Raw genomic sequence first — 57,671 nt, 5'->3', positions numbered from 1 at the left:
ATTGTGAATGCACCGGGATTAAAGTGTGATATTTTTATCAAAAAAGATCTTAACAAATGTAGAACAATTAATATTATTTTGGTGTTTACTAGAAAAAAATGATGATTATTGACCTAGTTAATATGGATTAATAAAACGATATCTTCTATTTTCATTACTTTTGAATGAGTTGACGTGTGTCCATTATCACAGTAACCTTGTGGTGACATCAATTTGTTATTTATTTGAACAGTTGGTGTTTTAAGAAAGATTTATATGGGTATGAAAAAGTAATCTATAAATGGCCATTTATATGAATGATTACGAATTTTACTTGAATTGGATTCTGCTTATTAGAACCGGTTCCGCAATTAATAAAATTTATAGGAATACTACAAAGAATGTGAGAGGGGAAACTCGAATGAAATTAGGCAGAGTCCTGAAAAGAGCAACTGCATTATCCTTTACAACTGCTTTACTTGTAGGAGGAGGAACAGCAACTTTTGCAGAAGGAATAGATAGCAATAGCTATTATAATGACTATGGGGTTTCTCATATGACACGTTTGGACATGTATGAAATGTCTAAGCAGCAAACTAATGATCGTTATACAGTACCACAATTTGATGCAGCAGCGACAAAAAATATACCAGCTGCAAAAGGGTTTGATAAACAAGGGAATCCAATCGATTTAGACGTTTGGGATACTTGGCCTTTGCAAAATGCTGATGGTACAGTAGCAGAATATAATGGATACCATATTCTTTTCGGTTTAGCTGGAAATCCTAAAGATGGCGGCGACACATTTATTTATATGTTCTATCAAAAAGTAGGAGAAACATCTATTGATAGCTGGAAAAATGCTGGACGTGTATTTAAAGACAGTGATAAATTTGTTCCGAACGATCCGCTTTTAAAATATCAACAAGAAGAGTGGTCAGGTTCTGCGACATTAACTTCTGATGGAAAAGTTCGTTTATTCTATACGAATCGTGAAGGCGTAATTCCTGAAGAAAATCATTTCGGTAAACAAACTTTAACTACTGCACAAGTAAATGTTTCCGAGCCGGATAGCAATACGCTAAAAATAGATGGAGTGGAAGATTTTAAATCGATCTATGATGGTGGAGACGGTAAAACATATCAAAACGTTACACAAGCTTTCGGTGGGGGAATGAATGCAGATAACCATACGTTAAGAGATCCTCACTATGTAGAAGATAATGGCCGCAAGTATTTGGTATTTGAAGCAAATACTGGAACAGACTACGGTTATCAAGGAGCAGATCAATTATTTAACCGCGCTTATTATGGTGGAAATAAATTATTCTATAAATATGAAAATGATAAGCTGTTGAATAGTCCGAAAAAAGACTTAGCGGAGTTGGCTAACGGAGCATTGGGTATCATTGAATTAAACGATGATTATACGATGAAAAAAGAAATGAAGCCGCTTCTTACAGCTAATACAGTTACAGATGAAATAGAGAGAGCGAACGCATTTAAAATGAACGGAAAATGGTATTTATTTACAAGTACAAGAGGATCTAAAGTTGCTGTAGATGCCCAGAATGACAAGGATATTTATATGTTGGGTTACGTGTCTGATTCCTTAACAGGACCATATAAACCTTTAAATGGAACAGGACTTGTTTTACATCATGACCTAGATCCTTATGATGTTACATTCAACTATGCACATTTTGTAACACCAAGTAAAAAAGGCAATGAAGTAGTAGTAACTGGCTATATGACGAACAGAGGCTATTTTGAAGATCGTCATACTACATTTGCTCCGAGTTTCTTAATGAAACTTAATGGTTCTAAAACGTCTGTTGTGAAAGACAGTATTTTAGAACAAGGACAATTGACGGTGGAAAAAGAGAAAAAATAAGGCTGATAAAAGGCTAGGGATTTAACTCGAAAAAACGGAGATAAGAAGAAAATGCCGATAAATGAATATCGGCATTTTCCTTTCTAAGATATATATGTTATAAAAGGAAGGGGAAATGAACGGTTAAAAACAAGGAGGTTTTATTTCTGAAGAAAGAAAAGTCTAAACAAAAAAAGATATATTGGTTTATTTTTTCGTTTATCATGTTATTGGTGCTTGCAGTAGCTTGTTATGTAGCGAACGAAAAAGATTCTAAGCAAGAGGAAAAAAGCACGGACCCAAAAGATCCAAAACCTTCCTATCGAGCTGCCTATCACCTCAATTCTCCTGATAAATGGAAAAATGATCCTCAAAAACCTATCTATATGGATGGGAAATTTCACTACTATTATCTATATAATAAAGATTACCCTGATGGAAATGGAACAGAATGGCGTCATGTAACATCCACGGATTTGGTTCATTGGAAGGATGAGGGGATTGCCATCCCAAAATATACAAATAAAAATGGTGATCCTTGGACAGGTTCAGTTGTTATCGATGAAAATAACACGGCAGGATTTGGAAAAGGGGCGCTTGTCGCCATTGTTACGCAGCCATCAGCAGATGGAGGGAAGCAAGAACAATATCTTTGGTACAGTCAGGATAGAGGGAAATCTTTCACTTCTTATAGTGAGAAGCCAGTAATGTCTAATCCGGGACAAAAGGACTTCCGAGATCCAAAAATTATTTGGGACAAGCAATCGAATAGATGGATCACATTAATGGCAGAAGGAGCAAAGATAGGTTTTTATGAGTCAAGTAATTTAAAGGATTGGACATATATTGGACAGTTTGAAACGCATAATATTGGAATAGTGGAATGTCCTGATCTTTTTCCAATACAAGCAAATGACGGGACAACGAAATGGGTGTTAGGTGCAAGTGCTAATGGAAAGGCTTATGGCAAACCCAATACCTATGCTTATTGGATAGGGAATTTCGATGGAAATCAGTTTACTGCCGATAAATCTGAACCTCAATGGCTTGATTATGGATTTGATTGGTATGGTGCGGTTACATTTGATAATGGAAAAAGCAGTGATAAACGTTATGCTTTAGCATGGATGAACAATTGGGACTATGCAAATAATACTCCTACATTAAAAGAAAACTTTAATGGAACCGATTCTATCGTTCGAGAAATAACGCTGCAAAAACAAAGCAATAATGAATATAGCTTATTATCTCAGCCTGTCCAAACGCTGAATAATATCGTTCAAACAACAGAGACGTTTAACGATATAAAGGTAGATAGTACAAAGACATTAAAGGCAGAAGGAGACAGCTATGTAATGGAAGCAGATATAAGCTGGTCTGATCTTGCTAATGTTGGCGTAAGGCTGCGTGAATCGGATGATAAGACAAGACATATTGATGTCGGAGTTAAGGCAGATGAAGGATACACGTATGTAAACAGAGGGAATACGGGACAGCCAGATGAAAGCAGACGCTTATTGGAGTCGAAAGCACCTTTTGATAATGCGAAAAAGAATGTGCATTTAAAAATCTTTGTTGATAAAACAACAATAGAAGTATTTGTTGATGATGGAAAAGTCGTATATTCAAATGAAGTATTTCCTGAGCTGAATGATAAAGGAATCAGCTTATTTACAGAAGGCGGTACTGCTCATTTTAATAATGTAACGATCAAGCATCTTCAAACAAAAGGTAAATAATAGATATAGAAGAGCTTTTTTAAATAATAACCCCAATACTCTTTTTTATAGGATGAAGAAATTCAGAATAGAAATACTATAAAAAAGAGGGGGATATTATGTTAAAAAAGCTCATTTTTTCTTTCATTATATTAATTTTCTATGTGAATGCTGCCCATGCTGAGCAAACAGACCATAAGAATGTTTTGGCAATTGTAATCGATGATTTTGGAAATAATATGAAGGGGACAGAGGAGATGCTTAATTTGCCTGTTCCCATCACAGCAGCCATTATGCCGTTTTTGCCAACAAGCAAAGAGGATGCAATACGGGCACATAAAAAAGGCCATGAGGTTATTGTTCATCTTCCCTTAGAGCCGAAAAAAGGGAAAAAAAGCTGGCTGGGGCCTGGTGCCATTACAACCGATTTAAGTGATAGGGAAATAAGAGAAAGAGTGAAAAAAGCAATTGAAAGTATTCCATTCGCTGTTGGAATGAATCATCATATGGGGTCAAAAGCAACAGAAGATGAGAGGGTTATGCGCATTATATTGGATGAGTGCCAAAAACATAGTTTGTTTTATTTGGACAGTAAAACAACAGGCAAGAGTGTTGTCAAAGAATTAGCAGAGGAGCTGCATGTTCCTTATTTGGAAAATGATATGTTTTTTGATCATATTTACTCTAATCAACATATTGTAAAACAAGCCAATAAATTAGCGAATGAATTAGAGAAGCAGAAACAATTAATCGCAATTGGACATGTTGGGGTCACTGGGCCAACTGTCGTACATGTTTTAAAGGAATACATCCCAGTGTATCAGGAAGAAGCTACTATTGTCCCGCTGTCTAAGCTGATTAATGGATATGAATTATTAAACAAGGATTTGCCATAAAATAGAAATTTGCAACAGGGGAATACAGGCAGCTGCAATAAAACGACCAAGAGCATTTATCAATAAAATAATAAATGCTCTTGGTTTTATTCTTCTATATTTTATTCTTCTATATTTTTGTCATCTTTGTTTATTGTTGTGTTTTCCATAGCGTTGTCTAATTTTCTTAAATGCTTGGCTGCAAACTCTTTGCCTCCAAGACCAAAGGCTAAACCAAACGCTAATGCCAACCCGCCAAGAATTAGAATAAAGGCAGAATTAACAATGGAAGACGCGACACCTAGTTGGTCTAATGCCATAAACACAGAGACAGCAATAATGGCATATTTAGCAATGGAAGGCAATAAGCGGAAATGGTTGCCTTGTAATATGCTGCCTAACAATTTTTGAACTAAATAGCCTAGCCAAATTCCAACACCGATAATGACAATTGCAGCAATTACTTGTGGCAAGTAGGCAACTACAGCTGTTGATAGTGTTACCAAGAATTGTAAGTCGATTAGGTTTAAAGCTTGTACAGCCAATAAGAAAATGACTAAAATTTGGACAATTGATCCAATAATGTTGGAAATGCTTGCAGTAGGATTAATGCCCATTTTTTGTACATAGGAATCCAAGCCAAGATTCGCTAATAAGGATACAACCATATTCTTCAACCATTTTCCTAGCCATACACCAATTAAAATGAAGAAAATAGCGACAGCGATATTTGGAATCATTGTTAAAACATCATTTAGCATGCCAATAGCTGGAGCTGATATTCCTTCAATATCCAGTTTATCGAGTGCAGAAATTACAGTCGGTATCATAATAAAGATAAAAATAATATTTCCTATGATGGAGGATAAACTTGTATTTTCAAATAGCTTTGTTAAGCCCAAACGGTTAACGAAATTTTCTGTACCAATGCTTTGTAAAAAGCTCGTTACAATGGTTCGAACAATCTTAGCAACAAACCATCCAATAAAAACAATTAGTGCTGCTGCTAAAAGTTTAGGCAAAAATGCCAACATATTATGAAGCATGTTTGTAAATGGTTCAGAAACCCCTTGAAGATTTAAAGCACCTAATACTGCTGGCAAAAATAAGAGCAATACAAAATAAAAGACAATGTTAGCTACTCTGTCTATTAAATTTGGCTGTTGATCTTTGTGTTCAATCAGTTTCCACTTTTGCAGTTTTTCATGTGCATTTAACGTATTTCCTGTTTTTTTAATAAGATATTTTAAGCCGCTTGCTATTAGCCATGCAAACACTAGAATGATAGCAGCCTTTAATAAATTAGGCACAGCACCTAATATAGAAGAAAGCATGCTTACTAATGGAGAAGCAATAGAGGTTAAGCTTAAAATGTTAAAGAATAAGGTGAAAACAAAAACAAGCAAAATATAGTAGACTACTTTACTGATAATTTTTTCAGAAGAGTATTTTGTCGTGTTTTTATCTCGAAATAGTTTATTATCAAGATTTGTTTTCTTTAAACCTTTTAATACGATTTTTTCAATAACTTTCGCAATGATCCATCCAATTATTAAAACTAAAACTGCTAGTAATAAATCTGGTAGTCTATCTAAATAATAGTTCCACCCGTTCCAATAATTCATTCGATTCATACATGTCACTCCTTCATTTCACGTTGATTAATAACCATTTACCCAGTAAGTGTTTGTTTAAACGAGAAATGAATAAATTTCTTTAAAGAGAGTGACAGCTCAATTAATAAGAAAAAAGCGGTTTGATGCGCAGATAAAACAGGGTATTTTAAAGACCTTCTTCCTCAAATCGATATAAGTCTTCATTACTTCCAATAACAATTAATACGTCGCCTTTATGAATAACTTCTTCAGCAGCCGGCGATACAATTGTTTGCCCTTTTCTTTGAATGCCAATAATCGTACATCCATATTTAGCACGAACATTTACTTCCATGATAGATTTTTGATTTATTTTTTTAGAGGCAATCATTTCTACGATGCCATGTTCTTGAGACAATTCTATATAATCAATCATGTTTTCTGAGACAACATGATGGGCAATTCTTTTTGCCATATCTCTTTCAGGATGAATAACACGATCTGCACCAATTTTTTCTAAGACTCTTTTATGGTAGTTGTCAGAAGCTTTAACCCATACTTGGCTAATGCCTAACTCCTTTAAAATAAGGGTTGTTAAGATGCTTGATTCTACATCATCTCCAAAGGAAACAAAGGCATGATCCATGTTGCGGATTCCTAATTGACTAAACGCTGCTTCGTTCAGTGCATTCATTTGAACGCAATGTGTTGCTAATCCTTGATATTTTTCTACCTTTTCAAGGGATTGATCAATTGCTAAAACTTCTGCGCCTATTTCATGAAATTCTTCCACTAAGCTTCCGCCGAAATTGCCTAATCCTATCACAACAAATTGTTTATTCATTTCTACATCCTCCGTTTAAATTTTAATAGACTGTAGACAAAGCATTTTTACACAAACTTCAAGCTGGTGAAAATGTCTTATTTCTAGGGGTTTTTCGCTGCCAGGCATATCATTTATACATTCATTATAAAGTGAACCTTCCATCAGTGGGGGTTTTCTTTATCCCCCACTGATGGTTAGTTGAACTTATCGGACCTTTACGGGCCAGTTTCAACAATTTCTCTGGGGGTCTTACTGCCCGTTAAGTGTGGGATAAATGATATGCCTATATCAGTGTGTTTTTCCATAATATGAAGATATTGCAACCTTGCTGAAGCAGGCAAATTGTAAAGGAGAGGCTTGAAGTATCTATTAATGGGGAATAAAGGGAAGTAAGATTAACCAGGAATTATTTTTCTTTAGACGAATTGATAAGTATAAAAAAAGAAGGGAAAGTACAATAATGAGATATAAAAAAGTGTTATTTCTTTATAATGAAAATGCAGGAAAGGGTGATATATATAATTTACTAGGCATTTGCATGAGAATTTTAACCAAGCATATGGAGCAGATAAATTTGTGTAAAACGATAAGGCCGCTACATGCTATGGAATTGTGTAAAGAGTATGGAGAGAATGTAGATTTGGTGGTGGTATTAGGAGGGGATGGAACAGTCCATGAATGTATAAATGGACTATCGCAATTGGAAAAAAGACCTGTCTTGGCGATTTTGCCTGGAGGAACCTGCAATGACTTTACAAGAACTTTGGGAATAACTCAAAACATCGAAAGAGCTGCAGAAGAAATAATCCTTGGCAAAGAGTCGCCAGTGGATATTATACAAGCGAACGAGCACTATTTTTTAAATTTTTGGGGAATAGGGCTTATAGCAGAAACCTCCAATAATATTAAAGAAGAGGAAAAAAGCTTACTTGGAAAGGTAAGTTATTTTCTAAGTGCAGTAAGAACATTAAATAACATGGATAATATGAATATTATACTTGAAATAGACGGGAAGAATATAGAAGAAGAAGCGATAATGGTATTAATTGCAAATGGTAAATACATTGGAGGAAAATCAATACCCTTTCAAGCAATCGAATATAACGATGGATTTGTTGATGTTTTTATTGTTAAAAATACAAATCTTAACTTGCTGAAAGAAGTTATTGCTTTAAGAAAGGAAAGTGCAGACGAAGTAATGAATAAAGATATTCATTATTATCGAGGCAAAAGTATAAAAATTGATACTTCTGCTCCTGTTGATGTAGATATGGATGGAGAAGTGTATACACAAACACCAACTAAGATAAACGTTTTGCCGAACCATTTAAAAGTAATTAAGCCTGTTTTATAGAGAACAAAAGCGCAAGTGCCTTGATCATCGCCGTACAAACTGGCCGATTAACTACGCCACGGCCTTATGTCTTCATCGGCACTTGGTACATCCTGTACTTCGGAAGAAAACCCCCACTGATGGAAAGGTTCACATTATCATTTCCTAGACGATGAAAAAGTTGTCCCAAAAAAGCATTGGGACAACTTTGAAATTTATTCAGATAAGTATGCAGTTAACATCCAAACGTGTTTTTCGATTTTGCCGGACAATCCGATAGCGAGGTCATTTGTTACATTATCCTCTAATTTGTCAGCATGCTCAGCAAGAGCTTTTAATTGTGTATTAATATGGCTGAAATCTTCTACAAGTGATCTTACCATTTCTGTTGCAGATAGTGGTTCTGTGCTTTCTTTTAATGTAGAAGTTTCAATAAATTCTTTTAAAGTAGATATAGGGCTTCCGCCAATTGCAAGCAATCTTTCGGCAATTTCATCCACAGTGGCTGCTGCTTCATTGTATAATTCTTCGAAATTTCCATGTAATGTAAAGAAAGAAGTTCCTTTTACATACCAATGATGTTGATGCAATTTTGTATAAAGCACACTCCAGTTAGCAATTTGTACATTTAATTCTTTTTGTAATTCAACTTTTGTTTGTAATCCCATTATTATTAGCTCCCTTCAATTAACTTATAAGATAATTATAACAAGTTTTAAATTAAAATCAATACTTATTTATAATTATTTTAATTTAGTTTTTATTATAACTAAATTTTTTCCTTAATTTGAAAATAACATAAAAAGGCAATAATTGATAGATAATTCTGTATATTTCATAGAATAGTCATAATCAGCTGATATTCTCTTTTATATGCTATTATCAATGAATGATAAATAAACTCATTCATTGATAATAGTTCCCTTTTTTTTATAAATAAACGAAGCCACTTTTTAAAAGGCTCTTTTTCTATAGATTGTTGTTATTTAGCCCTCAGCCTGAATACACTTCGCTTTCCGCGGGGCGAGCCTTGAGCCGCTTCGTCGTTTCACTCCTGCTTTCTTCTCGCCTGTCTCGCTAATCTAAACAGTAGTCTATGTGTATTCAGGCTGCTCAGTATTTCTAAAAAGTTTTTCAACATGTTAAAAAGCAACAAACTTTTAGAAAACAGCCTTTTAATAAATCACATTCATCATGTTCATTATTTGTAATAAAGCTGCTTTCTATTTATATAATGGAAAGATTCACTTAAATTTCATCATTTTATTGCTCTTCATTTTATAAAAAGATTTTGTTAAAGAGATACAAATAAAAAAGGGGAGAAAAAGCGATGGTAGCCATTCTCACCTTTTTTGCTTTGTTGAGATCCGTTTTCCATTGTCCAGCTACAGACGCCATCGGCTCGAGGTCATAAGAAAGGCTAGCAGAGAAGCAAAGAGCACCTTCACTGCCAGCCTTTCTTATGCTTGTCGCCAATAACAAGGAAGGCGCCTTCCGCTTATCTTAATATGAAGAGGAGGAAAACATATAGGATTTATGGTGGTAACGGATGCTGAAAATTAAGCCCATCGCCAACATATTGGTCATAAGAGAACTACCTCCATAGCTAATAAAAGGAAGAGGAATTCCTGTTATCGGCAGAAGCTGAATAGTCATCCCTATATTTTCAAATACATGAAATGTGATCATGCTTATAATTCCGACACAAATATAGATGCTATATGTATCATTAGCTGTAAAAGCTGTACGTATTAAATGGTATATTAACAAAAGGTAAAGACAGATAACAATGCTGCCGCCAATAAAACCATATTCTTCACCAATAATAGTAAAGACAAAATCCGTATGCCGTTCAGGTATATTATATACATCAGTCTTGCCAATACCTTTTCCGTCTACTAATCCGGAGCCAATTGCACGCAATGATTTTACGAGCTGTAAGCCATCATCACCAGCCTTAAAAGGATCTAGCCAAGAATTAATCCGTTTAAATTGATAGTCGTCAATGTCTAAATATTTTTTTAAAAATTCTCTTTGATAAATAGCTAAATAAAGGACTGTGGAAGCAAAAGCGATAGTAGCTCCATATAAAGGAATGATTATTTTCCACGTTATTCCTGAAACTAATATCATTCCTACTAGGATCGCCATTAATACAAGTGTTGTCCCTAAGTCTTGTACTATTACTAAACCGATCGGAAAAGCAGCCGTTATTCCCATTTTACACAACAGAATAAAATCAGTTTTAACAGATGGATAAATGGTTTTTTCATGATGATCAAATATTACTTTTGATAATGCCAATATATAAAAAACTTTCATGTATTCGGAAGGCTGGACGCTGCCGACACCTTTAATAACATACCAGCTTTGTGCACCATTTCTTACGGGTGTGAAATCAGTGTCAGGCATCACAATAAGTCCTAGTAAAAGAAAAATTCCAATTCCATATAGTATCCACGTCATTTTTCGAAATTGCTCATTGTCAAAATAAATACATAAAGCTATTGCGGCAGAACCAACTACATACCAGAAAATTTGAGAGGTTAAAAACGTTTGTCCTTCTTTTTGTGCACTATAAATGGAAATGCAGCTTAATAAACAAAACAGCAGCAAAAGAAGACAAAGCGTCCAATCAAATTTATCTGAAAAACTATTATTTCTACTTTTCATACAAGTAAGCTCCTTATTGCAAAAAAATGAGGTGTTAGAATGCTCCTATATATAGACGACAGTTATTCTTTATTTGTTTCTATTTTTTTCTAACATGATGAGGCAGTATGTTCCTATCCCTCAAATAAAGGAAGAAAAAGTAGGGGTAACTGCCTGTATTCAGTAAAAAAACAATCCTACTATTTATCCCACTCTTAACGGGCAGTAAGACCCTCGCCTCAAGATGCCGAGAAATCGAGGAAGGTAGGCGGGGGATAACTGCAACTGCCCGTAAAGATCCGATAAGTGCAACTAACCATCAGTGGGGATGAGGAAAACCCCTACTGATGGAAGTTTACTTTATTGTAGCGCAAGATTATTAATTTTTAATGAAAGCCAAAAGTTTCAGTTTGTTAATAACGAGTAAGGAAAAAGTACATAAAGAGACTCCATGTACTATAATCATTAAAAATGAATATAGTACATGGAGCCCTAATTTAATCACATTAAATGTGTAAGAAAAATCTTTGCAATTCCAAAATAGATGAATAAAGAAAAGATATCATTTAATGTTGTAATTAAAGGTCCTGATGCAACAGCAGGGTCAATTTTTAATCGGTATAAAATTAGTGGAATAATAGTTCCGGAAAGTGTTCCTATAATAAGGGTGAAAAATAAAGAGCTTCCAACAACAAATCCAAGTATCGGATCTCCTTGCCAAATATAGGCGATTAGCGTAATGACTATTCCACATGTTAATCCAATAATTAAACCTACGGCAAATTCCCTAAGCAGCACACGGACGACGACTTTTTTTGTTATATCATTGGAAATTAATCCGCGAACCATAACGGCTAAAGATTGGGTTCCTGTATTCCCGGTCATTCCAGAGATCATCGGCATAAAAAAAGATAATGCTACTACTTTTCCTAAAATATCCGAATAACTGCTGATGATGCTTCCAGACACCACGCCAATAAACAGCAGCAAAATAAGCCAGGGCAATCTTCGGTATGCTGCCACAATTGCTTTTGTTTCAAAGTCAATCGATTTACCTGCAGCGGATAATTTTTGAATATCCTCATCTGCTTCTTTAATGACAACATCAATAATATCATCGACTGTGACAATTCCCATTAATATATTTTCTTCATTAACAACAGGAATAGCAAGAAAGTCATATTTTTGAATAGTCTGTGCTACTTCTTCCTGGTCTTGGTCAACAGAAACGCTGATAACTCTTTCGTACATAATATTTCGTATTTTCTCCTGCGGTTCGGCAATTAATAGATCTCGGTACGAAACTACACCTACAAGTGTACGTTTTTGATCAATAACATATAGGTAGCTTAAGGTTTCAGCAAAATCAGCAAATGATTTTAGCTTGTCAACAGCTTCTCTGATTGTATAGTAATCACGAATCCATACAAAACGGTTTGTCATAAGTCGGCCAGCCGTTTCATCTGGGTAGTTCATTAAATTTTGAACAATTAACGATTCTTCTTTTTTCATTCCGGAAAGTAGGAGTTTGATTTTTTCTGGAGATAGTTCATTCAACAAGGATGCAAGGTCATCGTTGTCCATTTGATCGAGTACTTTTCCGGTTTTTTCAATCCCAAGTTTATTTAATACGCCGAGCTGTTCTTCTTTATTTAATTCCTCAATCAGGTTTGCGAGCAAATCTATATTTAAAAAGAGCAAAAATCGGGTTCTATGTTTTTCGGGGAGGCTCTCATAAATTTGGGCAATATCGTATGGCTGCAGCTCATCAACGATAGAGTCAAACTCAGACTTTTTATTCTCTTTAAGTGTTTTAATGATGTGAAGTGTGATTTGATTTTCTGTCATGTTTTGAATCATACTTCTCACGCTCCCTTCAAACAGTTTATCTCTTGGTGTATACCCTGTTCTATTATATGAGATAACCAAGCAGAAGGAAATGGATAAATTTATGAATTAACTGGAGAGGAGGAAGAATTAAAAAGTTTGTTATATTTTCTGACATTTTAGTTGAAGCTTTATTAATTTCCTATAGAATAAAAGTATATTTTTTATAACAATTTCGTATATCCTTAAAAATTGGTTTAAGGGTCTCTACTTGGAAACCGTAAATTTCTAGCTACGAAAAAATGTGCAATATTTATGCATATTTTTTTGTAGCTTTTTTTGTGGTAACGATAAAACGACTAAGGGGATGAATTAGGATGTCAACTATTTTAATAAAAAATGCACAAATTGTCACAATGAATAAATCAGAGGAGATAATAATAGGCGATATACTTATTGAAAATAATATCATTAAAGAAATTGGGCAGGGTCTTAACGAAGCAAATGCGGAAAAAATCATTGATGCAGCTAACAGAACTGTTATTCCTGGTTTTATTCAAACGCATATTCATTTGTGTCAAACTTTGTTTCGTGGAAAGGCAGATGATTTAGAGCTAATGGATTGGCTGCGCAAAAGAATTTGGCCATTAGAGGCTGCACATGATGAAGAGTCCATTTATTATTCTGCGATGTTGGGAATAGGAGAGCTTCTGGAAAGCGGTACGACAACAATCGTGGATATGGAAACAGTTCATCATACAGAGCAGGCTTTTCGAGCAATTGCGGAAACTGGGATTCGTGCCGTTTCTGGAAAAGTAATGATGGATAAAGGAGACCAAGTCCCATTGCCTCTTCAGGAAAAAACAGCAGAATCCATTCAGCAAAGTGTGGATTTGTTAGAAAAATGGCATCAGTATGATAATGGAAGAATACAGTATGCCTTTTCGCCAAGATTTGTGGTTTCATGTACAGAAACATTATTAAGAGAGGTTAAAACCCTTTCAGATCACTACAATGTAAGAGTGCACACACATGCTTCTGAAAATTTGGGAGAAATCCAAATTGTTGAAGAAGAAACGGGCATGCGAAATGTGGTTTATTTGAATCATTTAGGTTTAGCAAACGATCGATTAATTTTGGCTCATTGCATTTGGCTGGATGAAGAAGAAAAAAGAATAATAAAGGAAAAAGGCGTTCATGTCAGCCATTGTCCTGGATCTAATTTAAAGCTAGCTTCCGGTATTGCAGAAACGCATTATTTACTTTGCGATCATGCTTCTGTTAGCCTAGGAGCGGACGGTGCGCCATGCAATAATAATTTAGATATGTTTAATGAAATGAGATTGGCTGCACTTATTCAAAAACCGATTCATGGACCAACTGCCATGGATGCAAGAACAGTATTCCGGATGGCAACTATAGGCGGGGCGAAAGCAGTTGGCATGGAAAAGGAAATAGGCAGTATTGAAGTAGGCAAAAAAGCAGATTTAGCTATATTAAATCTTAATAGCTTTCATACCTTCCCTTCGTACGATGTAGACCCTATTTCAAGAATTGTCTACTCAGCAACTCGTGCCGATGTGGAAACAACCATTATTGATGGGAAAATTTTGATGGAAAATAAAATTATGAAAACGGTAGATAAAGAACTTGTATTAAAAGAATCGAATATAAGCATTAAAAGATTGTTAAAACGAACAAATATTTAATAAAAATCCACGAAATACCTAGCTGCAAATAAAAAAGAACAAAACTGTGTAAGATAAATGAGTAGATAAAGTGAAACTTCCATCAGTGGGGGATGAGGAAAAACCCCTACTGATGGAAGTTTACTTTTTTGTTCTTGTCACCCAATTAATATTTTTTTGAAACAAACTTTTAATAAGATATTTTCCCTTCTTTTTGATAAACTAAAGTGAATGAAAAATGTCTTTCTTTTCATTTTTTGCTTGTTTAGATGATACTTCAAAAAATAACCAGGGCAAGCTCCCTTGATCCTCCTGTTTTTTGAAGCATCGTCTCCTTTTTAGTGATGCTAAAAAGCGTGTAAAATCTTTTGATTGATACGAATAAGTCTAAAAATTAAGCCTTTTAAGGCAGGAGAGAAGAGAGATTTTATTAATCTTTTTTTGCTATAAGGGTTGGGGGGTACTTTATGAAAAAAAGCAATCATGGTATTCGAGATGTTATCTATATTCATTTACATGAAAAGGAACGGTTTGTTCTTTCTTATGGCATTGAATTTAGTGAGTTTTTTCAAATTTTAGGGGAATCGATTCCTTCGATATTATTATTAAAGCATAAGTTTGAAGAGGGAGAATTTCACTCTCATACGATGCTTGAATATGTGCCAAAGCCTAAACTTGCAAAGCTGGTAAAAGAGGATGTATACGGTTATGGTGATTTTGCATGGATAGATTTTGAAGAAACGGAAGCGTTGGATATTTTAGAAGGGCAGACAATTGCGGAGCTTCTCTATCTTGGCCATATAAAAGATCATTTAAAAGCACCATTTTACCAGCAGTTAGACAATCAGTTTGTTTATTTGGCTCATGATGATGGCTGGTTTAATAAAACCTATTATAAAAATTTGGATAAGTTTTATCATTTAGTTTGCGAAGTGATCGCAAGCAAGCTGTCTCAATTGAAATTGGAGAAAGCGTTATTGGGACTAAAGAAAAAAAGGACGTATCCGCCAATAACGAATCAGATTATGGCCGTATTGAAGGACTATATGAAGGAAGGGATGGTTCTTTCTATACAGAAAACCGTTCAAAATCGCTTTCGGCTTGAAATTCCAATTTGGGTAATTGGAGATTTTTCCAACATGGACAGCATGTATGAAGAATACGAAAAAAAGAGCAGACAAACAAGTGATGCGAAGCTTATATTTGATAAGAAAACAAAAGAATGGCAAGTCAATATTTTATAATAAGGTGAAATTAAAATGGAAAAAAATGTTTCTGTAGTGTTTCCCAACGCTTTAAAGAGGATGAAATATATTAGCAGGCCGAATCGGTTTATTTTGCATTGTTATTTAGAAGCTACAGATTCTGAGGAAATAGTGCATTTAGCCGATCCTGGGAGATTAAAGGAGTTATTGATCGAAGGCGTTGGTGTTTATGTACTGCCAAGCACAAATCCAAATCGTAAAACAAAGTGGACTGCAGTGCTGGTGGAGGCAAATGAAGGAGGATTCGTTTCTATCAATACAACATATCCAAATATGCTTGTAGATAAAATGGTAAAGGAATCTATTATCCCAGAGCTGCAAGGTTATAAATGGATCAAATCGGAATATGCTTATGGAAGTTCTCGCTGGGATTTTTTATTGGAGCATGAAAATGGAACACCTTTGCTTCTAGAAGTTAAAAGTGTGACATTGGCAGATAATCATATTGGTATGTTTCCAGATGCAGTTACTGCAAGAGGGACAAAACATGTAAAAGAAATAACCAAAATTGCCCAAGAGGAAAATATGCATACAGCCATTCTATTTATTGCGCAGCGTGAGGGTATAAAAAGGATAACAACTGCACCACATATTGACAGAAGGTTTGCAGAGGCTTTAGTAGAAGCGGAAAAGGCAGGCGTAATGCTGATTGGGTACAATTGTAAACTTTCAACAACAGGGATTGCTTTAAATAAGGCAATTCCTGTTACTGCAAAAAACATTTAGTCTAAATAGTCAAATTTCGAGCTTTATAGTGTATAATCTATTTGATGAAAAATGAAATAGATAGAATTTGGTGTTTTTCTAAGAAGATGTTTCGATTTCAGGATGTAGACTTCATATACCAGCAGATGTTTTCAGCTATTAACCTCTCCGTTAATGAGTAATGAGTATTTTAGTTAAATGTAATAGACAGCCTGAAAATACATTCTTCTTCGAGAAGCTTAAAAGGGAAGTTGGTGAAAGTCCAACACGGTCCCGCCACTGTAAATGATTGTGAACTGATGATAACCACTGTACATTTTAGTATGGGAAGGTTCAGGGAGCAGAAATCATAAGTCAGGAGACCTGCCATTTTCTATACACCCGAATAAAAACCTACGAGGATAGGGCGGTGTGGAGCGAGCTTTGAATGAATTTAAAGTCATCCCAACATCTCTATTTGTTTGTAGAGGTGTTTTTTATTTTTCAATTATATTTTGAAAAGGGCGGAACAAGAATGAAAAAGCTTTATACTTTATTATTTGCACTTCTTTTAGCTGTTGGCGTGCTTGCTGGCTGTGGAGAAACACAAAAGAAAGATAATGCAGATAGCAATGAAAAGAAAACAGAAGAAGTATCTTTTCCAGTTACCATTAAAGATGCGGCTGGAGAAGAAGTAGTAGTAGAAAAAAAGCCTGAAAAAATTGTTTCTTTAATTCCAAGCAACACAGAGATTGCTTTTGCTTTAGGTTTAGGAAAAGAAATGGTAGGAGTTTCTGACTATGATAATTATCCAGCAGAAACAGCAAACGTTGAAAAAGTAGGCGGCATGGAGTTTAATGTCGAAAAAATTATTTCCTTAAAACCAGATGTTGTATTAGCACATGCATCTAGTGCGCATAATTCAAAAGAAGGATTACAACAGCTGCGTGATTCTGGCATTGATGTAATAGTTGTAAATGATGCAACAAATTTTGCTAGTGTCTATGATAGTATTGAAATGATTGGTAAAGCTACTGGAGAAACAAAAGAAGCTTCAAAAGTTATAACTGACATGAAAAACAAAATAGCTGCTATAAAAGAAAAAGCAGCAAAAATTTCTGATAGCGATAAAAAATCAGTATATATTGAAATTAGCGGAGAACCAAGCATTTATTCAACAGGAAAAAATACTTTTATGCAGGAGATGCTTGATACCATTAATGCTACGAATGTTGTAACACAAGAAGGCTGGATTCAAGTAGATCAAGAAGCGATTATTAAAGCAAATCCTAATGTGATTATTACTACTTATGGAAGTTATGCGAAGGAAAAACCAGTAGATACAATTGCTAAACGTAAAGGATGGCAGGATATCACTGCTGTTAAGAACAAAGCAGTAGTGGATGTAGACTCTGATACAGTTACTCGTTCTGGTCCTCGTTTAGTTAAAGGGGTAGAGGAAATTGCGAAAGCAGTATATCCAGATGTATTTAAATAAAAAGGGAGCGGCTTATTTATATGCCGCTTTTTTTCTCCTTTTTGCCATGATTATTGCTATTTCAATTGGAACAGTGTCCATTCCTGTAGAAGATGTAATAAAAATAATTATTAATCCCATTATTCCAGGGGATTTATTGACTCATGTTGATCCTATGTACGTTAATATTGTACAAAATATCCGATTGCCTAGAGTGATTTTGGCAGGACTGGTTGGTGCGAGTTTATCCATCGCAGGTGCTGCATTTCAAGGGCTGTTGAGAAATCCACTTGCTGATCCATATACACTTGGTGTTTCTTCAGGAGCATCTGTTGGTGCTGTAATTACCTTGTTTTTTCATGTCACCATCCCGTTTATTGGAAACTTTACCCTTCCTTTATTAAGTATACTATTCTCCTTTATCACCATTTTTTTCGTATTGATATTTGCTAAAAAAATGGATCCGACGATGCGAGTAGAAACGATTATATTAACAGGAATAATTTTTAGTTCTTTTTTAAGTGCTTTTATCTCCTTAATGATTGCTTTAACAGGAGATGAGTTAAGACAGATTATTGGCTGGCTTCTCGGCAGTGTTTCCATGAGAGGATGGGTTTATATAAAGATCATCCTTCCGTTTTTTATTATTGGTACAGGCCTGCTGCTTATACAGGGGAAGGAATTAAATGCACTGGCATTCGGAGAAGAAAGGGCGCAGCATTTAGGAGTAAATGTTCAAACAAGGAAAATTCTCATTTTGCTTGCTGGCTCGATTTTAACAGGTGCAGCTGTGGCTGTTTCTGGAACAATAGGCTTTGTCGGTTTAGTCATTCCGCATTTAGTCAGAATTTTAGTTGGACCTGATCATAAGCATTTGCTTGGATTATCCATGATAATCGGAAGCGGATTTCTTATTTTGACAGATTTAGCTGCAAGAACAATCATCTCTCCAACGGAGCTGCCCATTGGTGTTATAACAGCATTAATTGGAGCGCCTATTTTTGCCTTAATCTTAATAAATCGTAGAAATGGGAGGAACAAAAAGAATGCTTAAAGTAAATAATCTCTATTTTCAATATACTGGCCGAACCATTCTTTCTGATCTGTCATTTTCTGTAAACAAAGGAGAGCTTCTAGGCATATTAGGACCAAATGGCAGTGGCAAAACGACGCTTCTAAAACTGATCAGCGGAATTCTAAAGAGTGAAGAAGGCGAAATTTTTATAAAAGAGAAGAAGATTACAGATTATACAGCAAAAGAGTTAGCGAAAATAGTTGCTGTTTTATCTCAACATGCAAAAGAGTCTTTTTCTTACCAAGTGAAAGAAATAGTAGCGCTTGGGAGATACGCTCATCAACGGACATGGCTGCATTCATGGAGCAAGGAAGATGAAGGCATCGTGCAAGAAGCAATGGAGATCACAGGAATTGCTCATTTCCAGAATGCATCGATTCAAGAATTATCTGGAGGAGAAAGACAAAGAGTTTATTTGGCTCAAGCGCTGGCGCAGGAACCTGAAATATTACTTTTAGATGAACCGACAAATCATCTCGATTTATCCTATCAAAAAGAGTTGTTGGATAACTTAAAGCAGTGGAGTCAAGAAAAGGGTTTAACCATTATCAGCATATTTCATGATTTAAATTTGGCTGGTTTATATTGTGATCGACTTTTACTGCTTCATGAGGGAGAAATGGTGGCAGATTCTCTTCCCTCAGAAGTTCTACAAGAAGAGAAAATAAAGAAGGTATATAAAACAAACGTCAAACAAACTATGCATCCACAGACAGCTGCACCACAACTTGTTCTTTTGCCCCAAAAAATTTCTAACAGCGAGATACTTATTGATGAAAAGTATTTAAGTGTTTCATCACAATTTGTTGTACTATCCTCACCTAAGCCATTAAGAACCATATCATCAGGAGTGACAGGGGCTGGTATTGGCTGGTACAACAGTTTTGTCAATAGGCATGTAGATAAAAGCTATCAGTGTGATGACTACCAGCAAGAAATGAAGCAATATCTGCTTGAACACCATTTTAATCCTGGACAGACAGTTGGCATGATGACAGCAGTCTACGTAGAAGATGCTGCCTACCATACATATAAAGAAGGTGATTTTTCTGTTTTTATCGTCGTTACAGCAGGTGTTGGAAATGCTGTCGATGCTGCTAGAAGCAAGGAACATCCTTCACATCTTCTGCTAGGAACGATTAACATCTGGATTTTTATTAATGGTGAGCTTTCGGAACAAGCGTATGTACAAAGCATTATGACAGCAACTGAAGCAAAGGCAAGCGTGCTTCGCGATCAGCATGTTATAGATCCGAATACTGGCACTATTGCAACAGGGACATCGACAGATAGTATTTTAATAGCGGCGACTCAAGAAGGGACTAAATTAGAGTTTGCGGGAACTATTACACGATTAGGTAAATTAATTGCAGCAGGTGTAGCTGAATGCTTAACTGAAGCGTTGGAAAAAAGAAACAGAAGGATGCAATCATGATTATTTATCATCTTATCAGCATCACCATTGCTATTATCATCGACAAAATAATTGGAGATCCGCCAAGCTGGCCACATCCCGTAAAATGGATGGGAAAGTTGATTTCCTTATTAGAAAAGAAATGGAATAAGGGTGATAACCGAAAACAAAAAGGTTTGTATATGCTGTTTCTCATATTGGGGGCAACGTATACGGCAGCATTTCTAATTGTCTATGCAAGCTATCACATTCATTTTAGTATCGGAATATTGGTGGAAAGCTTTCTAATTGCTACTACTATTGCCCAAAAAAGCTTAAAAGAAGCGGCACTTGAAGTATATGAACCTTTAACAAAAAATGATATTCCAGAAGCGCGTTTAAAGCTTTCTTATATTGTTGGAAGAGATACAGAGACTTTATCAGAAAAGGAAATCGTCCGTGGTACAGTAGAAACAGTGGCTGAGAACACGAGTGATGGAGTAACCGCTCCATTGTTTTGGGCATTGATTGGCGGAGCTCCTCTCAGCCTCGTTTATCGTGCCATTAATACCTGTGATTCTATGGTAGGCTATAAAAATAAAAAATATGGGCAATTTGGCTATTTCTCAGCAAAATTAGATGATGTAGTGAATTATCTCCCAAGCCGGCTAACAGCATGGCTGCTCCTTTTGTTTATTCGCTCCCCCTTCTATACATTCTGTGAAGGGTGGAAGACATTGTTTCGCGATGCAAAAAAACATCCTTCTCCAAACAGCGGCTGGGGAGAAGCAGCAACTGCCATCTTGTTAGGCGTACAATTAGGGGGAATTAATTATTATAAAGGCGAAATTTCTGATCGTGCAAAAATGGGCAAGCGCAAAGTAGAGCTGGAAAAAGAACATATCATAAAAAGCAATAGCCTATTAACCAAAGCAACTTTTTTCTTTTTTATATCTTTATGGATTGGAGGTTTGTTGATTGAATTTGCCTTCACACGGAGCTAATCCCAACTATTTATATGAACAAATGAATATAAGCCCTCCCCAGTCTCTTTTCGATTTTAGCGCAAATATTAATCCGCTGGGTCCTCCAAAAGTGTTAAAACAAAAATGGGCAAGCTTATACGATACTATACAGTATTATCCTGATCCAAATGGAAGGATGCTGATTAAAAAAATAGCAGAAAAAGAAAACATAAAAGAAGAGCAGCTTTTGCTTGGAAATGGTGCAGCAGAATTGATTTCTTTAATTGGCAGAATGCTGACGGGAAAAAGGGTGCTGCTTATTCAGCCAACATTTTCTGAATATGAACAAGTTTGTAAAGTAAATAACTGCGAAGTATCTTATTACATGGTGAATGATGAAGACTGGCTGCTGCAAATGGAAAGTTTGGAAGGATCATTAAAAAATGTTCATGCCGTTTTTTTATGCAATCCGAATAATCCAACAGGTGTATATTACAAGAAAAAAGAACTTCTCTCTTTATTGCAAGCTTGTGGACGAAACAATTGTTTGCTTATCCTAGACGAAGCATTTTATGATTTTGTAAAAGAGTATGAGAGCATGGTTCCTGCATTAAAGGATTATCCTCATTTGATTATTTTAAGATCCATGACGAAGATGTTCAGCATTCCAGGCATTCGATTGGGCTATACAATGGCCCATGAAGAGACGATAAAAAAATTAGCTTTTCAGCAGACGCATTGGAGTGTGAATAATATTGCCTTGCATGCTGGTTTGCTTTTAATAGAGGATGAGGATTTTATAACCGATACGCTGCAGTATATAGAAACAGAAAAAGACAAACTTCGTACCTTTTATGAACAACTAGCATTTAAGATGAGCGATTCACATGCTAATTTTTACTTAGTTAAAGATCCTTCATTAGATGACCAAAAAGCATTTTTTCAGTTTTTGTTAACAGAGGGCATTGTAGCAAGACATACATATAATTATCCTGGTTTAAACGGCAAGTGGCTGCGATTTGCTGTTAAAAATGAACAAGAAAATGAGCATTTGCAAGGAGTTATAAAAAAATGGGTCAACAATCGACATTCATTTTTGTCACAGGTGGAGTAAGGAGCGGAAAAACAACCTTTGCTGAAAAGCTGGCGATGGAATATGCAGAAAAAGACAATTTGCAGCTTCATTATTTAGCAACAGGTGTAGTAACGGATAATGAAATGAAAGAACGGGTCGAGCGGCATCAAAAAATCCGTGCTGAGCAGAAGCAACAATGGAAGACATGGGAGCAGAAAACGGGGTTGCAAGAATTGCTGCCAAACTTTAGTAAACAAGATATTCTATTATTTGATTGTTTAACAACACTGGTCAGCAACGAACTTTTTCAGACAGAACAACAGGAATGGAACGAACAAATGCTGAAGGAATTGCAAAGAAAAATGGAACAAGCTATTTTATCCTTAAGTCAAGCATGTTCTATTTTTATTATGGTCAGCAATGAAGTAACATATGAAGCACTTCAATATCCCCTGCTGGTCTCTTATAGCAGACTGCTTGGAAGGTTGCATCAAACCTTTGTACAAACAGCGAACGAAGCATATTTGGTGGATAGCGGAATTCCGATAAGAAAGAAAGGGGGACAAATATGAAAGGAATTATGGTGTTAGGCACTTCTTCTGATGTAGGAAAAAGCTTAATAGCGACTGGATTGTGCAGAATGTTAGTCAATGAAGGTGTAAAGACCGCCCCTTTTAAATCGCAAAATATGTCGAATAATTCGTATGTTACTAAAGATGGAAAAGAGATTGGCAGAGCACAAGGAATTCAGGCGGAAGCAGCAAAAGTAGATGCAACTGTTTGGATGAACCCTATACTATTAAAACCGCGTTCTGACATGCATGCTGAAATTGTTTTGCTTGGCAGAGCGGAGCAAGTAGTATCAGGGAAAAATTATCGGAGCCAATTTTATGAAAAAGGGTTAGCCGTTATACAAAAATCGTTGGATTATTTGGCAGAGAAATACGACGTCATTGTCATGGAGGGTGCTGGAAGCCCTGTTGAAATTAATTTAAAGTCACGAGAGCTAGTCAATATGAAGGTTGCAGAAATGGCAGATATTCCGGTTGTGCTAGTGGCAGATATCGATCGTGGAGGAGTGTTTGCCAGCATTGTCGGTACGCTGGCTTTATTGTCTCCATCCGAACGGAATCGAGTAAAAGGAATCATTATTAATAAATTCCGGGGTGACCCTGATTTATTTGTCGACGGAATTACATGGTTAGAAGAAAATACAAAATTACCTGTTTTAGGTGTGCTTCCATATATAGAAAATCATATGATTGATGGCGAGGACTCCTTGTCTTTTCAGGAAAAAAGACCATCCAGTGTGAAAGACAGCTTGGATATAGCAGTTGTGAAGCTTCCTTTTATTTCAAATTACAGTGACATGGAGCCATTTTATTTTGAAGAGGATGTTAGTATCCGGTTCGTAGAAACAGGTGATGATTTTGGTCATCCTGATGCGGTGATTATCCCTGGCACCAAAAGTACCATTCATGATTTATCCAAAATAAAAGAAACAGGATTAGCGAGAAAAATCCAGGTCTTTTATCAAGAAGGCGGAACGATCATGGGGCTTTGCGGAGGATTTCAAATGCTTTGCAGGGAGCTTCTAGATCCGTTTGGAGCAGATACTGGCATTCAAGGCAATAAAGCGGACGGTTTAAACATTATCCCCGCTTCAACATTCTTTCATCAGAAGAAACGGACAACTCGAGTAAAAGGAAATTACTTTTCTGCTACTGGGATAGTTGGAGAGCTGGTAGAAGGGTATGAAATTCATTTAGGCGATACAATGGTACAAGCAGATGAAAAAACGGTTCCGTTTTTAAGTTTATCCAATGGAAAAGAAGATGGCTGCTATAGTAATAATGGCAAGGTAATTGGAACGTATCTGCACCACCTTTTTCATAATGATGAATGGAGAAGCATTTGGCTAAACCGCCTTCGCAAAGAAAAAGGATATCCATTAAAAGAAACCGTATTTATTCAAGAAATGAAGGATAAACGCTTTGATTTATTAGCAGATAAAATGAAGCGTCATTTAAATTGGGAAAAGCTGCAGAAAATTATGTTTGAAGGAATGAGCAAATGAAAAAGGCTTGGATTGGTTTTCTTTTGAATATACAATTTTTCACTTCTGTTCCCATCCATAAAACATTGCCGATGGAGAAAGAGTATGTTAACAGCAGCGTCCGAACTTTTCCTATATTAGGATTGCTGCAAGGAATCCTTTATAGCGGTTTTGTTTATAGTTTGCTTCATTTTACGCCGTTTTCTATACTCGCTGTCTCTTTTTTTCTCTGGCTGCTTATGATTATCGTTACAGGCGGTCTTCATTTAGATGGGTGGATGGATGCGAGCGATGCCTTTTTTTCCTATCAAGATCATGGGAAGCGCTTGGAAATTATGAAAGACCCACGAACTGGTGCATTTGGTGTATTATCGGTTATCGTTCTTTTGAGCATGAAACTGTTTTTTGTTTATGAAACCGTTATGCATATCCGTACAGAAACCTATTTTTTACTGTTATTTCTTCCCTTCTATTCGAAAATAGTGATGGGATCCATCCTAGTTCATGTTCCAGAGGCGAAAAAGGAAGGGCTTGGATCTTATTTTAAAAAGGCCGTCAGCGGAAATATTACACTCGTTTATGCAACGTATGCTGCGGTTTGCCTTGCACTAGTATGTTTCTTTTATAATGAAGTATTTTTAGACGTATTTCTTTTACTGATATGCAGCTTAATAGGCTATTTCTTTTTGGCGAAAAAAATAGTGAAATGGTTTGGCGGATTAACAGGAGATTTGCTGGGAGCGGCTGTAGAAGGGATGGAGCTGCTATTATGGGCAATCATATGGTTATTGCATTATTTCGTCATGGCTTAACAAAGGAAAATGAAAACAAAGCATATATTGGCTGGCTGGATAGTCCGTTAAGTGAAAAAGGGATCAAACAATTAAAAGAAAAATCATTTTGTTCCAATATGTATGAACAGTTGTTTTCAAGCGATTTACTAAGGGCAAAACAAAGTGCAGACTATCTTTTCCCACTCCAGGAGAAAACAGAGTCCTTCTTCTTTCGAGAATTGAATTTTGGAGATTGGGAAGGAAAAACCTATCATCAGTTGAAAGGTAATGCATGGTATCGGAAATGGATTGATGATCCGTTTACCATTGCCCCGCCTAATGGTGAATCATTTCTGGACTTTGCTGATCGGGTAGAAAAGGGCTGGCAGATGCTAATGGATGCAAGTCACCAGGCACAAAAACTGGCAGTGGTGACACACGGCGGCGTAATTCGTTATTTGCTGCATCGCTATGCAAAGGAAAAGAAAGGTTTTTTTGACTATAACGTAGCGATCGAAAGCGGATTTGAATTGATGTGGGAGGATATCAACTGTTTTAGGAGGAGAGAAAGATGCACTTTATTACAGGAGGCAGCTTTAACGGGAAAAAGAAATGGGCGCTGAATTTATACGAGCTATCCCTTGATAGTGAAGAGCTTCAAATTATTCGGTTTTATGATAATGAGAGGATGGAAGAATCGATAGAAATTCATAAGCCTGTTCTAGTATTGGAAGGAATAGAATATTGGATACAATATAAATTATCTACCTTGGATGAAGAAGAAACTTACGGTTTTTTTCATACACTTTTTAAAAAGATGAAGGATTGGGAGAATAGTGGGGAAAATCATCAAGTGATCGTGATTGGCAGTGATATTACCAAAGGAATTGTGCCGATAAAAAAAGAAGACAGACAATGGCGCGATGCAACGGGAAGGATTTATCAAGAAGCTGTAAACATGGCTGAACGGGTCGATGTTGTCTGGTATGGTATAAATGAAAGACTAAAATGAAGAAAGCAGGGAAAATGCATGCGTATCTATACAAAAACAGGCGATAAAGGTCAAACAAGTATTATTGGCGGAAGAGTAGATAAGGATGATATTCGAGTTGAAAGCTATGGAACCGTCGATGAAGCTAATTGTTTTGTTGGACAGGCTGTCACGCAATTAGAAGGAGAAGTGTTTGCTGATATTATCCTTGATTTAGAGAAAATTCAACATGAGCTTTTTGACTGCGGCGGCGACTTAGCGAATGTTTTGAAAGATCGTCCATTAAAGCTGACTGCACAAGCAGTGGAATATTTGGAAGAAAGAATTGATCAATTTATCGAAGAAGCACCAAAGTTAGAAAGATTTATTCTTCCTGGAGGAACACCTGCTGCAAGCAGTATTCATCTTGCAAGAACGGTGACAAGAAGGGCAGAACGATTAGTCGTTTCTCTGAAAAAAGCAGACGAACATGTTTCTGACATTCCTTTGCAATATTTAAATCGTTTATCGGATTATTTTTTTGCATTGGCAAGAGTGATAAATTATCGAAGCAATGTAAAGGATGTGGAATATATACGAAGTGCAAAAGTGTTTCGAGGAGGGAGAAGGAAAACGGATGAAGGGAAAGAAAATTAGTATACTGGCTTTATTTATTGCGTTATCTGCAGTAGGGGCTATGATAAAGATTCCTGCTGTTGTTGATAGTATAGCATTGGACAGTTTTCCAAGTATGATTGCAGGGGTTTTATTAGGTGGAATCAGCGGCGGGATAGTTGCTTGCTTAGGACATCTATTATCTGCCTTAATGGGCGGTTTTCCACTCGGACCTTTTCATTTTATCATTGGGTTGGAAATGTTCTTTTTAGTTTATTTCTTTTCTTTATTGTATAGAAGCAGAAAGAAATATATCGCTGGTATTATGTTTATTGTCTCTAACAGTATTATTTTGCCGCTTCCTTTTCTTTTTCTTATGGGCAAGGGTTTTTATACAGGGGTTATTCCATCCTTATTAATAGGAGCGATCATTAATGCTGCTGCTGCCTACCTGCTGTTGCCAAGATTGCAATCTATAGCATTATGGAAAAAATTCAGTCCATGAAAGATGTAAAAATCATCCCATTTAATGAGAAAGAAAGAATTATTATTGCGGCAGATAACAGCGGGGCAATTGGCATGAAAGAGGAGGATGTTGTAAAAGCGCCATATGACATAGTGGCTTATTTTTCTTTTCGTGTGGCTGTTATGGAATGCGTTGCAGCAGGAGGGAGCCCGTTTTCAGTTATTCTGCAAAACTTCTGCGGGGAGGAATCGTGGCAAAAGCTGTTGTTTGGTATAAATAAAGGCATTCAGGAATTGAATATAAACAAAGAGTTGGAAATTACCGGAAGTACAGAAAGCAACTTTTCATTAAAACAGTCTGCTATAGGACTTACGGTGCTTGGAAAAGGAGATGCTGCACACAGTTATTCTTTTCAAAAGAGCAAAGTAGCGGTTATTGGCACCCCCCTTGTTGGGAATGAAGTAGTGGAAAAACAACAAAAGATTGCTCCGTTATCGCTTTTTTATACATTATCGAAAAGGAATAAATTCAATCTTCAGCCTGTCGGATCAAAAGGAATTTTATATGAACTGTCTGTTTTATTAGGAGAACCTATAAACGGAAGGGTTGACTGTTCATTAGATATAGAAAAATCTGCTGGTCCATCTACTTGTTTTCTTGTAGAGTACGAACAAGCAGAGGAGGAAGAATTAAAGAGATTAACCGGCGGCTTTTTTCACGCATTAAGCTATTAGTAGTATTAAGATTAGAACTTCATCAGTCTGACTGAAGAACATTGTTATTGTGTAAATACCAGCCTTTTTCTTGGCTAGCCGGGTGACGGACATTTGGAGTTGTATCACAACTTAGTTACGTTCATCACATGTAGCTGTTTCATTTATCCCACTCTTAACGGGCAGTAAGACCCCTACCCTCAAGATGCCGAGAAATCGAGGAAGCTAGGCGGGGGATAACTGCCCGTAAAGGTCCGATAAGTGCAGCTAACCATCAGTGGGGATGAGGAAAAACCCTCACTGATGGAAGTTTACTTTATTGTTTAACCTCAACAGCAACAATTCTTGCTGTTTTTTTGTATGCTTAGAGGTGAATAAGCTACCAGTTTGCCTATATTTTCATAGATTAATAACGAACATTGCAAACTATTACAATTCGATGAAAAGAAAAAGCTAATTTAGGATTCTTCTTTTTAAAGAAGCCGATCTAGTGGTATTATAAACAAGTGTGATTGATAAAATGGAGGTACATGTAATGAAGAAAAAACTTGGTTTATTATATGGCGGAAAATCTGCTGAACATAAAGTTAGCATGCAAACAGCAATGGCGGTTATTAAAGCATTAGATACTGATAAATTTGACATTCATCCTATTTACATATCGGAAGGTGGAGAATGGATCAGGGGGGAGCAGTTAACGGGACCAGTAGAAAATGTGAAGCAGCTCGAGTTTACAACAAATGATGAGATCCAATCAACTGCTCTTTCATCACGGTTATTCCAATCAGCAGAAGATCGTTCTTTTGATGTAATATTTCCATTATTGCACGGTCCAAACGGAGAAGATGGGACAGTACAAGGGCTGTTGGAATTATTAAATCTTCCTTATGTGGGAAATGGTGTATTGGCATCATCAGCAGGAATGGATAAAGTAATTATGAAGAATATTTTTGAAGTTGCTGGTCTTGCTCAAGTAAAATATACATCATTTATTAGAAATGATTGGAATAAAGATAAAAAGGCCGCTTATGACAAAGTGGAGCAGGAGCTAGGCTATCCATGTTTTGTTAAGCCTGCTAATTTAGGATCAAGTGTTGGAATCAGCAAATGTACAAATCGGGATGAGTTGGACGCTGCGTTTGCCGAAGCTTTTCAATTTGACAGAAAGATTATTATTGAAGAAGGAGTCACAGCAAGGGAAATAGAAGTAGGAGTGCTTGGTAACGATAATCCTGAGGTTTCTGTTGCCGGTGAAATAGTTCCTAAAAAAGACTTTTATGATTATAAGGCAAAATATGAAGATGGAGATACTGCTTTAATTATTCCTGCAGATATAACAGAAGCGGAATACCGTACCATTAAAGAGCATGCGATCAAAGCTTTTAAAGCATTAGACTGTTCTGGATTGGTTCGAGCAGACTTTTTCTTAACAAAAGAAGGAAATGTGTATATTAATGAAGTAAATACAATGCCAGGATTTACGCCATTCAGCATGTTTCCTCTACTATGGAAGCATAGCGGTGTAGACTATTCCTCTTTAATAGAAAAGCTTGTAGAGCTTGCAGTGGAAAGACATACTGAAAAACAAACGATAAAGTATACTATTTAATGATTTGCTTAGGGAAAGCATGCATACAAATTTGCATGCTTTTCATTGGTATTTAACCGTTTAATTTTACATACAGAAAGAATGGAGGGATTACGATGATTAAGCGTACGTTAAACAGAATTGCTAAAATGATTGGAATAGAGAACACAATAGAGGGTGCGGAGGATATTGTTGTTCATGGCGTGACAATTGATTCCAGAAAAATTAAAGCAGGTCATCTATTTGTTCCTTTTATAGGAGAAAAAGTAGATGGACATCAATTTGTAGAAGATGCCATTAAAAAAGGTGCTGCAGCCTCTTTTTGGCAAAAAGATGTTCCAAACCCTCCTAAGCATTTGCCGCTTCTTTATGTGGAAGATCCACTAAAAAGCATCCAGCAGTTAGCAAAAAGCTATCGCGATGAGTTGGCAGTAAAAGTAGTGGGCATTACAGGCAGCAATGGAAAGACATCTACAAAGGATATTACGACAAATCTATTATCATTAAAATTTAAGGTTCAAAAAACGGAAGGGAACTATAATAATCATCTTGGGCTTCCTTTGACTGTTTTGAATTTAAAAGAAGATACAGATATTGCCGTTCTTGAGATGGGAATGAGCGGGAAAGGTGAAATTGATCTTTTAACAAAACTTGCTGAGCCAGATGTAGTAGTTATTACGAATATAGGAGAATCCCATTTGCTTGACCTAGGTTCCCGAGAAGGGATTGCAGAGGCAAAATTAGAAATTATTAATGGTCTTAAGCCAGCAGGAAGAATTGTTTATTTTGGGGATGAACCATTGCTTGCAGAAAAAATAACCAATTTAAAGCATTTGGATAAAAAGACATTTGGAATGATGGAGAAAAACGATCTATTTCCAGTTAAGATCCACCAAAAGGAGAATGGCAGTTCTTTTCAACTAAATCGAAAAGAGACAATTTTTGATCTTCCGATTCTTGGAAATCATAATATACTGAACGCATTAGCTGGGATGTTAGTCGCAGATTATTTTGGTATTTCCTATGAAGACATGAATGAAGGGTTGAAAACATTAAAGCTTACCAATATGAGAATGGAAATGTTAAAAGGGCAAAACGGTGTTCAAATTATAAACGATGCCTATAATGCAAGTCCAACCTCTATGAAGGCAGCAATAAATGTATTGGAGAGCCTTCCTGGATTTAAGAATAAAGTGCTTGTTCTTGGTGATATGTTGGAACTTGGGCCAGATGAGGCAGTTTATCATGAGGAAATAGGAAAAAGTATATCAAAAGATAAAATTAATTATGTATTTACATATGGAAATCTTGGTCAATGTATTGCAAAAGGTGCAAAGAGTATGCTTCCAGAAAAGCAAGTTGCTTTTTTTTCAGAAAAGAAGGGACTTATTGAAGCATTAAAAAATATCGTGGATGATGAAACGGTTGTTTTAGTAAAGGCCTCGAGAGGAATGAAACTGGAAGAGGTAGTAAAGGCGCTTCAATAAAAAACTCTTCGCATAATAATTTTGGTAGACAAATTTGCAGTTTTATCCCACTCTTAACGGGCAGTAAGACCCCTACCTCAAGATGCCGAGAAATCGAGGAAGCTAGGTGTTGAAACTTGCCCGTAAAGGTCCGATAAGTGCAACTAACCATCAGTGGGGGATGAGGAAAAACCCCACTGATGGAAGTTTACTTTATACTTTGAATATAATCAGAAAGGACTTCTTTTATAATGGAGGTCCTTTTTACCGCTTAAAAAGTTTTGAAAATTGGCAAAATTAATCAAACAATGTCGATAGAAAATCTTTTATACTAAATATTATAGGTATAAATTCATATAGGAGGCTAGATATGGGAGGATGTCCATTTGGTTTTTTGCATCGTAAAAAAGGGAATAAGGAATTTATTCATCAAGCACACTTTAAAGAAAAAAACAGACTAGATTCAACTTTCATTCTAAACAATAAAGATTTATCCGTTCAAACAAAGTTTGTAGGATTAACAGAGCGTGATATAGAGCATTTGATTGAGCTTCAACCAATTATAATAAACAATGTGGATAGAATCGTTACAGCGTTTTATGGAAAGTTGCAAGAAATCCCTCACTTAATGGAAATAATCAATGAACATTCGACCATTGACCGCTTGAAAAATACACTTGCACACTATTTATTCGAAATGGTTTCAGGAAAAATAGACGAGGAATATATTGACAATCGTATTCGAATCGGAAAAGTTCATAATAAGATTAAGTTGTTTCCTGAATGGTATATTGGTGCGTATACATTAATTCAAAATGAGCTTTTTGCAATTTTATTAGATGAGAATCTACCGGTAGATACCATAAAGAAGTTGTATCTTTCTTTTCAAAAATTATGCTCTTTTGATATGCAAATAGGGATTTCAACTTATATAGAATCCTATACTGCGTCCATGATGAAATTAAATGAAATTCAACTATTGCAGCAGCAATTGGATGATTCAGCTGCAACACTTGCAGCCGGAGCCAAGGAAACGACATCCTCTATATTTGATAAAGAAACATTGGTTAATCAGATGCTGTCCGAAATAAATGGCATTAGTTCTATATCAGCGGATACGCTTAGCATGGTGGAACTTGGAAAGCATGAAGTAACAGCTTCATTAGAACAAGTGGATGAGGTTGTTACGTTAATTGAAGAAACCAATGATTTAATCGAGCTTTTAACGGCAAGTTCAAATGAAATAGGTGCTATTGTGCAAACGATAAGGAGTATATCCCATCAAACCAATATTTTATCTCTAAATGCGGCGATTGAAGCACAAAGAGCAGGAGTTCATGGCAGGGGATTTTCTGTTGTTGCTCTAGAGGTAAGAAAATTGGCAGCCCAAACGCAAAGCTCATTAGATAATATCCATAGACAAATACATATGGTTCAAAGCACCGTTGGAAAGTTTCAATCCAGCTATAAGCGCATTGCAGAGGATGCTAGTTTATTACGATCAGTTAATGAAAAAATTATTTCTATATTAAATAACACGGTAGATGGGGTGAAAATTAGTTCGGAAAAAATTCAAAACTTCAATGGAATCATGGACGAATTCCAAAAAACATTTGAAGAAATAACGGGTGCATCCTATCAAGTAGCACAAATGGCAGAGCAGCTAAATAATGTAAACCATCAACTTTCCCTTAAATTAATAGAGAACACCTCATGAATTTGTGGATAATATTACACTTATAGTGTAAAATAAACAGAAGAGTAGACTAGCCTCTACTTGAAGATACTTCATATTTCCTACATGCATGAGGAGAATAATAGTAAAGGAGAAGGTGGTTTATTCGATGGTTGCTTGTTTATGCATCCATGGTTTTACTGGAGCGCCAAGGGAAGTAAAGCCATTAGCAACATACCTTGAACATAATACGGATTGGAAATGTGTAATTCCAGTTTTGCCAGGGCATGGGGAGAAGCTTCAACTGCAAGGGGTTCTCTTTCATGAATGGATTGAGCATGCCGAGAATGAATTGAAACAACTTCTCGAAAAAGAGGAAACGGTCTATGTTATTGGCTTTTCAATGGGAGGTTTAATAGCTAGTTATTTAGCGATTCATTATCCAGTTAAAAAACTAATTCTATTAAGTGCAGCAGCTTACTATATGAATCCCTCTCAAATGTGGAAAGAAATTAAAAGTATGGTAAATGATCTTTGGAAAGGTCGTTTAACAGAAAATGAGTTTTTTACTCGTTATACAAATAAAATAAAAGCTACTCCTATAACGGCTACGATACAATTTAGAAAATTAGTGCATCATATCCGTCCCCTGCTTTGCAAAGTAGACGTTCCTACACTCATTGCACAAGGGGAAAATGATGGACTAGTTCCGATGAAAAGTGCAAATTATTTATATCATGCTATTTGTGCAAAAGAAAAAAAGCTTCTATATATCAAAGGATCTGATCATTTAATTTGTCACTGCCGCGAAAAAGAAAGGCTATTTTCGGAAATCCTCTCCTTTTTAAAATAGTCGAATTCCCTCCAAAAAGAAACATATACTGGTTTAATATATAGTCAGCGTTTATTTATCTATAAATTTGAGTTCAATTGAAACAGATTTAATTTTGTGGAATAAACTTTGAGTAGAGCAAATCATTTAGGAAGGCAGGCTGCAAGGAGAACTGCTGCTAGCTAACAGCTTGCTTTTTTAACATGTAAGAAAGAATAAAGTGATGAATCTGGATAAGCATCCAGAAGCGAAGTAGATGTGCTGGAGAAGAGATAAGATCATGGTGCATTTAGTCTATTTTCTTTTTTGTGTACTTAACCGGCCAGACTGTACGGCAAAGACGGGTATCTTGCTCCTTTTCTAATAATGTCATATTATTGCAAAGCTTATATGTAAGTGATAAGATTATTTTTAAAGTATAGGATCTGTTAAACGATCATGTTGTTTTCGGGAAGGGAATTTGCGAGACTCCTGTGGGATTAGCGAGACAGGTGAGACCTCCATAGGAGCGCTAGCTCCGAGGAGGTCACCGCTCGCCCCACGGAAAGCGAAGTGTATACAGGCTGCGGACTGTTTGAGAGCACCTATTTTCAGGGTAGCCAAAGTATAATAAGAAAAACAGCTCGCATTGGATATACTTATAAAAAGTATCTTCCTTTTTTTAATGTTTGTTGAAAGAATCTCTTTTATAATAAATGAAGACAAAATGGAATGAAAATGATTGCTTTCATGTAGGGCTATACTAGTGAAAGTATAAGTTTGAAGCTGTTTTTTTGTAGGAAAGTTGTCAAATAGAGAGAAATTTTGTCAGGTATATTTTAAGCAAGAAATTTCTTTGTCTTTGGCTAACTGTATGACGGTTAGCTGCAAACTCAAATAAAAATGGAAGTCATTTGAAATATTTCCTCCATAAAGAACTCAATTTTAAGGTATCTCATGCAAATTATATTTGACAAAAAAGCATATAGCCTCCAGTTCTCCAGTTTAAGTAAAGGATGGATGGATGAATCCTTCAAAATTACTCCTTTCTGAATATGTAAAATTGTTTAGTTTTTTCTATTTAATTGTGGGGAATAGTGGTTAAAGTGGATAAAAAAACAAACGCCATTTAATATGTTTCGTTGATGAAAAATGGGGTACATATAAAAGTTAGTAGGATGGAAAAAACCATCATGTGAATATTTTTAATGACTAGAAGGAGATTGGATATTTTGGTAAAGTTTCAAGAATTAGGTATTAGTGCTGCCACGATGAAATCATTAAAAAGAATGGGGTTTGAAGAAGCAACACCCATTCAAGCGGAAACAATTCCTTTAAGCCTTCAGAATAAAGATTTAATCGGTCAAGCACAAACAGGTACTGGAAAAACAGCAGCGTTTGGTGTGCCTCTGGTAGATAAAATTGATGTGGCAAATGATGTAATACAAGGTATCATTATTGCTCCGACACGTGAGCTTGCAATTCAAGTTTCAGAAGAGTTATACAAAATTGGTTTTGGAAAACGAACTAGAGTACTTTCTATTTTCGGTGGTCAAGATATTAATCGTCAAATACGCGCATTAAAGAAAAACCCGCATATTATCGTTGGGACACCAGGCCGTATATTAGACCATATTAACAGAAAAACACTGCATTTGGATCATGTACAAACCGTAATTTTAGATGAAGCGGATGAAATGTTAAATATGGGCTTTATTGATGATATAGAATCTATTTTGTCCAAAATACCAGTAGAAAGACAAACACTTTTATTCTCTGCTACTATGCCAGCTCCTATTAGAAGAATGGCGGAGCGTTTTATGAAAGAACCACAAGTAGTAAAGGTTAAAGCAAAAGAGATGACGGTTTCATTAATTGATCAATATTATATAGAAACACAAGAAAAAACGAAATTTGATATTTTGACAAGACTTTTAGATATACAGGCTCCTGAGTTAGCGATTATTTTCGGCCGTACGAAACGCCGTGTTGACGAGCTTTCAGAAGCATTAAATTTACGTGGATATACTGCAGAGGGGATTCATGGGGATTTAAGCCAAGCTAAACGCATGTCCGTACTTAGAAAGTTTAAGGAAGGAACAATAGATGTATTAGTAGCGACAGATGTAGCTGCCCGTGGATTAGATATTTCTGGAGTTACCCATGTTTATAATTTTGATATTCCCCAAGATCCAGAAAGCTATGTTCACCGTATTGGACGTACAGGAAGAGCTGGTAAAGAAGGTGTAGCCATTACCTTTATTACGTATCGCGAGAGATCTTATCTTCAAGTAGTAGAAAAAACAACGAAAAGAAAAATGGAGAAAATGATTCCTCCAACAGTTGATCAAGCATTAGAAGGTCAACAAAAAGCGGTAATGGAAAAGATTATGCAAACAGTGGATGAAAATAACTTGGATACTTACAAAGAGAGTGCTGATAATTTGTTGGAAAACCAAGATGCAAGAACCATTGTAGCAGCAGTTCTTAAAATGCTGACAAAAGAACCAGATACAACACCTGTAAAGTTAACCGAAGAAAAACCATTGCCTAATAAACGCGACCGCAAACCATATGATAAAAATAATGGCGGTTATAAAGACAAAGGAAGAAAAAATTATAATTCCCGTCAACGCCAAGGATACAGCAACAAACGAACTGGCCAAACAAATAATAAAAGCTATTCCAATTCCAATTCAAAATCAAACTCCTATCGTTAAGTAGAAAAGCGGAAGCGCCTAGAACATCGACGTACGGACTGGAGGAACTTTTCCTGAGATAAAGGAAACACGATGAGCGAAAGCGAATCGATGTTGACTTATCGTAGGGAAAAGTTCAGAAGTACGATAGTCGATAGGCGCTGGAGCTAGACAAAGAAAAGCGGAAGCGCCTAGAACATCGACGTACAATAGTTGCTAAGTCAAAAATGTAGATTTACTTTCGTTGTTTAAAGAATGACCCATGTGAGCATTTTGCTTCGCATGGTTTTTTTTATGTAGACTGTTTTTTAAAAGTTTTTTTAACATGTTCAAAAATCTTTTAGAATTAAGGAGCAGCCTGAATACACTTAGACTCTCAGCACGGATTAGCGAGACAGGCGAGAAGAAAGCAGGAGTGAAACGACGAAGCGGCTCAAGGCTCGCCCCGCGGAAAGCGAAGTGCATTCAGGATGTGGGTTAAATAACAACAATCTATACGAAAAGAACCTTTATGAATGAAAAAATTGCATATACTAAAAGCGGAAAACTACTTTTAGAAAAAGAGGATGCGTACGTTGACTATATTTCGATTAGGGTATGTAGCTATGAGTGTACACCTGCAAAATGCTTCACCATCACAAACAATGACATATCGGCAATTTTCCTCCATCAAAGATAAAGAAGCTGCAGTAAAAAAATTAGAAAGAATAGCGATAAGCAATTTAGACAATTGTATCCGGCTGCTTAAGCATAATGCTGCACATGAGATTTCTTTTTTTCGATTTAGTTCAAAAATAATACCCCTTGCCAATCATCCGGAAATAGAGGCTTGGAATTATATTCGTCCGCTGTTACCTAAACTTAATGAACTAGGTGAGATCATAAAAAAATATAAGATGCGGATTGATTTTCATCCAGATCATTTTGTTGTGTTAAATAACTCCCAATCAGAAATAGTAAAAGCTTCTTTAAAGACATTACAAATGCATGAAAAATTGTTAAGAGGGATCAAAATAGATCCGAAACACCGATGTGTTCTTCATGTTGGCGGTGTTTACAATGATAAAGAAGAAGCCCTAGAACAATTTATTGTCAATTGGGGGATTATTCCATATAGACTGCAAAAGATGATCATGCTGGAAAATGATGATACAAATTTCACTTTTAATGAAACCTTGTATCTTTGTGAAAAATTAAATATTCCATGTGTATTCGATTTGCATCACCATATGGTTCATAATGACGGGGAAGACTGGCAAGACCATTGGGAAAGAGCGATTGATACTTGGAAATATTCCAAACTGCCGATGAAAATACATATCTCTAGTCCCCGTTCTGGTCAAAAGGATCGTGCACATGCTGATTATATTGATTATGAATTATTTTTAGATTTTCTTAAAAAAGTAAATCATACGATTCCGATGTTGGACTGCATGATTGAGGCAAAGAAGAAGGATGATGCTTTATTTCAATTGGCAGCTGAGTTGAAAAATCAACCTGGTATAACATTTATTGATGGAGCAAGCTTTACCATTAATGGAGTATAGAAAAGATAAATAAAGTTAAGTTGAAATTGAAATTTGTGAAAACTACTAAAAATAAATGATTCTCCTGTATTTTTGAAACTTCCTAGCACTATCTACGTACAAAATAAAATAGGAAAATGTTCGGCTAATATTAGTGGGACAAGAGAAAAAGGGGGAATCAACTTATGTTAAGCCAGCCTGAAGATCGATTATCATTAAAAGGAATAAAGGTATGGATAATTACTGGCATGTTTACAGCAATCTTTCCTTTGGTTTTATGTGCAGCTGTTATTACATTCACCATTCTATTTGATTGGCATCTAGTATTTTCTATTCTTAGTGTTATTTTTTTTATTGTATATCTCTATTTTTCAGTAAGGATATTGCCGAGGTTAAAATGGAAACGATGGAGATATGAGGTGAGAGAGGATGAGATAGAAATACAGCAGGGTGTTTTTATAATGAAAAGAACATTGGTTCCGATGATACGTGTGCAGCATGTTGATACAAAACAAGGGCCGTTGCTTCGAAAATACGACTTGGCTGCTGTTTCTATTTCTACTGCTGCCACCGTTCATGAAATTCCTATCTTAGGAACAGATATAGCAGAAGAGATCCGAAATTATATTTCGAAAAAAGCAAGGGTGGCAGAAGAAGATGTTTGAGCCGAAAAAACTCCATCCCATTACCATTGTATTTAATATTTTGAAACAATTAAAGGATATTATTTTTCCATTTCTAGCTGTTATTTTCTTGGGAGGGAGTGCTTCCAAATGGGATTCCTATTATAACATCGGGATTATTTGCTTTAGTTTAGTAACGATTATCGGCGGCGTTCTTTCATGGTATTTCTTTACCTTTCATTTAAATGCCAGGGAACTGAGAATAAATCATGGCATCTTTGTAAAAAAGAAGCGGTATATTCCGTTTGAAAGAATTCAAAGCATTGATTTTACAGAAGGAATTTTGCACAGGCCATTTGGATTGGTAAAAGTGAAAATTGAAACAGCTGGAGGAGTCAGTGAAGCAGAAGCAGTTTTAACTGCCATTTCAAAGGTGCATGCTGAACAATTGCGGGAGTATATAAATCGAGATAAAAATAGGCTGCATAGCACGGAAGTAACGGATGATAAAGGTCAAGTAGAAGGGAAACAGGAGCTATACAAAATTAATACGAAAGAACTTCTGGTATTAGCAACAACATCAGGCGGAGTCGGTGTTGTTCTTTCAGCAATAATTGCCGCTGTTTCTCAATTTGATGATTTTATTCCTTATAAAAAAATATTTAAGGAGTTTCAGCATTTTGTGGCAAACAGCATTGCTGTTATGACTATTATTGCTTTTATTATCATCTTTGTTTTATGGATTGTTTCCTTGCTAATGACTATGCTAAAGTATGCAAACTTTACCGTTTCGAAGACAGGAAATGATTTAATTATAACAAGAGGTTTACTGGAAAAGAAGCAAATTACGATTCCTCTTAACCGGGTACAAGCAGTTCGAATTACAGAAAACATGATGAGGCAGCCATTCGGCTTGGCTACCGTATATTTGGAAAGTGCAGGAGGGTCTTTACAGGATAATGAGGCATCAAGTGTGATGGTTTCTCCTATTATAAAAAAAGGGAAAATAAAAAAGATTTTGGAAAAGGTATTGCCTGATTATTCTTTAGAAGAAGCGCTTCACTCTCCTCCAAAGTTAGCAGTATGGAGATATATATTTCGGAATAGTTGGATCGCACTGCCTGCAATTGCAGCTTCCGTTTATTTTTTTCATGAATGGGGCTGGATTTCTATTCTTTTATTAGCGATATTATCCTTTTGGGGGTATGTTAAATATCGTGCAGCTGGATGGCATTTATCGCAAAAACAATTAACGATTTCTTTCCGTCATTTACAAAAAACAACTTTAATTATGAGGAAAAATCGAATTCAAACACTTGATTATAAAGAAGGATTTTTGCAGAAGAAAGCTGCTTTAGCTTCTTTGCATGCAATAGTGGCTTCAGGTATTGATGGTTCTGGAGGAACAGTTTCCGACTTGATGACAGAGGATGTAAAAAAGATATACAGCTGGTATTCCTATTCTAAAAAAGAAGTATAAATAAAGGGGTATCAGAAAGAGCAGCCTTCCTTCTAGCTAATGGTTCAGTTAGAACCAATTACTAGGGAGGATGAGGATGCTCTTTTCTAGTCTTGCTTTGCCAGTAAGCAAATCTTGAAAAAATGGACAATTATTTAAATAATCCTAACAAGGCAAGAATGATTAGGATTCCCCAGATAATGATGTTTTTAGTTGGCGGCTTTTTACGGGAGGAAATCCGCGTCTTCATATGGGAAATCTCCTCTTTGTATGCACCCAAAATGTTTTGACCTTTGGATTGAGTGGCGCTTCCAAGCAGCAAACCACAGAAAAATCCAGCTAGATGTGCCGTAATATTAATATTTGGTTGAAGAAAGGTCATAATTAAGCTTAGAATAGCTATAGTTGCAATCGTTTGTGAATTGTGTTTCGAGATTATATCTTTTCGAAACACAATTAAAGCAATATAATAGCCGAATAATCCAAAAATGGCCCCGCTTGAACCAAGATGAGTATAGGTTAACGGCTCAGTAAGGAGTGTGGCGATATTTGCAATGATTCCAGTTGCAAGATATAGCAGCAAAAATGAAATTTTGCCGAGTATTTTTTCTAATGCGGGTCCAAACAGATAAATGCTGAAGCTGTTAAATAAAAAATGAGAAAAACCGCCGTGTATAAAAATGGGAGTGATCAGCCGCCACCATTCTCCCTCTACAATATATAAATTCACGCCGATTGTTTTCTCTAAAATATATTGATTTGGAAATATGGGAAGAATAGTGAAAAGATACAGGATAAGGTGGATCAATAGTATGGTTGAAACAATAGGGTAGTATGTGATATATTCTTTGAAATTTTCTCTTCTTGTAAACAAAAGTATAAACCTCCTCATTCTCTCCCTTTCTACATAATAGCCAATATAAAGGAAAAGATACAATAAATTTATGCTTACAAAGATGAAAGTAGAAGGGTGTGTCATATGATAAAAGGAATTGGAATCGATATTATTGAGATTAACAGAGTGAAACAATTAGTGGATAGGAAGCCGCAGTTTGTTCAGCGCATTTTAACAAAAAATGAACAGCTAATATACGAAAACCATCAGAAGTCTAGACAAATAGAATATTTGGCTGGACGGTTTGCAGCGAAAGAGGCTTTTAGCAAAGCGGTGGGAACTGGAATTGGAAAAGAGTTGAGTTTTCAGGATATTGAAGTAGAGAAGGATAGCTACGGTAAACCTATGATTGTGAAACCATTTCACCAGGGTGTTTATTTATCTATCACGCACAGCAAAGAGTATGCTGTTGCACAAGTTATTATTGAAAAATAAAGACGAAAAAATAAGCTTGGTTATATTTCCTTAGGTTGTCTCATATATTCATAGAGCAATAGGATAAACAAGAGGATAGGATGTCTGATTCTTCTTGTTTATTCTTCTACGTGAAATGAGAATAAGGGAGTTGAAAAAAATTGAACAAGAAGGTATGGTTGCTATTCGTAGGGCTGATGGTCATGCTTTTGTTAACTGCCTGTGGAGCGAGGTCGAAGGATGACGTTTTGAAAGATTTAAACGAAAAAGTCGTCACAAAAGGGTATAAGGCAGATGCAAAAATGACCTTGAAAATGGGGGCAGAACCACAAACATATGACGTGCAAATTTGGCATAAAGATCCATCCTATTATCGTGTGAATCTTAAAAATGCCAAAAAAGATCAAAGTCAAATGATCTTGAAAAATGATGAAGGGGTTTATGTTTTAACACCTGCATTAAACAAAAGCTTTAAATTCCAGAGTGAATGGCCTGAAAACAGCAGTCAAGCGTATTTATATGAATCATTAGTGAAGGATATACAGGAAGATAAATCAGCAAAATTTAAAGCGACAGATAAATATTATGTTTTTGATACAAAAACACGTTATCAAAATAATAAAATGCTGCCAACGCAAGAGATAACACTTAATAAAAAGGATCTAACTCCTGTTAGTGTTAAAGTAAAAGATACAGAAGGGAATGCGCTGGTTACAGTGAATTTTTCCAACGTTAAGTTTGATGTGAATTTTGATAAAAAAGATTTTGATCTGCAGAAAAGTATGACAGCTGCCAAATTAGTTGTTCCTGTTATGGGTGAAGTGGAGGATAAAACATTTTCCGTTAAATATCCAGAAGAGCAAATAGAAGGGGTCAGTTTGGTGGAAGAGAAAAAAGTAACAACAGAGAATGGCAGTCGTGTGGTGTTAACCTATGAGGGTGGAAAAAAATCATACACAATTATACAAGAAAAAGCCGAAATTGCACCAGCCACAGCAGGACCAATTGTTGTTACTGGAAACTTAGTCGATCTTGGTTTCACAATAGGTGGTGTTACGGATAATAAAGTTTCATGGACATTTGGAGGAGTGGATTATATTATTGCCTCCACCTCATTAACAGAAGATCAATTGGTAAGTATTGCCCGATCTGTACAAGGAGAAGCAATTAAATAAACGCAAGACCAAAGACGGCTTCCGATGAGGGGCTGTTTTTTTTATCCCACTCTTAGCGGACAGTAAGCCCCCCGTCTTAAGATGCCGAGAAATCAAGGAAGCTAGGTGTTGAAACTCGCCCGTAAAGATCCGATAAAAGGTACACAAACTAAGATCGCCACTTCCTGTGGCAATGTTTGTGTGATCCACATCCTGTGGAACTCAACTAACCATCAGTGGAGGATGAGGAAAAACCCCCACTGATGGAAGTTTACTTTATCTTTTCAAGCCTAAAGGTTTCTTGATATTTGAACCCGATAAAACGGGTTCAGTTATATTTTAAAAGAGAAGAAGCATGAAATTAGAAAATTCTATAAGTTTATAAATTTAATGTAAATTTTTTTAATTTAATGTAAAAAATCATAAATTTTACATTAATATGGTTACAAGAAAAACTATTCGTAAAAAGAATATTTTATACTACAGGGGAATGGGGGCAAAAAGAAATATGGTAAAAGAAAGAATGTTCGCTGCCATAAGCGTAGATTTACAAACAGTAACACTTAAGATATATGATATGCGATTAGAGGGAGGCTATTGAAACAAGAAAGGAAGATGTTTCCATTGGAAGTGATATTTATACCCATAAAGAAATAGAACCTACCACTGTAATGAATACTTGTGATGCGATAGCGGGTTTTGTACAAGCCATGAAAGAATATGGGGTTACACAATGGCGTGCAGTAGCAACAAGCTCTGTTCAAGAAGCAAAAAATGCCTATTTTGTTAAAGAACAAATATATAGAAAAACTGGTTTGGAATTAGAATGGCTCTCTAATGCAGAAGAAGGGTATCTGCATAATCAAGCAGTAGCTAATGACACAGATGATTTTCAGCAGTTCATTCATGATGGAACGATGCTTATAGATATAGGATCGGGCAGTATCCAGCTTACCGTTTATAATGAAGGGCGGTTTCAATTTTCAAGAAATATAAAGCTTGGTCCGCTTCGTGTTCGAGAGCTATTAAAAGATTTAGAAAGAAAAGTAAGTCCTTTTACAGAGCTAATGGAAGATTTTATTTTAAGTAAAATTGATGCCTATCAGCAATTCACCTCTCCCAAAGTAAAGATTGAGCACTTTATTTTAATAGGAACGGATTTAATGGCATTTAAACGAGCATTTTCAAAGAAAAATAGTGAATGGATTACACGAGAGCACTTTAATACTATTTATAATGGGATTTTGTCCTATCCAGAACAGGAATTAGCAAAGAAATATACTGTTTCTTTAGATGCTGTTTCACAACTATTGCCTTCTGCTATGTTAGTAAAAAAACTATTGGAGTGGACAGAAGCGAAAAAAATTTTTCTTTCCACTGTGGACTTAGTAGATGGACTAATTGTCCATGAATACACGAAAAACAGGAAAAAACGTCCAGATTCGTCTTTGGATGCAGATATAATAGAAGCTGCAAGACGAATGGCTTCTCATTATCAATGTACAGAAAAAGATAGAGAAAGAGTCGGAAAATTTGCTTTACATATATTTGACCGTTTAAAGCCATTACATGGATTAAAGAAAAGAGATCGTCTCTTGCTGCAGCTTGGGGTGATTCTGCGCAATATTGGATCGTTTGTGACAGTAGATGCCCATTATTTACATTCCTATTATTTAATTAAATCGACAGAACTAATAGGGATATCCATGCAGGAGCAGAAGATTGTCGCTAATTTAGCAAGATATCACAGCTGGTTGACGCCAACGGAAGATGGGCTGCATTTTGACGCCATTCAACCGGAAGTACGTCTTCGTATAGCAAAGCTCGCAGCTATCTTAAGAGCTGCGGATGCATTAGATGACAGCAAGCAGCAGAAAATCTCTTCTATTCGAGTTTCTTTAAAAGAAGAAGAAGTTATGATTATACCAACATCAGAATACGATTTGTCATTAGAACGGTGGACATTTATAGAAAAAATTAAGGATCAGCAGCTGAAACATTTAGCTAGTCTCCCATTTGGAGCAGTTACCCTTACGGAAGCTTTTTTTAAAGATGATACTAGAACAGGCGCCGCTTTTTTTCGTGGAAGCACTTATATAGAAGAGAAGTTAAGAGAGGTAGAGTGGTTAATGGAGGGAGCTAATCTGCCAATATATGCTACAGGAGGTTCTAGCCGTTCTCTTGCAAAAGTCTATCGAAATCGTTTGCGGGAACAGAATAATCTATTAGAATTGCATGGACTAGCGATGACAAAAAATGATGTATATAGTATTTTTGGCGATATTCTTTCAAAAGATGCGAATGAACGAAAGCAATTGCGAGGTATATCCAAAGAGCGGTCTGATATTATTATTGGTGGTCTTCTTCCGCTTATAACAATAATGAAGCTGCTGGATAGTCCGAAATTAATTGTATCTGAGCACGGACTGCGAGAAGGGGTATTACTAGAACAAATGGGAATGTAAAAACATAGTAGTATCTACATAGTGTATTAAAAAAACGGAGTTAAGAATAGAATAAACAAGGGAAGGCTGTCTCTACGTTCATGGGCGAATAGGCAGCTTTTATTAGTTAGGATATTAATAGGAAAGAATTTATGCGATTATGTTCAAATATTAAAATATGATTAAGATGCCTGCTATTATAAAAATAGGATTGACAAGTAAATGCATCAGTAGAATAATTTATGGTAAAAACCAAGCTTTTTTTTTCTAAATAGAAGGAAGTGTCGTTAATTAATGGGAATAAACCATTCTTTCTATCGTGATACATGGGTAGAAGTTGATCTGGATTGTATTAAAGAAAACATTTCGAGGTTAAAAAAAAGACTGAAGCCAGAAACAAAATTGATTGCAGTAGTAAAGGCGAATGGCTATGGACATGGAGCACTGAAAATAGCAGAAACTGCGTTGTGTTCTGGAGCAGATTATTTAGCTGTAGCTTTTATGGACGAAGCTATTTATCTAAGAGAAAATGGAATTGCGACACCCATTCTAGTTTTAGGGGCAAGCAGATATTCTGATGTCAAAAAGGCTGTACAATATAATGTTGCTTTAACTGTTTTCCAATTGGAATGGCTGAGGAATGCTCAACCATTTTTAGAGGGTTCTTCTATAAAAATCCACTTGAAATTAGACACTGGAATGGGAAGAATCGGTGTAAGAAGCAAAAAAGAAATACTGGAAATAGAGGAATTTCTTAATGAAAATAAAAATATCCTGTTAGAGGGGATTTTCACTCACTTCGCAACTGCTGATGAACTTGAATCTGAATATTTAGAAAAGCAAATAAATCGTTTTAAAGAGCTGCTTGCCTTTTTTTCCACATCTCCAGCAATGATTCACTGCAGCAATAGTGCAGCGAGCCTGCTTTACCCAGATCTGCAGTTTAATGCAGTAAGGATGGGAATTTCCATGTATGGTTTAACCCCTTCTGTAGAAATTGAAAGTAGTTTGCCATATCCATTAAAAGAAGCTTTTTCACTTCATACGAAAGTTGTGCAAGTGAAACAATTGGAAAAAGGCGATAAAGTAAGTTATGGAGCAACTTATGAAGCAGCAGAAGAAGAATGGGTGGGAACATTGCCAATAGGATATGCAGATGGATGGTTAAGGAAATTAACTGGCCAAGAAGTGCTGGTGAACGGAAAAAGGGCACCGATAATCGGAAGGGTTTGTATGGATCAATGTATGATAAAATTGCCCGGCTATATAGAGCCTGGTGCAAAAGTTACCTTGATTGGGAGACAAAATTCTGAGGTTATTTCAGTGAACGACATTGCTGCAAAATTAGAGACGATTAATTATGAAGTAACATGTACAATCTCTAATAGAGTCCCACGAATATATAGAAAAGGTGGAATGTGTATAGAGGTTGTTAATCCGCTTATACAATAAATGAATAAGCCAATTTATAAAAAAGTAAAAAAAGTTGATTTTCCACAAATAAAAATAACTAAAAACAAACTAATTTTGCAAAAGTAACGTATATTTAAGAAATTTTCACGTATTTATGCATAAAAGATACATTTTTTGGTGGATAATACATTAGAATTGCTGAATGTACTTTGCAGATTATGTTATTAATGGTATGATTGAAAAAGTAGAGCTAATTAGGTGTGTAGTGATGGTGGAGGTGTATGTTTGTGTCTGAGTCCAGCGCAACGACAGAGATCTTGATAAGATTACCAAAGCATTTGTTAACTGAATTGGACGGTTTCGTTAAGCAGGAAAATGTTAATCGCAGTGAATTCATTTACCAAGCAACTAAAATGTATCTTCGTGAACGGAAAAAGAGACATATCCGGGAATCCATGAGACGAGGTTATATGGAAATGGCTAAATTAAATTTATCCATCGCATCAGAAAGCTTTCTCGCAGAATATGAGGCAGAGAATACAGTAGAACGTCTTGTAAGCGGAGGATAATCCTTTGATTGTTAAACGTGGTGACGTTTATTTTGCAGACCTATCCCCAGTTGTTGGCTCTGAGCAAGGCGGTGTCCGTCCTGTACTTGTCATTCAAAACGACATCGGGAATCGGTTCAGTCCCACAGTCATTATTGCAGCAATTACGGCTCAAATTCAGAAGGCGAAATTGCCGACTCATGTGGAAATTGACGCGAAGCGATATGGTTTTGAAAGAGATTCAGTAATTCTTTTAGAACAGATTCGCACGATAGATAAACAGAGGCTAACTGACAAAATCACTCATCTTGACGATGAAATGATGGAAAAAGTGGATGAAGCCTTACAGATAAGTTTAGGTCTCATAGAATTTTAAAAAAATGGCGCGCTCTTTTTATAAGAGCGCTTTTTTTTATAAGAAAGTATAAGTTTTCTGAAGTCTGACAAGTGTCTAGCTCCGACGTACAGGGGGTGCAGCTGGCATCATTTGATGGTGACATCCGCCTTTATCCCACTCTTAACGGGCAGTAAGACCCCAGCCTCAAAATACCGAGAAATCGAGGAAGCTAGGTGGGGGATAACTCCCGTAAAGATCCGATAAGTGCAACTAACCATCAGTGGGGATGAGGAAACCCCCCCACTGATGGAAGTTTACTTTATCGTCTATTGAGCAATGGCGTTTGAGCTTTTTTAATAATTCTGTAAAAAAATCTAAAATTAATGTTTAAACGATAAGAAAAAAGGGTAAACAAAAAAGTCAAATAGTGACGGTATGATTGCTGCTAGTTTAAATTCGCAATCTTTTTCGAATGAAATATATTTGTTTCTAAAAATGTACTTTAGAATAGTAACTATTTATTAATATGATAAAATGGAGGAAAGGCCGTGAAAGTGGAATTTGCAAACTATATTCAGACCAATCAAGAGGAAATTCTATCTAATTGGCTTAAACGAATGAAGGACCAAGAGGATGAAGCTGTTGTACAATTAAGTTCTGATAAGCTCTTTTTAATAACAGGTCAAGAATATTTAAATCTTTTTATTATGCACTCGTTGAATCTGGATGAAACATTTAATGATAAGTTGGTTGCGTTTATTGAAAAGGCTGTGGGTTTAAATTGGCCGCTTTCCTTTTTAGTTAAGGGACTGCAGACTTTTGAAGAGATAATATTCGAGGCCATAAAAAATCAGGAAGTTTTTTCGGGGGAAGATCCGCTTGGATATGTTCGTGATTTTCACAATTGGATTAATCCTTTAAGTAATCAAGTAATCCAAACCTATTCGAATATTTGGGAAAGAACGGTTTCTGTACAAAAAATAGCGCTTCAGGAATTATCTGCACCTCTTATACCCGTCTTTGATGGAATTACAATCATGCCTTTAGTAGGCACCATTGATACACAACGAGCAAAGCAAATTATGGAAAATTTATTAAACGGTATCGTAAAACATCGTTCAGAGGTAGTATTAATAGATATAACAGGTGTTCCTGTAGTTGATACCATGGTTGCACACCATATTATACAAGCAACAAATGCGGTACGCCTGGTAGGAACGAAAAGCATGATTGTCGGCATTCGTCCGGAAATCGCACAGACTATTGTTAATTTAGGAATTAATCTAGATCAATTTGAAACAAAAAACACTCTGAAAAAGGGCATAGAAAGTGCTTTGGAATATACGAATAGAAAGTTGGTTGAATTGGGGTGAATAAAGTGAGAATACCAATTTTAAAGCTTCATGATTGTTTGCTTATATCAATCCAGTGGGAATTAGATGATCAAACAGCTCTACAATTTCAGGAAGATTTATTAAATAAAATACATGAAACCAGTGCGAATGGTGTTGTTATTGATTTAACGTCTATTGATTTTATTGACTCCTTTATTGCGAAAGTATTAGGGGATGTAATTGGTATGTCAAAACTAATGGGAGCGAAAGTTGTATTAACAGGAATTCAGCCTGCTGTTGCTATTACTTTAGTAGAACTTGGCATCAGCTTAAACGATGTATTAACAGCCTTAGATTTAGAAAAAGGTTTGGAGAAATTACAACAGGAATTGGGGGATTGACCTATGGGAGATCAATCCTGTGTAAAAATTATAAACGAATGGGACATCGTTGCTGCTCGCCAATTAGGCAGAAACGTTGCAAAAGAGCTGGGCTTCGGAACGGTAGACCAGGCGCGGATAACTACAGCAATTAGCGAACTAGCAAGAAATATATACTTATATGCTGGTCAAGGACAAATATGCATTGAAAAGTTAGCGGAAAACGGAAAAACCGGCCTGCTGTTAAGTGCTGTTGATAATGGTCCGGGAATCAAGGATATCAGGCAAGTCATGCAAGATGGTTTTTCAACATCTGGCGGATTGGGTGCTGGATTGCCTGGAGTAAAACGGCTGATGGATGAATTTAATATCGAAACAGCTGTTGGGCAAGGAACAGATATTAAAGCGATAAAATGGCTTAGATAGGAGGGAGATAAATGGAATTCCGAAAAATGATGGATTCTAAGTATCGGGATCTTCTAGTGAGTTATATAAAAGATGAATCTGAACAGGCCCTTTATCAAGGGCAGAAGTTTAGCAGGAAATCAATTGAACATAAAATATCACCAGAAGATATTATAAGTTTGCATAAATACTTAATGATTGATTTGTACCCTGATTTACCAGAACATGTTATTAAATCGTTTGATATCTTATTGGAGGTAATGATTGGCTATGGATTCGCCTATCGTGAACACCAAAGTCTTCGGCATGTGCAGCAAGAAATTAGAAGTGAAATGGAGATTGCCGCAAATGTTCAGCAAACACTGCTAAGTACGGAGATTCCTTCAACAAAAGAATTAGATATTGGTGCAATAAGTGTACCTGCAAAAATGATGAATGGAGATTATTATCATTTTGTAGAAGATGAAGGACACACTATTAGCATCGCGATTGCTGATGTGATTGGAAAAGGAATTCCTGCAGCTTTATGTATGTCCATGATAAAATACGCAATGGACAGCCTCCCGGAAACTAGGAAGCTTCCAAGCAATGTATTGGAGAACTTAAACAGGGTGGTCGAACAAAATGTTGATCCCAGCATGTTTATAACGATGTTTTACGGTATGTATGATATTCAGTCACATATGTTCCATTTTGCTTCAGCAGGGCATGAGCCGGGGCTGTATTACAATTCTAAAACAGGAGAATTTAATGAGCTTGTAGCGAAAGGCCTTTTGCTCGGCGTTGATAAAAAGGCAAAATATGAACAAGTGAAAAAAGAAATAAATCCAGGTGATATGATTGTGTTAATGTCTGATGGAGTGACTGAATGCAGGACTGAAGAAGGATTTATAGAAAAGGAAAATTTAATCGGTTACATAAAAAAACATATGCATTTGAAGGCTCAGGATATTGTAGAGAACGTGTACAAAGAACTGGAAAAAATACAAGATTTTCAATTGCGAGATGATTTTACATTAATTATTTTCAAACGAGAAGAGGTTTAATCATCGTACATAGTGGGTATTTAACAAGAACGTTATAATGTTAAAGGTGGGTCGCATATGAATATGATAATAGATGTAAATGAAAAAGAGTTAGATATTAATGTGAAAGTATCCGGTGAAATAGATGCTTATACAGCACCAAAGCTTCGAGAGAGAATTTATTCTTTTTCCGAAAAAAAGGGAATTAGAATGGTTGTAGATTTAGCGGATGTTAATTATATGGATAGTACAGGCTTGGGTGTATTTGTGGGTATATTTAAAAATATTCGTGCAAATGAAGGAGAATTCAAGTTGGTTAATTTATCTGATCGTTTGAAGAGACTGTTCGAAATTACAGGTTTGGCAGATATCATTGATATTACAAGTAAGATTGAAGGTGGAATTCAATGACCCAAGAATTTGAATATATTGAAATGAAAATTCCTTCTAAGCCTGAATATGTAGGTATTATCCGATTAACTTTATCTGGCATTGCAAGCAGAATGGGTTTTACTTATGACGAAATTGAAGATTTAAAAATTGCAACAAGTGAAGCCTGTACAAATGCTGTACAGCATGCATATAAAAATAAAGAATCCGGCGAAGTTTTAATTGTGTTTCGACTTTATAATAATCGTTTGGAAGTTGTGGTTGCAGACAACGGCAAAAGTTTCGATTTTCATTCTGCAACAAAAGATCTAGGTCCATATGAACAAAGTGATTCAGTCGAATTTCTTCGTGAAGGAGGATTAGGTCTTTATTTAATTGAAACGCTTATGGATGAAGTTAGAATCCATCATAACGGTGGAGTAACTGTTTTCATGACGAAATACCTTGAGGGAGAGCAGGTGGAGAGGGATGCAGAAACAATCTCAACCTAAGCACCAACTAACAAAAGAAGAGGTTAATGAATTAATTAAATCATACCAATTACATCAAGATGCAGATGCTCAAGACAAACTCGTTAAAAACTATAAATATCTAGTAGAAACTCTTGCCAGGAAATATTCTAAAGGCAGAATGTTTCATGAAGATATTAGCCAGGTGGGAATCATCGGTCTATTAGGAGCAATACGCCGTTATGATGATAGCTATGGGAAGAGCTTTGAAGCTTTTGCTGTTCCAACTATTATTGGAGAAATAAAACGTTTCTTGCGGGATAAAACATGGAGTGTCCATGTTCCAAGAAGAATTAAAGAGCTGGGACCAAAAATTAAAAAAACGGTGGAACAATTAACTACTGATTTACAACGTTCTCCGAAGGTAGAAGAAATTGCGGAGTATTTGCAAGTGTCCGAAGAAGAAGTGCTTGAAGCGATGGAGATGGGAAAAAGCTATCAAGCATTATCCGTGGATCACTCCATTGAAGCTGATTCTGAAGGTGGAACAGTAACTCTTCTTGATATAGTAGGAGATGTTGATCAGGGATTTGAAAAAGTTAATCAAAAGCTCGTATTAGAAAAAGTGCTCCATGTGTTAACAGAAAGAGAAAAAAATATTATACAATTTACCTATTTGGATAATATGAGTCAAAAAGATGCTGGCGATAAACTGGGGATATCTCAAATGCATGTTTCCAGACTTCAACGTAGAGCGATAAAGAAACTACAGGAAGCAATTCATGCAGAATCAAATAACTCGGAGTTTATTTTATGACAATCTTAAAAGATAATCATGTCCACGTACTTGCACATCAGACGATAAAAAAAGGGAAATCTCTTTGTGGAGATAGTTATTTTTTTACATCAACCGATCATTATTTTATCTGTGTTCTGGCAGATGGATTAGGCAGCGGGGAATATGCAAATGAAGCTTCGATGGCTGTTACAGACGTTATTGCAAAATTTCATTTCGAATCAGTAGAAAAATTAATGGACCTTTGCAATGAAGTAATGGTAAAAAAAAGAGGGGCTGCTGTCTGTGTTTTTAAAGTAGACTACAACACAAAATCTATTATGTATAGCTGTGTTGGCAATATTCGATTCTTTTTATATTCCCCTTCTGGAAGGTTAACCTATCCATTGCCGGTAACGGGTTATTTATCAGGCAGGCCTCAAAAATATCATACTCAAAATTTTTCATATGAAGATAATTCAAAATTCCTTGTATTTTCTGATGGATTTAATATACAAGGAATTAAAGCCATGCTTAAAGGATATATTCCAATTCGGACGATTGCAGATACCATAATAGAGAAATATAAAAATACGGAAGATGATTCTACCTTTATTCTAGGAAGCTTGCTTTAAAAGTAAGCTTTTTCTTTTTCTAGGAAATGATAAACGAAATAGAGTGGTGGATAACTTAGCAGTTCGGTCCGCGTCCAGCTCCAGCGCCTATCGCCTATCAAACTTCAGGTCATCTCCCTACGATAAGTCAACATCGATTCGCTATCGCTCATCGTGTTTCCTTTATCTCAGTTGAAGCCTTTCCGAAGTATAAGGATGTACAAGTGCCGATGTTGCCACAGGACGTGGCGTAGTTAATCGGCCAGTTTGTACGGCGATGATCAAGGCGCTTGCGCTTTTGTTCTTTTATTTATAAAAAGGAAGACTATTTTGATACAATACCAATAGAGCATGGGATTGATTGGCTGTATTTACTAATTGGTAATCTTTTTAGATAAAGTGTAAGGTAATAATAGGGTTTGAAGAAAGGAAGCGTGAAGCATTTATATGGAGAAATTAATGGATAAGACGCAGAATTATTTATCTATTATTGCAAAAGAGCAATCTATCACTCAAAAACAAGTAAAAAATGTAATTTCATTATTAGATGATGGAAATACGGTTCCCTTTATTGCTCGCTACCGAAAAGAGCAAACAGGCGCTTTAGATGAAGTACAAATAAAGGCTATTATGGATCGTTATCATTACATTCAAAATTTAGAGCAGCGTAAAGAAGAAGTGATACGTACTATTGAAGAACAAGGAAAACTAACGGAAGAGTTACATGGGAATATCGTAAAAGCGAGTAAATTGCAGGAAGTGGAAGACCTTTATCGTCCTTATAAACAAAAGAGGCGAACCAAAGCAACGATAGCAAAGGAAAAAGGGTTAGAGCCTTTTGCTGATTGGGTATTAACAAACCAAGGAACGGTTTCCTTCCAGGAAGAAGCACTTAAATACATATCGGAAGAAAAAGAAGTTTTATCAGTAGAAGAGGTTATTAATGGTTGTAAGGATATTATTGCTGAGCGTGTTTCTGATGATGCTGACAGCAGAAAATGGATACGTAATAAGACTTTCTCTTCAGGTGTTATCTCTTCAATAGCAAAAGATTCAGATAAAGATGAAAAAAATATATACGAAATGTATTACGAATACGAAGAACCAATAAATAAAATAGTGCCCCATCGTACTTTGGCATTAAATAGAGGAGAAAAGGAAGATATTTTAAAAGTGGGAATTAAAGTCCCATCTGATGCTATTTTAAGTTTTCTGGAGAAAAAATGGATGCTTAAAGAAGGGATCTCCTCAAATGAAATAATTAAGGAAGCTATTGAGGATGGCTATAAACGGTTGATTCAACCATCGATAGAACGAGAGATAAGAAGTGAATTAACTGAAAAAGCGGAAGGGCAAGCTATTCATATTTTTTCCGAAAATTTAAGGAATCTCCTGCTTCAGCCGCCTTTAAAGGGAAAAATGGTATTAGGAGTAGACCCTGCTTACCGAACTGGCTGTAAACTAGCAGTAGTGGATGAAACCGGAAAAGTATTGGAAATTGGAGTGATTTATCCACACCCTCCTGTTTCCAAAACGAAAGAAGCCACAGAGAAATTTCAAAATATCCTGAAGAATTATGAAATTGAGATGGTTGCTGTTGGAAATGGAACAGCATCAAGGGAAACAGAGCAATTTGTTGTGGATATGCTAAAACAGCAAAGTCGAGAAGTTTTTTATCTGATTGTTAATGAAGCAGGTGCAAGTGTATACTCTGCATCAGATATTGCAAGAGAAGAATTTCCTGACTTTCAAGTAGAAGAAAGAAGTGCTGTATCTATTGCAAGAAGACTTCAAGACCCTCTTGCTGAATTAGTGAAAATTGATCCAAAGTCTGTTGGAGTGGGACAATACCAACATGATGTATCACAAAAAAAACTATCAGAATCATTGACTTTTGTTGTGGAAACAACAGTAAATAAGGTGGGTGTTAATGTAAATACAGCATCCCCATCTCTTTTGCAATATGTAGCAGGGCTATCAAAAGCTGTAGCAAATAATATTGTGAAAAAGAGAGAAGAGGAAGGAAAGTTTAATAATCGTAAACAATTGAAGAAAATTCCAAGATTAGGTGCGAAAACGTATGAACAAGCAATTGGTTTCCTTCGCATCATAGATGGAGCAGAACCATTAGATCAAACAGGAATCCATCCGGAGCATTATGATGAAGTTAAAAGTCTGCTTAAAAAAATGGGCTTTACATCTGGGGATATCGGTACAAAAGAATTAAAAGAAGCTTTAGCAAACCTTGATTTAGCAAATGTTTCAGAAGAATTAGGAATTGGAGAATTAACATTAAAGGATATAGTGGATGCTTTAGTCCGCCCATCTCGAGATCCAAGGGATGAAGTTCCTGCTCCGTTATTAAGAAAAGATGTTCTTAAACTGGAAGATTTAAAAGCAGGCATGGAATTGCAAGGAACTGTCCGAAATGTAGTGGATTTTGGTGCCTTTGTTGATATTGGCGTGAAACAAGATGGGTTAGTCCATATTTCTAAGTTAAGCAATAAATTTGTAAAACACCCATTAGATATTGTAAGTGTTGGGGATGTTGTTACTGTTTGGGTGGATGGGGTAGATCACAATAAAGGAAGAGTTGCTTTAACTATGCTTCCGCCTAGAGAGCAAGTTTAAATATCAATTTAGATGTCTTCTAAGTGAACGTTCATCCTAACGATGGAATTAAGCTTAAGAAGACATCTTTTTTTATCCCACTCTTAATGGGCGGTAAGACCTCCACTTCAAGATGCTGAGAAATCAAGGAAGCTAGGTGGGGGATAACTGCCCGTAAAGGTCCGAGGGAAGTACACAAACTAAGGTCGCCACTTCCTGTGGACCGCAGCCTTTCCATCAGTGGGGGATGAAGAAAACCCCACTGATGGAAAGGTTCACTTTATAAAAAGGTTGAAGGTTTAGGATGAGTGTTTTTTTCTATAATAATACCAGCATTGATTTAATACCTTGATCTGGTATCTATCTTTTTTATAAAAAGCTCTTTTTATTTGATTTTGCAGCCAATTAGGCATGATTTTCCTCCTTTCAAAAATGGGCGGTGTATTTGTAAACTGGAATAATTGGATATAGAATATGATTTGTTGCGTTTCGTATCTTTTTTAGATGTGCTCTATATAAGTTTTTTCTTTTTTCTCTTGTGGTTAAATTTAAATAGAATAGTTGAATCTTGTCGCTAAAAATAGCTACATATGTTTATTGTATGCTTTGATGGTTTGTCTTGTTGAGGAGGAGGAATATGACAGAAAAGGAATTGCAATTTTTGGTTGAAGATATTTCACAAAGGTATTTTGAAGAAGCGTTTTTGCATCGAGCATTGTTTAATAGGAGGCTTCGTACGACAGGTGGAAGGTATTTGTTGAAGAGTCATAATATAGAAATCAATAAAAAGTATTATGAGGCATTTGGATTAGAAGAATTAATTGGTATTGTTAAGCATGAGCTTTGTCATTATCATCTGCATTTGAAAAAGATGGGATATCAGCATCGTGATGATGATTTTAAAAAATTGCTGAAAAAAGTGGGAGCTCCTAGATATTGTTCCAGTTTGCCGATAGATAAGACAAAAAAACGGAAGAAAATTATTAATTATCAATGTCAATCATGTCATCAGCTTTATCAAAGGCGCAGAAAAATGGACTTGCAAAAATATGTTTGCGGTAAATGCAGAGGACGATTAATGATAAAAGAGATAAAAGAGAATTAAATTGATTATTATATTTATATGATTAGGAATCTTATTTACGTGCAAAATATAAAAAAATTATTGTTTTATGATTTGAAAGTGCTGCTCATATCCTATATCCTATGTTGGATTTGAGGTAACAGTATAACTGACAACGATTGTGGCTATTAAGAATAAGATGACTTGTACAATGATAATAGAGTTGAAAATAATTTCAGGACTTTTTATGGTTTTTTTTGAAAAAATCGCTTGACTTTCTAGTGTGCTGTTCTTATAATATGAAGAGTCGACAAAAACAATAGACAAGTTGCTTCCTAACTTATGAGCATGTGAGACAAGGTTTTTATAGTTCCGGTACTGGTTAGTCAACGGTTTTGTATTTGTTGAAAAATGTAGTTTTTAATGTGTGAAAAATCAAAGAAGTATGATTATTATTCCGCAGTAGCTCAGTGGTAGAGCATTCGGCTGTTAACCGAACGGTCGTAGGTTCGAATCCTACCTGCGGAGCCATATTTGGGGAAGTACTCAAGAGGCTGAAGAGGCGCCCCTGCTAAGGGTGTAGGTCGCGTAAGCGGCGCGAGGGTTCAAATCCCTCCTTCTCCGCCAGAAGTTATTTCGGTATTATAATTATGGCCCGTTGGTCAAGCGGTTAAGACACCGCCCTTTCACGGCGGTAACACGGGTTCGAATCCCGTACGGGTCATCTTGTTTTTTATTTAAAATTCATTTTTTTGGTCCCGTGGTGTAGCGGTTAACATGCCTGCCTGTCACGCAGGAGATCGCGGGTTCGATTCCCGTCGGGACCGCCATATCAATTCATTGGGCTATAGCCAAGCGGTAAGGCAACGGACTTTGACTCCGTCACTCGTTGGTTCGAATCCAGCTAGCCCAGCCAAGAGCCATTAGCTCAGTCGGTAGAGCATCTGACTTTTAATCAGAGGGTCGGAGGTTCGAATCCTCCATGGCTCACCATTAATTTATTGGAAACACAAGCGGGTGTGGCGGAATTGGCAGACGCACTAGACTTAGGATCTAGCGCCGCAAGGCGTGGGGGTTCGACTCCCTTCACCCGCACCAAATGAAAAAATACAAAATTGGTTTTGATACAGTGCAGTTTACCTCTTGTAGTGCGGTCGTGGCGGAATGGCAGACGCGCTAGGTTGAGGGCCTAGTGGGGGCAACCCCGTGGAGGTTCAAGTCCTCTCGGCCGCATCAAAAAAAGTGTTGACAACTAAAAAGATATATTGTATGATTTAAAAGTCGCTTTCAAAACAATGCGCCCGTAGCTCAATTGGATAGAGCGTCTGACTACGGATCAGAAGGTTATGGGTTCGACTCCTTTCGGGCGCGCCATATTACGGGAAGTAGCTCAGCTTGGTAGAGCACTTGGTTTGGGACCAAGGGGTCGCAGGTTCGAATCCTGTCTTCCCGACCATTCTTATCAAGTTGTTCATATTAATAGATAATGCGGGTGTAGTTTAATGGTAAAACCTCAGCCTTCCAAGCTGATGTCGTGGGTTCGATTCCCATCACCCGCTCCAATAACAAATTGCTCTTTGAAAACTGAACAAACAAAACGTCAACAATAAACGTTTATAACTTTCGTTATAAACGAAAAACAAGTAACAAAAAGCTAGAGTTTAGCTTCGGAGCTAATCTA

The 57,671-nt window shown here is 36.2% G+C and carries 52 protein-coding genes, 11 tRNA genes and 2 riboswitches; of the genes, 56 read left to right on the top strand and 7 right to left on the bottom strand.

Going from position 1 to position 57,671, the window contains the following annotated elements; all coding sequences use genetic code 11:
- Positions 1–400: 400 nt before the first annotated feature.
- The 3 genes from ACTYBU_RS13840 to ACTYBU_RS13830 all read left to right on the top strand — a co-directional run bounded on the left by ACTYBU_RS13840 (position 401) and on the right by ACTYBU_RS13830 (position 4,466).
- The gene (locus ACTYBU_RS13840) at positions 401–1,873 is read left to right on the top strand and encodes a glycoside hydrolase family 68 protein (RefSeq protein ID WP_445490625.1); all 1,473 of its coding nucleotides are present in this window, start codon (positions 401–403) and stop codon (positions 1,871–1,873) included.
- A gap of 203 nt (positions 1,874–2,076) precedes the next feature.
- A complete protein-coding gene (locus ACTYBU_RS13835) occupies positions 2,077–3,591 on the top strand; it encodes a glycoside hydrolase family 32 protein (protein ID WP_445490623.1) in 1,515 nt (504 codons plus the stop codon).
- Positions 3,592–3,689: 98 nt separating this feature from the next.
- The gene (locus ACTYBU_RS13830; protein WP_445490621.1) at positions 3,690–4,466 is read left to right on the top strand and encodes a divergent polysaccharide deacetylase family protein; all 777 of its coding nucleotides are present in this window, start codon (positions 3,690–3,692) and stop codon (positions 4,464–4,466) included.
- A 101-nt stretch (positions 4,467–4,567) separates the two neighbouring features.
- On the opposite strand, the gene ACTYBU_RS13825 is transcribed toward ACTYBU_RS13830, so the two are convergent.
- Together ACTYBU_RS13825 and ACTYBU_RS13820 are read right to left on the bottom strand one after the other, a co-directional pair.
- Positions 4,568–6,070, bottom strand: coding sequence for a mechanosensitive ion channel (locus ACTYBU_RS13825; protein ID WP_445490867.1), 1,503 nt, complete (start codon positions 6,068–6,070; stop codon positions 4,568–4,570).
- A 157-nt stretch (positions 6,071–6,227) separates the two neighbouring features.
- Positions 6,228–6,884: a potassium channel family protein gene (locus ACTYBU_RS13820; protein WP_445490619.1), complete on the bottom strand. Its 657-nt coding sequence runs from the start codon at positions 6,882–6,884 to the stop codon at positions 6,228–6,230.
- Between the two features lie 442 nt (positions 6,885–7,326).
- Here ACTYBU_RS13820 and ACTYBU_RS13815 point away from each other — a divergent pair, with 442 nt between their 5' ends.
- Positions 7,327–8,220, top strand: coding sequence for a diacylglycerol/lipid kinase family protein (locus tag ACTYBU_RS13815; RefSeq protein WP_445490617.1), 894 nt, complete (start codon positions 7,327–7,329; stop codon positions 8,218–8,220).
- 194 nt (positions 8,221–8,414) lie between these two features.
- Here the strand turns inward: ACTYBU_RS13815 and ACTYBU_RS13810 are convergent, their stop codons facing one another.
- From ACTYBU_RS13810 to mgtE, 3 genes are all read right to left on the bottom strand, one after another.
- Positions 8,415–8,867, bottom strand: a complete 453-nt coding sequence (locus ACTYBU_RS13810) for a Dps family protein (RefSeq protein WP_445490615.1) — start codon at positions 8,865–8,867, stop codon at positions 8,415–8,417.
- An 835-nt stretch (positions 8,868–9,702) separates the two neighbouring features.
- Positions 9,703–10,872, bottom strand: coding sequence for an FtsW/RodA/SpoVE family cell cycle protein (locus tag ACTYBU_RS13805; protein ID WP_445490613.1), 1,170 nt, complete (start codon positions 10,870–10,872; stop codon positions 9,703–9,705).
- A gap of 480 nt (positions 10,873–11,352) precedes the next feature.
- On the bottom strand, positions 11,353–12,711 hold the full coding sequence (mgtE, locus tag ACTYBU_RS13800) for a magnesium transporter (protein ID WP_445490611.1): 1,359 nt from the start codon (positions 12,709–12,711) through the stop codon (positions 11,353–11,355).
- 182 nt (positions 12,712–12,893) lie between these two features.
- Positions 12,894–12,993: riboswitch (purine riboswitch) on the top strand.
- A 62-nt stretch (positions 12,994–13,055) separates the two neighbouring features.
- Between mgtE and ACTYBU_RS13795 the strand changes: the two genes are divergently transcribed.
- From ACTYBU_RS13795 to ACTYBU_RS13680, 24 genes are all read left to right on the top strand, one after another.
- Entirely contained in the window at positions 13,056–14,387 is a 1,332-nt protein-coding gene (locus ACTYBU_RS13795; protein WP_445490609.1) for a 5'-deoxyadenosine deaminase, read from the top strand.
- 446 nt (positions 14,388–14,833) lie between these two features.
- Complete coding sequence (locus ACTYBU_RS13790) at positions 14,834–15,610, top strand: hypothetical protein (RefSeq protein ID WP_445490607.1); 777 nt, start codon at positions 14,834–14,836, stop codon at positions 15,608–15,610.
- A gap of 15 nt (positions 15,611–15,625) precedes the next feature.
- Positions 15,626–16,357: a DNA/RNA nuclease SfsA gene (gene sfsA, locus ACTYBU_RS13785; RefSeq protein ID WP_445490605.1), complete on the top strand. Its 732-nt coding sequence runs from the start codon at positions 15,626–15,628 to the stop codon at positions 16,355–16,357.
- Positions 16,358–16,539: 182 nt separating this feature from the next.
- Positions 16,540–16,721: riboswitch (cobalamin riboswitch) on the top strand.
- A gap of 129 nt (positions 16,722–16,850) precedes the next feature.
- Complete coding sequence (locus ACTYBU_RS13780; protein WP_445490866.1) at positions 16,851–17,813, top strand: ABC transporter substrate-binding protein; 963 nt, start codon at positions 16,851–16,853, stop codon at positions 17,811–17,813.
- Complete coding sequence (locus ACTYBU_RS13775; protein ID WP_445490603.1) at positions 17,800–18,846, top strand: FecCD family ABC transporter permease; 1,047 nt, start codon at positions 17,800–17,802, stop codon at positions 18,844–18,846. The genes ACTYBU_RS13780 and ACTYBU_RS13775 overlap by 14 nt, the downstream gene beginning before the upstream one ends.
- Complete coding sequence (locus ACTYBU_RS13770; RefSeq protein ID WP_445490601.1) at positions 18,839–20,302, top strand: heme ABC transporter ATP-binding protein; 1,464 nt, start codon at positions 18,839–18,841, stop codon at positions 20,300–20,302. Before ACTYBU_RS13775 ends, ACTYBU_RS13770 begins: the two co-directional genes overlap by 8 nt.
- Positions 20,299–21,264 (top strand): adenosylcobinamide-phosphate synthase CbiB, encoded by a 966-nt coding sequence (cbiB, locus tag ACTYBU_RS13765; protein ID WP_445490599.1) that lies wholly within the window; start codon positions 20,299–20,301, stop codon positions 21,262–21,264. Before ACTYBU_RS13770 ends, cbiB begins: the two co-directional genes overlap by 4 nt.
- A complete protein-coding gene (cobD, locus tag ACTYBU_RS13760; RefSeq protein ID WP_445490597.1) occupies positions 21,239–22,339 on the top strand; it encodes a threonine-phosphate decarboxylase CobD in 1,101 nt (366 codons plus the stop codon). Before cbiB ends, cobD begins: the two co-directional genes overlap by 26 nt.
- On the top strand, positions 22,297–22,872 hold the full coding sequence (locus ACTYBU_RS13755) for a bifunctional adenosylcobinamide kinase/adenosylcobinamide-phosphate guanylyltransferase (protein WP_445490595.1): 576 nt from the start codon (positions 22,297–22,299) through the stop codon (positions 22,870–22,872). The genes cobD and ACTYBU_RS13755 overlap by 43 nt, the downstream gene beginning before the upstream one ends.
- On the top strand, positions 22,869–24,377 hold the full coding sequence (locus ACTYBU_RS13750; protein WP_445490593.1) for a cobyric acid synthase: 1,509 nt from the start codon (positions 22,869–22,871) through the stop codon (positions 24,375–24,377). Before ACTYBU_RS13755 ends, ACTYBU_RS13750 begins: the two co-directional genes overlap by 4 nt.
- Positions 24,374–25,168 carry an adenosylcobinamide-GDP ribazoletransferase gene (cobS, locus tag ACTYBU_RS13745; RefSeq protein WP_445490591.1) on the top strand — a complete coding sequence of 265 codons (795 nt, stop codon included), beginning with the start codon at positions 24,374–24,376 and terminating at the stop codon, positions 25,166–25,168. Before ACTYBU_RS13750 ends, cobS begins: the two co-directional genes overlap by 4 nt.
- On the top strand, positions 25,126–25,752 hold the full coding sequence (locus tag ACTYBU_RS13740; protein WP_445490589.1) for a histidine phosphatase family protein: 627 nt from the start codon (positions 25,126–25,128) through the stop codon (positions 25,750–25,752). Before cobS ends, ACTYBU_RS13740 begins: the two co-directional genes overlap by 43 nt.
- On the top strand, positions 25,701–26,141 hold the full coding sequence (locus ACTYBU_RS13735) for a bifunctional adenosylcobinamide kinase/adenosylcobinamide-phosphate guanylyltransferase (protein WP_445490587.1): 441 nt from the start codon (positions 25,701–25,703) through the stop codon (positions 26,139–26,141). The genes ACTYBU_RS13740 and ACTYBU_RS13735 overlap by 52 nt, the downstream gene beginning before the upstream one ends.
- Before the next feature lie 18 nt (positions 26,142–26,159).
- Complete coding sequence (locus tag ACTYBU_RS13730; RefSeq protein WP_445490585.1) at positions 26,160–26,756, top strand: cob(I)yrinic acid a,c-diamide adenosyltransferase; 597 nt, start codon at positions 26,160–26,162, stop codon at positions 26,754–26,756.
- A complete protein-coding gene (locus ACTYBU_RS13725; protein ID WP_445490583.1) occupies positions 26,737–27,219 on the top strand; it encodes an ECF transporter S component in 483 nt (160 codons plus the stop codon). Before ACTYBU_RS13730 ends, ACTYBU_RS13725 begins: the two co-directional genes overlap by 20 nt.
- Positions 27,198–27,914, top strand: a complete 717-nt coding sequence (locus tag ACTYBU_RS13720) for an ATP-binding protein (protein ID WP_445490582.1) — start codon at positions 27,198–27,200, stop codon at positions 27,912–27,914. The genes ACTYBU_RS13725 and ACTYBU_RS13720 overlap by 22 nt, the downstream gene beginning before the upstream one ends.
- Before the next feature lie 514 nt (positions 27,915–28,428).
- Positions 28,429–29,502 carry a D-alanine--D-alanine ligase gene (locus tag ACTYBU_RS13715; protein ID WP_445490581.1) on the top strand — a complete coding sequence of 358 codons (1,074 nt, stop codon included), beginning with the start codon at positions 28,429–28,431 and terminating at the stop codon, positions 29,500–29,502.
- Positions 29,503–29,597: 95 nt separating this feature from the next.
- Positions 29,598–30,968, top strand: a complete 1,371-nt coding sequence (locus tag ACTYBU_RS13710) for a UDP-N-acetylmuramoyl-tripeptide--D-alanyl-D-alanine ligase (RefSeq protein WP_445490579.1) — start codon at positions 29,598–29,600, stop codon at positions 30,966–30,968.
- Positions 30,969–31,317: 349 nt separating this feature from the next.
- Complete coding sequence (locus ACTYBU_RS13705; protein WP_445490578.1) at positions 31,318–32,664, top strand: protoglobin domain-containing protein; 1,347 nt, start codon at positions 31,318–31,320, stop codon at positions 32,662–32,664.
- A gap of 127 nt (positions 32,665–32,791) precedes the next feature.
- Positions 32,792–33,475: an alpha/beta hydrolase gene (locus ACTYBU_RS13700; protein WP_445490577.1), complete on the top strand. Its 684-nt coding sequence runs from the start codon at positions 32,792–32,794 to the stop codon at positions 33,473–33,475.
- 1,190 nt (positions 33,476–34,665) lie between these two features.
- Positions 34,666–36,153 carry a DEAD/DEAH box helicase gene (locus tag ACTYBU_RS13695; RefSeq protein WP_445490576.1) on the top strand — a complete coding sequence of 496 codons (1,488 nt, stop codon included), beginning with the start codon at positions 34,666–34,668 and terminating at the stop codon, positions 36,151–36,153.
- Positions 36,154–36,707: 554 nt separating this feature from the next.
- Positions 36,708–37,679 (top strand): UV DNA damage repair endonuclease UvsE, encoded by a 972-nt coding sequence (gene uvsE, locus ACTYBU_RS13690; RefSeq protein ID WP_445490575.1) that lies wholly within the window; start codon positions 36,708–36,710, stop codon positions 37,677–37,679.
- A 164-nt stretch (positions 37,680–37,843) separates the two neighbouring features.
- Positions 37,844–38,323 (top strand): PH domain-containing protein, encoded by a 480-nt coding sequence (locus ACTYBU_RS13685; protein ID WP_445490573.1) that lies wholly within the window; start codon positions 37,844–37,846, stop codon positions 38,321–38,323.
- Entirely contained in the window at positions 38,316–39,761 is a 1,446-nt protein-coding gene (locus ACTYBU_RS13680; protein ID WP_445490572.1) for a PH domain-containing protein, read from the top strand. Before ACTYBU_RS13685 ends, ACTYBU_RS13680 begins: the two co-directional genes overlap by 8 nt.
- Before the next feature lie 130 nt (positions 39,762–39,891).
- Here the strand turns inward: ACTYBU_RS13680 and ACTYBU_RS13675 are convergent, their stop codons facing one another.
- Positions 39,892–40,614: a rhomboid family intramembrane serine protease gene (locus tag ACTYBU_RS13675; protein WP_445490571.1), complete on the bottom strand. Its 723-nt coding sequence runs from the start codon at positions 40,612–40,614 to the stop codon at positions 39,892–39,894.
- A gap of 105 nt (positions 40,615–40,719) precedes the next feature.
- On the opposite strand from ACTYBU_RS13675, the gene acpS reads away from it, so the two are divergent.
- The 16 genes from acpS to ACTYBU_RS13595 all read left to right on the top strand — a co-directional run bounded on the left by acpS (position 40,720) and on the right by ACTYBU_RS13595 (position 54,948).
- Positions 40,720–41,070, top strand: coding sequence for a holo-ACP synthase (gene acpS, locus ACTYBU_RS13670; RefSeq protein WP_445490570.1), 351 nt, complete (start codon positions 40,720–40,722; stop codon positions 41,068–41,070).
- A 140-nt stretch (positions 41,071–41,210) separates the two neighbouring features.
- A complete protein-coding gene (locus ACTYBU_RS13665) occupies positions 41,211–42,224 on the top strand; it encodes a LolA family protein (protein WP_445490569.1) in 1,014 nt (337 codons plus the stop codon).
- A gap of 418 nt (positions 42,225–42,642) precedes the next feature.
- Positions 42,643–42,804 carry a hypothetical protein gene (locus ACTYBU_RS13660; protein ID WP_445490568.1) on the top strand — a complete coding sequence of 54 codons (162 nt, stop codon included), beginning with the start codon at positions 42,643–42,645 and terminating at the stop codon, positions 42,802–42,804.
- A complete protein-coding gene (locus ACTYBU_RS13655) occupies positions 42,800–44,668 on the top strand; it encodes a Ppx/GppA phosphatase family protein (RefSeq protein ID WP_445490865.1) in 1,869 nt (622 codons plus the stop codon). The genes ACTYBU_RS13660 and ACTYBU_RS13655 overlap by 5 nt, the downstream gene beginning before the upstream one ends.
- A gap of 273 nt (positions 44,669–44,941) precedes the next feature.
- Complete coding sequence (gene alr, locus ACTYBU_RS13650; RefSeq protein ID WP_445490566.1) at positions 44,942–46,099, top strand: alanine racemase; 1,158 nt, start codon at positions 44,942–44,944, stop codon at positions 46,097–46,099.
- 248 nt (positions 46,100–46,347) lie between these two features.
- Positions 46,348–46,629 (top strand): CopG family ribbon-helix-helix protein, encoded by a 282-nt coding sequence (locus ACTYBU_RS13645; protein WP_445490565.1) that lies wholly within the window; start codon positions 46,348–46,350, stop codon positions 46,627–46,629.
- A 4-nt stretch (positions 46,630–46,633) separates the two neighbouring features.
- Positions 46,634–46,984: a type II toxin-antitoxin system endoribonuclease NdoA gene (gene ndoA, locus ACTYBU_RS13640; RefSeq protein WP_019156408.1), complete on the top strand. Its 351-nt coding sequence runs from the start codon at positions 46,634–46,636 to the stop codon at positions 46,982–46,984.
- Positions 46,985–47,493: 509 nt separating this feature from the next.
- On the top strand, positions 47,494–48,318 hold the full coding sequence (locus ACTYBU_RS13635; RefSeq protein WP_445490562.1) for an STAS domain-containing protein: 825 nt from the start codon (positions 47,494–47,496) through the stop codon (positions 48,316–48,318).
- A 5-nt stretch (positions 48,319–48,323) separates the two neighbouring features.
- Complete coding sequence (locus ACTYBU_RS13630; protein ID WP_445490560.1) at positions 48,324–48,680, top strand: STAS domain-containing protein; 357 nt, start codon at positions 48,324–48,326, stop codon at positions 48,678–48,680.
- 3 nt (positions 48,681–48,683) lie between these two features.
- Complete coding sequence (locus ACTYBU_RS13625) at positions 48,684–49,085, top strand: anti-sigma regulatory factor (protein ID WP_445490559.1); 402 nt, start codon at positions 48,684–48,686, stop codon at positions 49,083–49,085.
- Between the two features lie 11 nt (positions 49,086–49,096).
- A complete protein-coding gene (locus tag ACTYBU_RS13620) occupies positions 49,097–50,110 on the top strand; it encodes a PP2C family protein-serine/threonine phosphatase (protein WP_445490557.1) in 1,014 nt (337 codons plus the stop codon).
- 57 nt (positions 50,111–50,167) lie between these two features.
- A complete protein-coding gene (locus ACTYBU_RS13615) occupies positions 50,168–50,500 on the top strand; it encodes an anti-sigma factor antagonist (protein WP_445490556.1) in 333 nt (110 codons plus the stop codon).
- A complete protein-coding gene (gene rsbW, locus ACTYBU_RS13610) occupies positions 50,497–50,970 on the top strand; it encodes an anti-sigma B factor RsbW (protein ID WP_445490554.1) in 474 nt (157 codons plus the stop codon). The genes ACTYBU_RS13615 and rsbW overlap by 4 nt, the downstream gene beginning before the upstream one ends.
- Positions 50,948–51,745, top strand: a complete 798-nt coding sequence (sigB, locus tag ACTYBU_RS13605) for an RNA polymerase sigma factor SigB (protein WP_445490553.1) — start codon at positions 50,948–50,950, stop codon at positions 51,743–51,745. The genes rsbW and sigB overlap by 23 nt, the downstream gene beginning before the upstream one ends.
- On the top strand, positions 51,742–52,338 hold the full coding sequence (locus ACTYBU_RS13600; protein WP_445490551.1) for a PP2C family serine/threonine-protein phosphatase: 597 nt from the start codon (positions 51,742–51,744) through the stop codon (positions 52,336–52,338). The genes sigB and ACTYBU_RS13600 overlap by 4 nt, the downstream gene beginning before the upstream one ends.
- A gap of 426 nt (positions 52,339–52,764) precedes the next feature.
- A complete protein-coding gene (locus ACTYBU_RS13595; RefSeq protein WP_445490549.1) occupies positions 52,765–54,948 on the top strand; it encodes a Tex family protein in 2,184 nt (727 codons plus the stop codon).
- Positions 54,949–55,226: 278 nt separating this feature from the next.
- On the opposite strand, the gene cmpA is transcribed toward ACTYBU_RS13595, so the two are convergent.
- Entirely contained in the window at positions 55,227–55,340 is a 114-nt protein-coding gene (cmpA, locus tag ACTYBU_RS13590; RefSeq protein ID WP_445490547.1) for a cortex morphogenetic protein CmpA, read from the bottom strand.
- A gap of 224 nt (positions 55,341–55,564) precedes the next feature.
- Between cmpA and ACTYBU_RS13585 the strand changes: the two genes are divergently transcribed.
- The 12 genes from ACTYBU_RS13585 (at position 55,565) to ACTYBU_RS13530 (ending at position 57,552) form a co-directional block, all read left to right on the top strand.
- A complete protein-coding gene (locus ACTYBU_RS13585) occupies positions 55,565–56,032 on the top strand; it encodes a SprT family protein (RefSeq protein ID WP_445490546.1) in 468 nt (155 codons plus the stop codon).
- Positions 56,033–56,446: 414 nt separating this feature from the next.
- A tRNA-Asn gene (locus ACTYBU_RS13580) sits at positions 56,447–56,521 on the top strand.
- Positions 56,522–56,526: 5 nt separating this feature from the next.
- Positions 56,527–56,617, top strand: a tRNA-Ser gene (locus tag ACTYBU_RS13575).
- Positions 56,618–56,642: 25 nt separating this feature from the next.
- Positions 56,643–56,714 (top strand) — tRNA-Glu (locus ACTYBU_RS13570).
- A gap of 30 nt (positions 56,715–56,744) precedes the next feature.
- Positions 56,745–56,820: transfer RNA gene (locus tag ACTYBU_RS13565), tRNA-Asp, on the top strand.
- 11 nt (positions 56,821–56,831) lie between these two features.
- Positions 56,832–56,906 (top strand) — tRNA-Gln (locus ACTYBU_RS13560).
- Between the two features lies 1 nt (position 56,907).
- Positions 56,908–56,983 (top strand) — tRNA-Lys (locus ACTYBU_RS13555).
- Between the two features lie 20 nt (positions 56,984–57,003).
- A tRNA-Leu gene (locus ACTYBU_RS13550) sits at positions 57,004–57,088 on the top strand.
- Positions 57,089–57,140: 52 nt separating this feature from the next.
- Positions 57,141–57,223, top strand: a tRNA-Leu gene (locus ACTYBU_RS13545).
- A 64-nt stretch (positions 57,224–57,287) separates the two neighbouring features.
- Positions 57,288–57,364 (top strand) — tRNA-Arg (locus ACTYBU_RS13540).
- Positions 57,365–57,369: 5 nt separating this feature from the next.
- A tRNA-Pro gene (locus ACTYBU_RS13535) sits at positions 57,370–57,446 on the top strand.
- Between the two features lie 32 nt (positions 57,447–57,478).
- A tRNA-Gly gene (locus tag ACTYBU_RS13530) sits at positions 57,479–57,552 on the top strand.
- Positions 57,553–57,671: the final 119 nt, after the last annotated feature.

It is taken from the genome of Niallia sp. 03133 (assembly GCF_052663225.1).
Note: the sequence above shows the minus strand (reverse complement) of the source record. Positions and strands in the feature narration are given on the sequence as shown.

Excerpts from the sequence above, each read along its gene's own strand:
- ACTYBU_RS13660 (WP_445490568.1), top strand. The coding sequence starts at position 42,643 with ATGGTTACAAGAAAAACTATTCGTAAAAAGAATATTTTATACTACAGG.
- ACTYBU_RS13625 (WP_445490559.1), top strand. The coding sequence starts at position 48,684 with ATGGGAGATCAATCCTGTGTAAAAATTATAAACGAATGGGACATCGTT.
- ACTYBU_RS13810 (WP_445490615.1), bottom strand. The coding sequence starts at position 8,867 with ATGGGATTACAAACAAAAGTTGAATTACAAAAAGAATTAAATGTACAA.
- ACTYBU_RS13815 (WP_445490617.1), top strand. The coding sequence starts at position 7,327 with ATGAGATATAAAAAAGTGTTATTTCTTTATAATGAAAATGCAGGAAAG.
- mgtE (WP_445490611.1), bottom strand. The coding sequence starts at position 12,711 with ATGATTCAAAACATGACAGAAAATCAAATCACACTTCACATCATTAAA.
- ACTYBU_RS13615 (WP_445490556.1), top strand. The coding sequence starts at position 50,168 with ATGAATATGATAATAGATGTAAATGAAAAAGAGTTAGATATTAATGTG.
- ACTYBU_RS13750 (WP_445490593.1), top strand. The coding sequence starts at position 22,869 with ATGAAAGGAATTATGGTGTTAGGCACTTCTTCTGATGTAGGAAAAAGC.
- cbiB (WP_445490599.1), top strand. The coding sequence starts at position 20,299 with ATGATTATTTATCATCTTATCAGCATCACCATTGCTATTATCATCGAC.
- ACTYBU_RS13715 (WP_445490581.1), top strand. The coding sequence starts at position 28,429 with ATGAAGAAAAAACTTGGTTTATTATATGGCGGAAAATCTGCTGAACAT.
- sfsA (WP_445490605.1), top strand. The coding sequence starts at position 15,626 with ATGGAAAAAAATGTTTCTGTAGTGTTTCCCAACGCTTTAAAGAGGATG.
- alr (WP_445490566.1), top strand. The coding sequence starts at position 44,942 with ATGGGAATAAACCATTCTTTCTATCGTGATACATGGGTAGAAGTTGAT.
- ACTYBU_RS13755 (WP_445490595.1), top strand. The coding sequence starts at position 22,297 with ATGGGTCAACAATCGACATTCATTTTTGTCACAGGTGGAGTAAGGAGC.
- ACTYBU_RS13770 (WP_445490601.1), top strand. The coding sequence starts at position 18,839 with ATGCTTAAAGTAAATAATCTCTATTTTCAATATACTGGCCGAACCATT.
- ACTYBU_RS13825 (WP_445490867.1), bottom strand. The coding sequence starts at position 6,070 with ATGAATTATTGGAACGGGTGGAACTATTATTTAGATAGACTACCAGAT.
- ACTYBU_RS13725 (WP_445490583.1), top strand. The coding sequence starts at position 26,737 with ATGAAGGGAAAGAAAATTAGTATACTGGCTTTATTTATTGCGTTATCT.
- ACTYBU_RS13595 (WP_445490549.1), top strand. The coding sequence starts at position 52,765 with ATGGAGAAATTAATGGATAAGACGCAGAATTATTTATCTATTATTGCA.
- ACTYBU_RS13600 (WP_445490551.1), top strand. The coding sequence starts at position 51,742 with ATGACAATCTTAAAAGATAATCATGTCCACGTACTTGCACATCAGACG.
- rsbW (WP_445490554.1), top strand. The coding sequence starts at position 50,497 with ATGACCCAAGAATTTGAATATATTGAAATGAAAATTCCTTCTAAGCCT.
- ACTYBU_RS13835 (WP_445490623.1), top strand. The coding sequence starts at position 2,077 with ATGTTATTGGTGCTTGCAGTAGCTTGTTATGTAGCGAACGAAAAAGAT.
- ACTYBU_RS13740 (WP_445490589.1), top strand. The coding sequence starts at position 25,126 with ATGGGCAATCATATGGTTATTGCATTATTTCGTCATGGCTTAACAAAG.
- ACTYBU_RS13830 (WP_445490621.1), top strand. The coding sequence starts at position 3,690 with ATGTTAAAAAAGCTCATTTTTTCTTTCATTATATTAATTTTCTATGTG.
- sigB (WP_445490553.1), top strand. The coding sequence starts at position 50,948 with ATGCAGAAACAATCTCAACCTAAGCACCAACTAACAAAAGAAGAGGTT.
- ACTYBU_RS13790 (WP_445490607.1), top strand. The coding sequence starts at position 14,834 with ATGAAAAAAAGCAATCATGGTATTCGAGATGTTATCTATATTCATTTA.
- ACTYBU_RS13620 (WP_445490557.1), top strand. The coding sequence starts at position 49,097 with ATGGAATTCCGAAAAATGATGGATTCTAAGTATCGGGATCTTCTAGTG.
- cmpA (WP_445490547.1), bottom strand. The coding sequence starts at position 55,340 with ATGCCTAATTGGCTGCAAAATCAAATAAAAAGAGCTTTTTATAAAAAA.
- ACTYBU_RS13585 (WP_445490546.1), top strand. The coding sequence starts at position 55,565 with ATGACAGAAAAGGAATTGCAATTTTTGGTTGAAGATATTTCACAAAGG.
- ACTYBU_RS13775 (WP_445490603.1), top strand. The coding sequence starts at position 17,800 with ATGTATTTAAATAAAAAGGGAGCGGCTTATTTATATGCCGCTTTTTTT.
- ACTYBU_RS13730 (WP_445490585.1), top strand. The coding sequence starts at position 26,160 with ATGCGTATCTATACAAAAACAGGCGATAAAGGTCAAACAAGTATTATT.
- ACTYBU_RS13720 (WP_445490582.1), top strand. The coding sequence starts at position 27,198 with ATGGAAAAAATTCAGTCCATGAAAGATGTAAAAATCATCCCATTTAAT.
- acpS (WP_445490570.1), top strand. The coding sequence starts at position 40,720 with ATGATAAAAGGAATTGGAATCGATATTATTGAGATTAACAGAGTGAAA.
- ACTYBU_RS13705 (WP_445490578.1), top strand. The coding sequence starts at position 31,318 with ATGGGAGGATGTCCATTTGGTTTTTTGCATCGTAAAAAAGGGAATAAG.
- ACTYBU_RS13710 (WP_445490579.1), top strand. The coding sequence starts at position 29,598 with ATGATTAAGCGTACGTTAAACAGAATTGCTAAAATGATTGGAATAGAG.
- ACTYBU_RS13820 (WP_445490619.1), bottom strand. The coding sequence starts at position 6,884 with ATGAATAAACAATTTGTTGTGATAGGATTAGGCAATTTCGGCGGAAGC.
- ACTYBU_RS13700 (WP_445490577.1), top strand. The coding sequence starts at position 32,792 with ATGGTTGCTTGTTTATGCATCCATGGTTTTACTGGAGCGCCAAGGGAA.
- ACTYBU_RS13735 (WP_445490587.1), top strand. The coding sequence starts at position 25,701 with ATGCACTTTATTACAGGAGGCAGCTTTAACGGGAAAAAGAAATGGGCG.
- ACTYBU_RS13680 (WP_445490572.1), top strand. The coding sequence starts at position 38,316 with ATGTTTGAGCCGAAAAAACTCCATCCCATTACCATTGTATTTAATATT.
- cobS (WP_445490591.1), top strand. The coding sequence starts at position 24,374 with ATGAAAAAGGCTTGGATTGGTTTTCTTTTGAATATACAATTTTTCACT.
- ACTYBU_RS13780 (WP_445490866.1), top strand. The coding sequence starts at position 16,851 with ATGAAAAAGCTTTATACTTTATTATTTGCACTTCTTTTAGCTGTTGGC.
- ACTYBU_RS13685 (WP_445490573.1), top strand. The coding sequence starts at position 37,844 with ATGTTAAGCCAGCCTGAAGATCGATTATCATTAAAAGGAATAAAGGTA.
- ACTYBU_RS13795 (WP_445490609.1), top strand. The coding sequence starts at position 13,056 with ATGTCAACTATTTTAATAAAAAATGCACAAATTGTCACAATGAATAAA.
- ACTYBU_RS13840 (WP_445490625.1), top strand. The coding sequence starts at position 401 with ATGAAATTAGGCAGAGTCCTGAAAAGAGCAACTGCATTATCCTTTACA.
- ACTYBU_RS13805 (WP_445490613.1), bottom strand. The coding sequence starts at position 10,872 with ATGAAAAGTAGAAATAATAGTTTTTCAGATAAATTTGATTGGACGCTT.